The following is a 57,671-nucleotide window of genomic DNA, read 5'->3' as shown; positions in this document are numbered from 1 at the left end:
TCAAAATCTTCACGCCCATGGCTTGGTGCCGTATGAACAAAACCGGTACCAGCACTTTCTGTTACGTGCGAACCATCAAGCAGTGCAATCTTATCATGATATCCCCCAGCCAGGCCTTTGAGCGGATGAGAAAGAACAAGCCTTTTTAACTCATCAGCAGTCACAGCACGCAAACGCTTCAAAACCAGTTTTGCTTTTTCAGCACAACTCATAGCCAAAGCATCAGCAAAAAGAAGTTTTTCGCCAGCTTGAGGACCAAAGTCATTTTCCGCACTTTCAACTTCATAAAGACTGTACATAATCTGTGAAGAATAACTCACAGCGCGGTTACTGGGAATCGTCCACGGAGTGGTTGTCCAAATGACAATATAAACCCCCTGTAAATCGCTGGAATCTGTTTCAAAAACAGGAAACTTAACCCATATGGCCTCTGACTCATGATCATGATATTCAATTTCTGCCTCAGCTAAAGCTGTACGCTCAACAACAGACCACATGACAGGCTTTGAACCACGATAGACCTGATCTGACATAACAAATTTCATCAATTCACCGGCAATCCGTGCTTCTGCATGAAAAGCCATTGTCGTATAGGGTGTCTTAAAATCTCCAACAACACCAAGACGTTTAAATTCTTCACTTTGAACATTGATCCAATTTTGTGCAAATTCACGGCACTCTCGACGAAACTCATTAAGGGGTATCTCGTCCTTATTCTTCCCTTGCGCACGATATTTTTCTTCAATCTTCCATTCAATCGGAAGCCCGTGACAATCCCAACCAGGGACATAGTTTGCATTAAAACCACGCATTTGAAATGAACGAACAATGACATCCTTGAGGACTTTGTTTAAGGCATGACCAATATGAATATGGCCATTCGCGTAAGGCGGACCATCATGAAGAATATAAAGTGGTCTCTCTCTCGCTTGCTGGCGCAATTGAGCATAAAGCCCTATCTCCTCCCACCGCGCCATGAGTTCAAGTTCTTTTTGCGGCAGCCCTGCACGCATAGGAAAATTTGTTTGTGGGAGATAAAGAGTTTTTGAATAATCTATTGTTTCATTTTTCACAGCCATTGTGAAATATTCCTGTCCACTTTTACGATTTCATTTTTGCATAACTTCCCTGAACCCTGCAACTCTGGTTTTTTGATCTATGGGGAAAGCCGAGCTTATCATTCGTATTAAGCAGCGATCAAGAAAATATATCATCACGGTTCACGGGCTTTATCATGAAACTACGAAGAAAGGAAACCTAAAAATGATTTTCTCAAAAAATAAAGGCTCCACCATTGGCAGAGCCTCTTAATAATTTTCTTAAAAATTTATTGTGTGCTCACCATTTCATTTTGCACAAAATTAAAACTTGTAAGCAACACCAACGCGGAAATCATTGGTTTTATAACTAAGTTCAAGTTTTTCTTTCGCAAATTTCTTTTTACCAAAATCAGAGTAACGATATTCGGCACGCACAATAACGTTATCTAACACCGCAAAGTCAACGCCACCTCCAAGCGTATAACCAATCATTGTCTTCGTTTCATCCGTCAGGTTTTTAGAACTCTCTTTTCCACCTTCTTTCTTAAACGAGACCGATACAGCATCCTGAAGCTGTGCATAAGCAATACCACCAGCAATATAAGGCATAAAGCGATCAGCAGCAAAACCGATACGAACCCGTGTGGCACCTGACCAGTTTTGTTTGAGAGTATGGCTGAGAGTTGCAACCTCACCCTCTCTTTCTATACCAAGTTCAGAAGCCATCTCTTTTATTTGTTCTATACCATAAACACCGGCAGCATCATTCTTATTCGCGGCTTGTGCAGCTTGAGCACCGCCTCCAGCCATTCCTGCAGCAGCATGGGAGTGAGAACCATACAAATGAGGGCCATGTGGATTTGAAGCTGTTCCAACATGCGGATGAACACCATGAGCGCCACTACCAGATGCACCATGTGGATACACACCAGAACCTGCATGAGCTCTATGATGTGCACCAGCTTGCGAATGAGCACCACTACTAGATGCACCGCTACCATATGCGCTATATGAACTACGACTAGGCGCTCTTGCTCCACTGGTTACCACTTCTCCCGATGCAGCTGGTTGTCCTGTTACAGCCCCCGACCCTGATCTTGCTAATACCAATGGTTGTGTCGGTACCGTTGTCTCTACCGTTCCTCCTGATGACCTTATCGTCTCTGATTTTGCAGCTGCTGTCTGCGCCGAAGCTGGTTTCGCAGGCGCCGGTTCTGATGACGCTGATCTTCCTGCAGCTGACTGTACTGCTGGTGCTTTTGGTGTTTCTGATCCCACCGCTGGTTGTGCAGGTGGTGTCTGTGTAGATACAGACGCTGACTGTGATGCCACTGGTTTTGTCAGAACTGGCTGTGCAGGTGCGGGTTTTACAGGCACTGGTTTTGCAGCAGCTGTCTGTGGAGGGCTTGGAGGGACTTCTGTCGACGTTGGTGTTGGTGTCGTCGTCGGCGTTGCTGACGTTGATCTACGCGCCCTTGCTAAGGCGCCGTCTATTGTTGCATTATGCGGTGCACTTATCGTAATCGTCTTGCTATGTTTTTGTCCAGACCAAATGAAATCTGTATCGATACCCAAAACAAAGTTATCACCAAGGTCAATATTAGAACCAGCGAAAACACCACCTTCAAAACCTGAAAGTTTAGGGGATAAATCCTTGCTCAATGGAACAGTTTTGTGCTTACCAATAATACTCATATCAGCCTTGCTCGAAAAACCGCCGACTTGACCACCCAAGTAAAGACCCGTCCAGCTAAAAGCAGGAGCGACAAAAGTTGACGACGCAACAGGTGTTGGTTGATGCGGAATCATAACATCAGCGGCTTGCACTGCAGAAGCTGAAACCAAAGCAAAAATAGATGTTGTAACTAAACGTTTTGTACTCATAAATTATCTCCAAATATCCAAAACGAATAGTATATAGTGCATCTGTATCTAAATATCTGTAGCAAAAATGTCACATACACAAAAAAATAAAAGCTCTACAAAAAATACAGATTTTTAGAAATTTATTTTCATTATAATTCAATTTCGCACTCAATTGGAGTTTATTTCACACAGAAACAAATTTATAGGCAATGCCAATATAGCCAATATAAAAGTGATTATTTTATAAATATGTTTCTTCACTTTCTTTCAAAGACTTTTTCACAAAAACCCAAGTAACAATATCCGAGACACAGAAAAATAGAGCAAAAGAAAATATTATCAGCCATAGCGAAATTAACACCATCGCCAATGGTAAAATCAACAAATGTTTTTGATTTATCATAGAGTTGTGCATGAACAAACTCTAGCCCCACAGCTGACACTTATTTAGAAACTTTCAGTTTTTCTGCACGACTGAATAGTGTATAATCAGGCAAGACATTGATTTATAATCATAGTTCACTGTTTTTCATATCGATTGAGAACCCCAAATAACATAAGATTTTTTTATTCCAAACCGGTTTAGATTGAAGCGATCAAAACGACTTGCTTGCCCATAAATAATAAGAAGCTTGAATAGCTGCTGCAACAAGACATAAAAGTCCAATCCATAAGATACCATAAAAACAACATGTTCTTTTCCATCTTGTCCCACCATTTTGGCTCTCATTGGAGCAGAGTATTTTGTACCAAAGTGAAAAATATGCCCAACTTCAATGCCGCGAGCTGGAAGACACTTTTAATCAGAAATTTGAGTCCATTCTTCTTCATTATGCATTTCTTCTGTCACTGCATAACAAGTGGGATAAGTGTAAATCTGCACAAAAAAGAACTAAAAATACCTCTTAATGAATTATCTTAAGACAAGAGCTGTCACGACATCTATGAGCTAGCAAAGTTATAATGAGGGTACCAGCGTGCTTGTTCATAAACGTAAAACGATTATAATGGAAACCATCACCACTCTATATTTATAATATCTGCTTTTTTTAAAAGAAACAAACCAAGAAAACATGTAAAACACCGCGAGCACGACGCAACCGCACCACATAAACACCCTGTGCTCAACTAACTTGAGAAGGAAACATCTGATTAGTAGTAGAAAACCCCTAAAAGGCGGACAAGCTTTCCCCCCTTCAATAACATGTGAGCGCACCTGATACGGATTATCATATATCATTTTTTACAGTTTTCCGTATTTCTGTGCCAGCAATTCGCGGAACCTCATCGGCTATTTTTGTTCCACAACTCGCACAGCTCATCTTAATCAAACGATGTAAACTTTCTGGTATATCAATCGTAAGACGCTTCATTCCTTTCTCCCTCTTACCTTAATGTTTTTCCCCCATGCATCCACCGTTAAAGGAATTGATTTATTGGTTGGCTTCGTGCCAATCTTAATTTTTTACGCATCGTGCGAACTCCTTTATTTCTGCAGAAACCGATTCAGTCTCTGCTGCTAGTCCTTGTTTATCAACTTCATAAACAGCCTTCGCCTGTACTGTCGCTTCAGCAAAAATCACACGCTGTGCAACAGTCACAGAGAAAACATGCACAAGATAAACGCCAAGGGCTGCTCCCATATCACGCCCGATTGCTGTATTGACTATTTTACGATGAATAACAAAAGCGGACTTTAGATTTTCCTTATAGACACGCGCTTCATCAATCAGTTTTACAATACCATCAGCAGCCCAAATATCATATGGACTAGGTTGCACAGGAATAAACACGAAATCTGAAGGCATCAGAGCACTGGGTACAAGATCTGTCACGCGTGGAGCACCATCAATAATGATATGATCGTAATCATAACCAATCTGTGTAATCTCTTTGTAAACCGTTGTACGTGACAAACCGACAACTGGAAATAAGAGAGCACCTTCACGCGCGGTTGCCTAATCCAACGCACTCCCTTGCAGATCAACATCAATAAGCAACACGCGTTCTCCTGTCCGTGCAAAACGAGCAGCGAGTTTCACACTTAATGTCCGTTTTTCCCACTCCTCCCTTTTAATTCAAGGAGCCAATAATCATTCATGACACCTTTCAGTTTTGTCGTTTTTACGATTATACAAAAAACAATAAAAGGGGAAAATATCAAACGCAAGCAAAACAATTTCTTCTCTTAAGACCATGATCAAAACAATTGCACAAAAAAACAACAGCCATGCTCCCTATACAGTAACCACTGAATGTGAGAAACATTCTTACCCTTGGCATGTACTGCAAACCCACTTAATAAAAAGAAAAAGTCACATTTCTGGCACTATAAAGAGCACTTTCTCCGGTCTCTAACTAAAGTGACCATTGTACATCATGTACAAAGTCATTTTGTTGCAAAATTTCTCAATGAGATCATAAAATCTAGAAAGATTATTGAAAATAGTCTCTTATTTTACAGCCACCTCAGAAAAAAAGCAGCTTTTATCCACCCTCTACGACAACAATCATATCCCCCTCCTCACCATTACATAACTAAAGGACAATCATGATAGTCCTTTATTTCAAGCAACAAACAGATATATCAGAATAGTTCATTATTTCTCATTTAAATCATAGCCCCGAATATTGTAAAATATTCTCACGACAAATCATTTCATCATCTCATATTGAACCAATGAAAATCACTCACTTGTACCTTACAAACAAGGTTGGGGGTGGAATAAAAACGCTACAAGAAAGAAGTAAAATACGACTTATGAATCGTCTTACTGCAGGAGCAGTCGCAATACTCACGGATGAGCAAATGGTAAGATCGTACTGATTTATAAATATAACTCATTGTTTGGCATGTTAAAGTGAATATTCCCAATATCGTAGAGGCCTCACATTCCAAGTCTGTTTATGTTGAAGCAAGTCATCATCTTACACATCGCAAATGAGATTGCCATGTAAGTAGAAACGGTACAAGAAAGGAGTAAAAATGTCGCTGATGAATTATCTCAATGCAAGAATTGTCCGCAATACCCACGATCTAAAATAGAGTAATAGAGTAATAGAGTAATAGAGTAAAAGTGCTAACTTTCTTCTTTACAAGTATCAAGATGGAAAATAACTTTACTGCAAGCATTCACGAATGCCATTATGAAATAAACCTAGGAGCAAAATTTCTCTATAAAAAACATGTGAAAGTACAACCCAAGAGTGTTCTACTTTTCATAAGGAAGTGCCCCATTAAAAATGCGAAAACATCAAATACATAACTTCCGTTATTACAAAGATATAACTTGAGATACTTTTAAAAGTCACACAACCAAATTAAAGGATGAGGATAAAAATGGAAGTTTATTTTTACCATTACAGCTTTATACTTTCTCCAAATGAATTTGTCTTCCTGTTTTAGAAATGACGCAAACAGATAGGCACAATACATATGTCCCCACCTGACATAAAAAAAGAAGATACAACGCATAGAGTTTTTAATCATCTTTTGTTTCAAACATATTGTTGGTTTGTCTCAAACATGCTGTTGCCTTTACAAATCATTTAGCCTCATGAGATAAAATCATAAATAGATACAATAAAATATTTTACCCATTTTAGATTCATTTTTCTCAATACAATCGCCCCTTCTCGACAAAAGAAACTTTTTTGTTAAGATATCATCAAAACATTTACCCTTATAAGGTTCTTTTAACGCACCAGAAAGCATTATGAAAATGGTGAATTGGGGATAAACAGAAATGCAGTTACAACAAATTGATCCCGATATTTTTATCAGCGCCCAAATTAGCGTTGACAATATTAAAACATTAGCAGAAGCAGGCTTTAAAACAATTATTTGTAACCGCCCCGATCAAGAAGATCCCCAGCAACCTGACTTTTCCGTTATTGAAACAACAGCACATGAATATGGTATAAAGGCATATCATATTCCTATCGTACCACCGGTCATAAAACCATCCGATATTGAAACCATGAAAACAGTTTTAAAAACAGCATCCATGCCTCTTCTTGCCTATTGTCATCATGGAACACGCTCAAAACACCTTTACCAATTGGCCCGCCTTTAAAAACACATCTGACTGGATCAGAAGGAGCAAACCATAAGCTTAGGGAGGAAAACTGTAGTCGTGAAAAACAGTTTTTAAAATAGCACGCACACTTTTTTATCACTCCATAGAGAATGCTCAAAACATCCCAAGCGATTGGCTTATCTTTAAGCAATTGTCTTAACGGATCATAAAGAAACAAACTGTAAATTAAGCAATCATAAAATCTTATAATCTTACAAAAAAGATAAAAAGAATGCTTAAATCAGATCTTCACGCATTAGATTCTCCCTCTCAACAACGAAAACACCATATATTTCATGATATTTTAGCCTATATTTTCGTGATCATCGTCAGTTTAACAGCCACTTTTTGCGCTCTTATATCTTTCTTAGATCAACTTTAAGATAGGTTTTCAAAAGTAAGCAGTTTATCCAATTGCGATAATGGTTGTGCTGCCACCAAAGTTTCTTTTGCTGCTTGTTCATCACGTTTCATTTGCGCAATCAAAGGCTCAAGCCCGTCAAATTTTTCTTGACCGCGCAAAAACTGTAAGAAAGAAACAGTACAACTTTCTCCATAAAGATTGTCGTCAAAATCAAATAAATACGTCTCTAGAAGTGGTGCACCATCTTTAATAACCGTTGGACGACACCCAAAACTTGCCACCCCATCATGTAAAACACCGCTAGCACGACGCAACCGCACCGCATAAACACCCTGTGCTAAACTAACTTGAGGAGGTAACATCTGATTAGCAGTAGGAAACCCTAAAAGGCGGCCAAGCTTTTCGCCTTCAATAACATGTGAGCGCACCCGATAATGATACCCCAACAAATGAGCTGCTATTTCTACCTGACCTTGCGAAAGAAAATCGCGAATAGAACTGGAAGAAATCATCAACGACTTCTCATCTTGTGTACAATAAACACAAGGGACTTGAATAACCTCAAATCCCAATTCTTTTCCCCTTTGGTAAAGAAAGTGTGCATTACCACTTTTCTGATGACCAAACTGAAAGTTTTCACCTGTAACCACACTCGAAACATCAAAAGCTTCTTTTAAAATCACATGAATAAATTCATCCGCTGAAAGAGCAGCAAAATTTGCATCAAATGGCTGTTCAATAACCCCCTTAAACCCAAGAGTTTTAAAAATCTCAGCTTTTTCAGCAGCTTCGGTCAAACGATCAACAGGAGAAGAAGACTGAAAAAAGCTCCTTGGATGAGGTTCAAAGGTTAAAACAACAGCTGGCTTATTTTTTATGCGCGCTAAATCAAGCGCCTTTTGGAGCACCACTTGGTGTCCACAGTGAACACCATCAAAGTTTCCAAGTGCCAAGACCGCTCCCCGCCACGCCAAAGGAACCCTATGAACCCCCTGAAGACGTAAAAAATCAGCCATTACTGAAGTGCCCACATTATTGCTTGTGGTTCATAACCATGGCGCTTAATAAAAGACTGTAACGCTTGCTTATCCACAACACCATTTTGCATATAGTCATCACGATGAATACCTCCCATGATATAAAGAACATCAAGACCAAAATTGATAGCACCTTTAACATCCGTCAAGAGACCATCGCCTATTGCTAAAATCTGGCTTTTTTCCACTGTTCCACGAATTTTTTGCAACGTTTCAAAAGCACACGCATAAATAGGCGCATGGGGTTTTCCAGCAATACGCACTTCTCCTCCTAATTGCTGGTAAAGACGCGCCAAAGCACCAGCGCACCAAAATTCCTGATTTCCGTAATGCACAATCACATCAGGATTTGCACAAATAAAAGGCAATTTCCGCGCACGCATACGCGCAAACATAGTCTCATAAGTAGATGGTTGTTCATCACGATCCTCAAGAAAACCACTACAAACCACAACAGAAGCCTCCCATTCTTCAACCAATTCACAGTCTAATCCTTCAAACAACCTCAAATCACGCTGCTGACCAATAAAAAAAACTTTACGTGGCGCAGCACGAATAAGATCACGCGTCACATCCCCTGAAGTAATAATTGCATCATAATAATCACTATGAACATTCATGCTTTGGAGTTGAGCCGCCACATCTTCCCGTGGTCGTGGTGAATTGGTCAATAAAATAACATTTTTTCCCATCTGTCGAATTTCGTATAATGCTTTCAACGCCGGTTCAAATGCGTGCACGCCGTTATGCACAACACCCCAAACATCACAAAAAACAGCATCATAACGTGCCATAACGGTATCAATATGGGTCAGTTCATTCATGTTGTGCCTTATATCTTGCTATTCATTACACTGTCTTTTACTTCAAGATTACTTATCGAAAGATAATTCTTCTGTCACCTTCTTTCTCAACACTTCACCTTGTTTCTCTTCATCACTGCCCATGACATAAGATAAATTACGCAAAATAACAAAACAAACAGGTGACCATTAAGCTGTAAAAATTTTGAAATAGCGCATATAAAAAACCACCAAAACACTGTTTCTACTAATAAAACTTTAATTCTATAAATAATGATATTGCATCTTCTCAGAAATACTCAAGTTTGTATTATTATAAAAGAAAACAAATCAATATTATAAAAAAGTAATCCTCAAGAGTTTTAGAAGTTCGCATGATCAAGCAAATCATTTGTCAGAGAAATATGAAAAGCTCTCCTCCCTTAAATGCCCCCTCACTGAAAAACAAAGAATAGAAAATACATATTGCTTCACACTTTTATAACTTGCATTATTTAAAGATATATACCCTTAGAAAAACGCTATTACGTTAAATACGCACACTTGTAAAAAAACCTTTATAGCGCCCAAGTCCATTTTATAATACGACCCACACAATATAAATTTTACCTATGAAAGGGAGCACCATTACTCTCTTTGCCAGTGCATGCGTGTTATCACAACTCTTACATTGAAACGAGGCATAAGAAACTTGCGCCTTTAAAATAATATTGACACACTCATCTTATTTGTAAAATGCCAACGCGTTTTTTTGTTCAACAATCACAGACTGAAAATGCAAAAAATCCGCTGATATTCAAAAATTCAAAACCCGCATCTAACATGCAAGAAACGATAAATCTTCATGACCAATGCAACGATTACCAAATAACGAAAATATGGTGCACTATTTATCGAGAAAATCTTAAATATAACAAAACTTTTCAATGGTATCGACCATGTCCATAAAGACGTCTTCATGCAAAATATGTTTTGAAATCATCACTGGAATTCAATTGAGAAATAATTCAACGCATCGGAATAATATCGTTTGAACATCTTTGCAGAAATAAGAGGCGATGACCTCTCAAAATTCTTTATACACTTTCTTCATGCACTCACAAAATCACACTCTCATGACCCCGCATAAACCGAAGAGACAAAAAGTTTCTTTACCCTGAAGGAGAAATGCAATGCCTAAAGGGAGACGAACGGCGTCCCCTTGCCAAAAATAAGTGCCAGAATAAATGAGATGTATTTTGTTCTTCTCACGCAGCTCCAAAACTTTGATAAACCTGAAGATGCTTAATATTGCTGCCCAATTGTACCCTCTCGCGCGTTTAATAAAATAAACCATCACACAAAAACAGCTCTAAAGCGAAAAAACGCACGCAAAAAGTCTTTCTTGGAAAAATTTTGGAAAACACAATTATAAATTTTTAAAAGAAAACATAATTTGAAGGTATAAAACCCATATCAAAAAAGTAATATTTCTTTCATTTTAGAGCCATAAGAAACGCCTTTAAATATCATATTTTTTAAACCATGTGGAAATGTAAAAACAATCTGTTTGACTTTGGATTAAAACCACCATTGAATACCATGTCAAGGTTAACTTGACCGCAAGAGCAAAAGCTTTGCGCGTTCTAAAAACAAGGTTTTAACGCGTGATTTTGGTGAATATACGAAGATTTTAAAAAGTCATCGCTTTTCATAAAATCAAAAAAGTCTGCTTTAACAGGCATTTTTCTCATAGTGAGAACATAGTCATCAATTCTTGTCTGTAAGAAAAAATTGAAGAAAATGAAGGGGAAATCCTAAAGATAAGAACCAAGGAGAGATTCTCTAGAAGAGATCAGAATCCCTCAATTCACTTTTGAAAATCTGCACCTTATTTACCCAAATAGACGCTCCCCAAACAAATGAAAGAGAGGTGCCTCAATACAACCAACAGCCTATCTTAACGCACGGGTTTCACCGAGAGAGTTGAAAAAGCTTGGTTTAAAAAGCTCAAACGATAAATTTTTTAAACCATTATGAAAGGCGCTATCTATGTTATCAAACATATCTGCTTTCTTGAGTTGTTTAACTGGAAATTTATGAATGAGACGAAATCTATTCGTCAAAATAACAGTCTCTTTTTATGAATGACAGAAGTCAGAGAAGCTCTTTTTTAAAACAAAACCTATCATGAAAAAAATATATTATCCTCTCTTTGCATAAAAGTATAAAAATCCTCTGTAACGATTTTAAAATTACCATGCAATTTATTTCAGACTATTTTTAAGATGTTTCATATAAAAATCACACGATATCTCTTCACAAAATCTATCAAAATCCTGAAAAAGGATTGTAAGATCCATGATCGCGCCGCCATTGTGAAGGCTCAGTGAAATTGCTTGACCAAAGACCAATTTTTTTCTTGCGCGCCGCTTCTTCTGCATGACGATATTGTACTGGAATAGGATTTTTTGTCTCTTTTGCAAGCACCAACATACCCTCGGCCAACCCTGCTTCAGCTAAGTCAACACCTTGAACAAAACATTGTGCATAAGAAACACCATTATGCATGAGCGCCTGCTTACAGGATAAAGTCTGACCAAGCGTTTTGGTGACAAGCCAAGCCGTTGTAACAGCCCCGCAGGGCCATTCTTGATCATTTAACTTTGCTTTTTGACGCGGAGCACAACTATCCACACCATATAAATGCACACTACGCGTAATATGTGTACGCCAAGACTGCGCAACAGGCGTGAACAATTTAAATGTAACGCCACTGGTTACAGAGGCTGAGCCCTCAAAGAAGGACACATGATTGAGAACAACACTCGACGACATATCAGCAATATTTGGTGATACTTTAGAAACATTGGATGGTAAATTAAAAGCTGCTTTATTGTTTTCTAATTGCTGTTTGCTGACCGGTGTCGTTGCTTTTTTTTCTTGCAAAGACATAGCAACAATATCTTGGACATCTTTCATCGTAAATGTCTTGAGAACACTCAAGTCTATATATTGTATGATTCCCCATAATAGAGATCCTATAATATAAACAACAATAATCAGTTTAAATCGTATCCGCTTAATACATACGCTCAAAAAACGCATCGTTTTTTTACCCTCTCATATCTTTATTAATACTCTTCTTTCCTTTTAACGAGGAATAGGAAGCAAGATGTTTTGAGTATTCAATATATTTTGGAAGAAAAATATGACGAATACACTTTTTAATATTTCTATCTTTAAAGATACACAACTTAAAATTGCCATTTTCATGTAACACAATCTCAATATGAAAATCTTCTGTCTCTTGAAGAAGGGGATTGAGAGTGAGCAAAAACCACGATCAAAACTTTTATACGACAAAAATGATCAAAGAATGATTGAAGCCATAAGTCATGAGAACAAAGAGACTTCGATCTGAAGAGACAAAGAGATGTCAATGGAGAAATAATTCTTTTTAGAGAGGTAAAATGACAGACAATATATCCAAGAACATCATGTTTATCGTTATCATGCTTCTTTTAAACACAGTTATTATATCAGACCCTTCTTATGCTTCTACGGTTTCTACAACAGGTGGGTTTGGGAATATTGATTCTGTTTTAGATAATATTGTTAAGATGATGACGGGAACAACAGCAAAGCTCATTGCTATTATCTGTGTTGCTGCCGTGGGTATTGGCTGGATGTACGGCTTTATTGATTTACGCAAAGCAGCTTACTGCATTATTGGCATTGGGATTGTCTTTGGAGCCCCTGCCCTTGTAGGCAAATTGACGGGTATTTAAATGAACGAAGATACTCTTTTCCTTGCCTGTACACGACCAACCATGTTTTCTGGTGTCACCATGGAAGCAATGGCTCTTAATGTCATGGCAACATCTGTTCTCTTTATTCTAACAAGTGGCTTTACCATGATTGGTCTTGGTATTGGAATGCACTTTGTTTTACGTGAAGTAACAAAGCATGATCACAATCAATTTCGCGTATTATTTGCTTGGCTCAATACCCGAGGAAAACAAAAAAATATCAAAAGATGGGGAGGAGGATCGACATCCCCCTTATGCCTTATTCGAACTTATAAGGAACTAAGGCGATGAAGATGTCAATCATGAAAAAGGAATCTTTGCCTGAAGACTATATTCCCTATATACGCCACGTCAATCAACACGTCATTGCCTTAAACTCACGCTGCTTAATGACGGTGATTGCCGTTGAAGGGATCAATTTTGATACCGTCGATATTGACCAGTTAAATTCGCTACACAACCAATTAAACACGCTTTTAAAGAACATTGCGGATGAACGTGTTGCATTATATTCTCATATCATCCGCCGGCGGGAAATGCTGTATCCAGAGGGTCGTTTTCTTTCATCTTTTGCAGCAACACTTGATGAAAAATACAAAAGGAAAATGGTTTCGCAAGAACTTTATAGAAACGATCTCTTTGTTTCCCTGATCTGGAATCCAGCATCCGATAAAACAGAAAAACTTGTCTCCTTTTTTCAACGATTAACAAAGGCAAAAAAAACACAATCTGAGCCCGATCTAGAAGCTATTCGAAGACTTGAAGAGTTAAGCCAAGACTTCATGCAAGGTTTAGAAGCCTATGGCGCGCACCTTTTGTCAATTTATGAACATGATGGCATTTTGTTTTCTGAACAAAGTGAATTTTTACACCAATTGGTGGGGGGAAGACGTGAGCGCATTCCCCTCACATTTGGCACCATTGCCTCAACAATTTATTCAGACCGCGTTATTTTTGGAAAAGAAATTATTGAAATTCGCCATGAAAGCAATGAACGTTTTGTAGGTATATTTGGATGGAAAGAATATCCTTCTAAAACCCGCCCAGGTATGACCGATGAGTTACTCACAGCACCGTTTGAATTCATTTTAACCCAATCTTTTGTCTTTAAGAGCAAGGCAGCAGCCAGTGCCATTATGGGACGCAAACAAAATCAAATGATTAATGCGGCCGATCGTGCTAGCTCACAAATTGAAGCGCTTGATGAAGCACTTGATGATTTAGAATCCAATCGCTTTGTTTTAGGCGAGCATCATATTTCTCTTGCTGTATTCGCCGATCATCCCAAAATATTGTCTGAAAATCTATCAAAGGCACGCTCTCATTTGACCAATGGTGGGGCGGTAATCGCCAGAGAAGATTTAGGATTAGAAGCCGCATGGTGGGCACAACTACCAGGAAACTTTAGCTATCGTGCGCGCTCTGGTGCCATTACCAGCAGAAATTTTGCAGCTTTATCACCTTTTCATTCTTTTCCCGTTGGCAAATTGAACGACAACGTTTGGGGATCTGCGGTCGCATTGCTCAAAACACAAGCTGGTTCACCTTATTATTTTAATTTTCATTATGGTGATCTTGGCAACACCTTTGTTTGTGGTCCATCAGGGTCTGGTAAAACAGTGATTGTTAATTTTCTCCTTACCCAATTGCAAAAACACAATCCAACAATGGTTTTTTTCGATAAAGATCAAGGAGCGGAAATTTTTGTACGGGCAGGTGGTGGAAAATATAAACCTTTAAAGAATGGGTCCCCCACAGGGATTGCTCCTTTAAAAGGTATGGAATACACAGAGAAGAACAAAATTTTTCTTCGCAATTGGGTTTTAAAACTCGTCACGACTGAAGGACAAACGGTAACAGAAGAAGAAAAACAAGATATCGCTAAGGCTATTGATTCCTTAGAAAGTTTGCCCCGTGCCCAACGTTCTCTTGGTGCACTTCAACTGTTTTTTGATAACACCTCAAAAGAAGGGATTGCCATACGACTGCAGCCTTGGATCAGAGGGGAAGCCTTAGGCTGGGTCTTTGATAACGATCAAGATGATCTAAATTTAAATGCTCAGTTTATTGGTTATGACATGACCGATTTCTTAGACAATGAAGAAATTCGGCGCCCTTTGATGATGTATTTATTCCATCGCATTCTCGATCTGATTGATGGACGACGTATTATTATTGTTATTGATGAGTTCTGGAAAGCTTTGGAAGATGATTCATTTAAAGCTTTTGCACAAGATCGTCTCAAGACGATCCGTAAACAAAATGGTATGATGCTGTTTGCAACACAAAGCCCAAAGGATGCTTTAAACTCAACAATCGCACACACGATTATTGAACAATGTCCAACTCAGATCTTTTTTCCCAATCAAAAAGCAAATTACAACGATTATGTTGAAGATTTCAAACTAACTGAACGTGAATTTGAACTTATTCAGTCAGAACTAAGCAGAGAATCGCGCCGGTTCCTGATCAAACAAGGACAAAATTCTGTCGTTGCAGAACTCAATCTACGCGGGTTGGATGATGAAATTGCTGTCTTAAGCGGCACAACCAAAAACATTGAAATCATGAACCAAATCATCAACGAATATGGAACAGACCCCAAAAAATGGCTCCCCATATTTCACCAAAGGAGAAAAAAACAATGAAAAAATACGGCTTGGTCACGCTTTTATCTTTGTCTTTCATCTCTCATGCAACGTCAAAAACGACAACCAATGTGGATGAATATTATAAAAAAACTCTCGAGAGCATACAAGAATTAAATACCGCAAATTCAGAAACAGCTGAAAATATTTACGAACGGACAAAAGAAACCACAGCAAAAATACAAGAAATACAAGAAAAACTGAGGAATGCCCAATCATCAGAAACGCAAAAACCAGAAGAATTACAGCAACTTCAAATAGAGTTGTCCATTCTTCAAGCAAAGCTTCAAGTAGATACTTTAAAGATTCAATCTTTAAGTATGATTCAAGCAAAAAATGCAAAAACAAAAGAGGAGATGAGTGAAGAAGCAGCGCAAAAAAAACATGAAGATATAGCGAAAAAATTAAAAGAAAAACTCGAGAATTCTAATGTCCGACTTTAGTTTTGCTCCCTTCGAAAGCATTTCTGGCTATATTTTAGCACCGCTCGATAGTGCAATGAACACAACGGTGAGTGGATTATCTTCTGCTATTTCAGCACCACTCAACCTTGCTTCGATCATTTTCATTTTTCTGTATGGCTATAATGTTATGACAGGCCGCACTGCCCTTTCTATGCACAGTCTGCTCAACAATGTTGTAAAAATCGTTGTTGTAACAACCATGGCAACGAATGCGGATACATTTAACATCTATGTCAAAGACATTTTCTTCAATGATTTAGTCAACGCCATTGGGAATGCACTCAACAGCAACCCCACGAGCTCTAATGTCTTTGACTTTATTTTATTACAAGCAAGTTCTCGTTATCAAGACGTTTTAGCGAGAGCTTGGTTCCTTGAAAAGATCGTGGTTGGCCTTCTTGGTTCTTTAATGATTATGGCTGTTATTGTATTTTGTATTGGTGGTTTTATTGTGCAAATGTTTGCACAAGTTGCCCTTGTTATGATTATAGGTCTTGGACCATTATTCATTAGTTTATATTTATTCAATGCAACCAGAAAATTTACCGATGCATGGATTACGACTTTAGCCAATTTTACCATTTTGCAAGTTCTCGTCATCATGCTTGGAACACTGATGTGTAAAATCATTTTACACGTTCTCGAAGGAACCTATGATTCAATCTATTATCTTTTCCCTCCTGTTGTTGTAATCTCTATCGTAGGAGCCATTCTCTTCCGTGCGCTTCCTGGCATTGCTTCTGCACTTGCCTCTGGCGGACCATACTTCAACGCTGGTATATCTTCAGGCGGACAAATTTTCACGATGATCTCCCAAGGAGTTAAAACGAGTGGAAATACCGCGAAAAGTGCCCTTTCTCACCTCTCTGGTGCATCATCAAATATGGCATCAAAAGCTGCCAAAACGGGAGGAGGTGGTCGTGGTAAATTTTAATATGAGCCGCTCCATTGAAAGGACCATAAGCTTTGTTTTGCGTTGTGTGCACACCCCACACGCACTTTGTGTAAAAAACTTGGTTTCACAAGACCAATCAAAATCTTTCATCGCATACTTTTATGAAATCCTTCAAAGCAAAAGCTTCCATGTGTTTGTATTCCAAAAAAATTTATGAGTTTAAAATATGAAACGAAAAATTATTTTTTTTGTGACCCTCACCATTATCGTGACCGGCTGTGCTTCCTTAAGTGGTCCTAAAAAGCCGCCACGGTGTAATGGCAAACAAACCCGTGCTTTAAATCAAGATAAGTGGGATTGGGAGAATAAAGGCATCATCACACAAGAAAAGACGCCCAAACCTTTTGTGACAACGCCCATCATTCTCAACACGTTAGAAAGTGAAAATGCAACAGCAAATGTCACGCTTAAAGCAGCCTCGTTGAATTCTATCAACCACCACACACTCTCTAATCCAATGACGGAGATCACGCGTGAAAAGTAACGAATTTGATGCATATATAAAAGAAGCCCGTTCATTTGATATTGACCGCATGCATGGCATGCGTGTGCGGATGAAAATTGCCATGGGCTTAACAATCCTTTTTGGCTTAATGACAATTGCTTTAGCCCTAGCGGTCACAGCATTAACACCTTTAAAAACCGTAGAACCCTTTATCATTCGCGTTGATAGTTCAACAGGCATTATTGATACGGTAAGTGCCTTAAAGGAGTCACCAAAGGATTATGATGAAGCCATAACACGCTACTTTGCCAGTAAATATGTCCGCGCGCGTGAAAGCTTTCAACTATCAGAGGCAGAAAATAATTTCCGCTTGGTCTCCCTTTTATCATCACCAGAAGAGCAAAACCGTTTTGCAAGATGGTACGCAGGCAACAATCCAGAAAGCCCGCAAAATATCTATCAAAATATGACCGCTACAGTCACGATTAAATCAATCTCCTTTTTGAACAAAAATCTTATTCAAGTGCGTTATTATAGAATGGTCAAAGAATTAAATGGAAAAGAAAATATTTCCCATTGGGTTTCGATCTTAAACTTTTCCTACATCAATGCACAAATTTCAACAACAGACCGTTTAATCAACCCACTTGGCTTTCAAGTATCGGAATATAGATCCGATCCAGAGGTAGTAAAATAATGCGATTTTTACAAACAATCTTCTTATCTTTGACGGTTACGGTAAGCTGTCATACGACCAGCTTATTTGCAGAAATCGTGCCCATGAGTGCCCGCAACGACAACCGCATTCGATTTGTCAATTATGACCCACACAATGTCACAAAAATTATTGGCTCTATTCGCTCTTCTATCCAAATTGAATTTGCAGATGATGAAGAAGTCGCCTATGTAGGAATTGGGAACTCCGTTGCTTGGCAAGTTGCACCAGCTGGTCGCTTTGTTTTTTTAAAACCACGAGAAAACCAGCCTATTACCAATTTACAAATTGTTACAAACCGCGAAGATAAGACAAAACGCTCATATCAATTTGAATTACAAGTGCGTGAAGGTGAAGTCTCAGCAGGCAATGAAACATATTTCCTCGTAAAGTTCCGTTATCCAGAAGATGAAGCCCTGCGTAAAAGATTAGCCCAAGCAGCAAAAGCAGCACAACAAGAAGAAAGCTTTGTCGATGATATTTTAAATACCCATGAAGAATTCGGACCACGCAATTGGGCTTATGAAGCCCAAGGGACCCGACTCATTGAACCAACTTCCGTTTATGATAACGGAAAAACCACAACCTTTACATTTTTAGGCAATACCGAAATCCCTGCCATTTATCTTGTCTCACGTGATGGGCAAGAATCCTTGGTGCCAAAATCCATTAAAGGCAACAAAGTCATTGTTCACGCCATCGCTGCACAATTTATTCTACGCCGTGGGAATGATGTCTTGTGCATCTTTAATAGAAGGTTCGTACCTGAAGGGATCAATCCTGAAACGGGCACAACATCACCCTCCGTACAACGTAAAGTGAACATAGGAAACAACCATGAATAACGAAATGGATGAAAAAAACATCAATGATCGCGATACGATAACAGATTCTCAAGGGAAAAAGCAAAACACCAATGCCGGCAAAGCTATTGCACTTATTATTCTTTTTGGTGTTTGTCTTTATTTAGCCTATTCAACGCTTGCGACAGACAAAAAAAACATCCCTGAACTTCCCAAACAAGGGGTGATTAAGCAAACAGAACTTTTCCGCCCTGCACAACCCAAACCTATCCCCCTTGAACCAACCGAACAAAATACCGCACTATTGCCGAAAGTTGAGCTACCCACCCCTCAAATAACAGAAACACATTCCGATAACACACTCTTGGAAGCAGCACAGCGTGCTCCCGTATTAGCCTATACGAGTGCAAATCAGAACAAAAAAAATATAGTAACCCATGATGATCTTTTGCTAAGGCCAACCGAAAACAAACCTGATGAAGACGCGCAACGCTTTAATCACATTCTCAAACCCACAACCCTAGAAGGGATTCGTGCCTCAACTCTTGGCAATCGAAATTACATCATTGCCATGGGTGCGTCCATTCCTTGTATCTTAGAAACTGCCATCAACAGTGACCAACAAGGATTTACCAGTTGTATCGTCTCTAGAGATATTTTATCCGACAATGGTCGCGTTGTTCTCCTTGATAAAGGCACGCAAATTATTGGTGAATATCGTTCAGGTTTAAAAAAAGGGCAAAATCGTCTCTTTGTGCTATGGACAAGAGCCAAAACCCCAAATGGTGTTATTATCACATTAGCTTCACCAGCCACAGATGCTCTAGGACGCTCTGGTATGGACGGTGATGTTGATAATCATTGGTTTGAACGAATTGGATCTGCACTTCTTGTCTCGATTATCAGAGATGCGACAGACTATGCGAAAGGCCGCTTTATCAAAAAACTAAATGATGAAAGCAATGGCGAAACGGTCTCTTCTGGACAGAATATTGCAAATATTCTGGTAGAAAATTACGCTAATATCCCTCCGACACTGACCAAGAACCAAGGAGAGTTAGTGAATGTTTTCGTCGCTCGAGACTTAGATTTCTCCAGCGTTTATAAACTAAAAGTGATCGGAAACAAAAAGCAAATCATTCATCGCACTCTTTCAAGAAACTTTTATAAAAATTCTGAGGTTCCCTTGAAATGAATCAAAATCTGCAAAAGTTGAACAATGAAACCGTTGCAATTGTTTTAACAAAGCTTGAACCACTAAATGCTTTTCTAAAAGACGATGGTCTTTTTGAAATTGTCATCAATCGTCCCTATGAAGTGATGACAGAAGGAAGCCAGGGATGGAAAACAATAGAAGTCCCAACGCTCTCATTTCATGAACTTATGGGAATTGCTAAAGTTGTAGCATCTTATTCCAAGCAAAATATATCAGACAAAAACCCTATATTATCTGCCACCCTCCCCAATAATGAACGTATTCAAATTGTCATTCCGCCGGCGGTTGAAAAAGACACGATCAGTATGACAATCCGCAAACCTTCATCACAAAGCTTTTCTCTTGAAGATCTTGCTGCCAAAGACCTTTTCTCGCTTTGTGAACAAGTTTCATTCACCTCTTTAAATGATTATCCCTCACGCTTTAACGAACTCAAAAGCATTGAGCATGACTTAGCCACCACCTACTGTGATAAAGACTTTGTTTCCTTTTTAAATCAAGCTGTCAAATGCCAGAAAAACATTTTGATTTCCGGAAAGACCGGCTCTGGAAAAACAACATTATCAAAAGCCTTAATCGCCAAAATTCCTAAGGATGAGCGTATTATCACCATTGAAGATACACAAGAGTTGGTTGTTCCTCAACAAAACCATGTTTCTATGATCTATTCAAAAGATGGACAAGGTTTAGCCTCTGTTGGTCCCAAAGAGTTGCTTGAATCTGCATTACGCATGCGTCCTGACCGCGTTCTTTTACAAGAGCTGCGAGACGGTACAGCCTTTTATTATATCCGCAATGTCAACTCAGGACACCCAGGTTCCATTACTACAGTTCATGCCTCAACAGCCCTTGCGGCTTTCGAACAGATGACTCTTTTAGTCAAAGAAAGTGATGGCGGCAATGATTTAGAGCGTGATGATATTCGAGGTCTTTTAATTTCAATGATTGATATCATCATCCAATGTAAACGAGTCGAAGGAAAATTTAAAGTCACAGAAATTTATTATGACCCATTCAAACAACGAAATATTTTTGGAGGAAACTAAGGAGAAACGCCCAAAAAACGAGAAAGGAAGAAGAAATGCACGAAAAGACACCAGATTTTTTATCAGTAACATCGGAAAAATTAGAAAAGTACTGTGAATCCGTTGATGACAACATCAACAGACGCACTATTGAAAGCGTAACACTTCATTCTAAAACGCTCAAAATTTTAGAAAAATATGCGAGGGGAAAAACATCACTCGAAGAATGTCATATTCTTATGAACAACGCAATGTTATAAGGAGAGAACAATGTCAAAAGCCAAGTCAAAAACAAAACATACCTCCCCTCTTTTTTCACAAAAGGAACCCTATCCCAAGACCACTCCCTTGACAGAGTCACAAAATCTTGAAAATATTCTCATCCCAGGAAAACATAGCTCCCCTTTAACGAAACAAGAACTTGCTGAAATGGTTGCAGAAGACGCTCTTGTTCATAAATGCTTTCAACAAGTCCAAAAGTTATCAAATATTATGTATGGCAATTCGAGAGTCTTAAACAAACAATTGGTGCGAATGACTAAAAATCCAGAAACAGGGCAACAACTTGCCAACCAAATTGAACGCTCTCCCAGCTCCATTGCTCCTCTTGCCGGCTTTGATTTTTTGTTCTTTAAAAGTCACGCACGTGCAAATGCTTTAAACCACGTTGAAGCCATCTGCTGTGCCGTCGTTAATTATGGAGATGCTGTAAGACACGCGAGAAAAGAAATCACTCAAGAACATGAAACTGAGCAAACACGCCGCGCAAAAGCCGTTGCATCGCCAAGTCCAAGCTTACAAGACCTCCTTTCCTTACCACCGACACAACAAAAAGAAGCCTTGTTGCAATCTCCTGAGTTAAAACAAGAACTGACCAGCTTTATGCAGCACTTAAATCGCCGTCTTTCCTCAGATGATAACCAAGCCATCAAGCACCATGACTCTGAAAAACTGGCGAAAAGCCTTGGTGTTCCAGAAAACAAAGCAGAGGAAATTATAGGCACTGTCCAAAAAGCGAAAGAAGCACAGAAAAACGCGCAAGAGGTTAAGGTGCAGCGCTCACAAACATTGGCAATGGCGAGTTAAAAACTGTGAAGAAGAGACACTATTGAAAGAGGGAGATATTTTGCATTTCTCCCCTATGGAGCAAGGGGTTTGACGTCATCTCATTTTAAAATGTCATTTTTGACACACCCTGATAAAACAAAGGTAAGACATCAATGAAATACACAAAGACGCAGTTAGCGCTTATTTTAGCACCGATTGCTCTGGGGACTTTAACAATATTTCTTGTGCCATATTTGTTGTTATTTATCACAACGGATTTAGATAAATCTCAACTTTATTGGTATCTTCGTTCAGAACCCTTATTAAAGCTGATCATGGTTGCTATCATATCGCTGCTTTATGCCCTATTACAGCAGTTGCATCTGCGTAAAGCCATAACATTTGTTTCAGCTTTCTTTTTTGGGATCATCGCTCTCTATCATATTGTCAATGAAATAAAACGGTTAAGCCCTTATGTTGGTCAGCAAGGAATAACTTGGGGCTATGCCTTAAAGTTCATGGACCCCATGGTTATCTTTGGCATCATCATTGGTGTTTTTCTTTTAGCAATCCAAGCCGCTATCATCTCTCCTCGCTCAGAAAAGTTCAAACGTGCCAAAAAGGAAGTCTTTGGTGATGCCGCATGGATGAATTTAAACGAGGCAGCTAAAATCTTTCCAGCCAATGGACAAATTGTTGTGGGCGAAAGATACCGAGTTGATCGAGATAGCGTACGTCACATTCCCTTTGCACCTGGCAATAAGGGCACATGGGGAAAAGGAGGAAAAGCCCCCTTATTGACCTTTAATCTTGATTTTGGTTCAACCCACATGATCTTTTTTGCAGGTTCTGGTGGCTATAAAACAACAAGTACAGTGGTTCCCACCTGTTTGACATATCCCGGATCGATTGTTTGCCTTGACCCTTCAACAGAAGTTGCCCCCATGGTCAGATTTGCGCGAAAAAAAATGGACAATAGAAATGTTATTGTCCTTGATCCCAATTCTGTCTTAACAAAAAACTTTAATGTTATCGATTGGCTTTTAGACGATAGCGTCCCACGAACACAGCGTGAAGCCAACATTGTGGGGTTTTCCAAACTGCTTCTCACAGATAAAAAATCTGATAATTCTTCAGCAGAATATTTTTCAACACAAGCCCATAATCTTTTAACCGCCCTTCTTGCCCATGTCATATTTTCTGATGAGTATGAAGACCATGAGCGTAATTTAAAAACATTGCGTGGAATTCTTTCTCAATCAGAAACAGCAGTTGTCAGTCAACTGCGTATGATTCAAGAAACAACACCTTCTCCTTTTATTCGTGAAATGGTTGGCATTTTCACAGAAATGGCAGAACAAACTTTTTCCGGAGTGTATACAACGGCCTCAAAAGATACCCAATGGCTCTCTTTATCCAATTATGCTGATCTCGTCTGTGGCAATGATTTCGCATCATCAGATATCACAGATGGGAATACCGATATTTTTCTTAATCTTCCGGCAAGTATTTTAAATAGCTATCCAGCCATTGGACGCGTCATTATTGGCGCCTTTTTAAATGCGATGATTACCGCTGATGGTAATTATAAAAAACGTGTTTTGTTTGTTCTTGATGAGGTTGATCTTCTTGGTTATATGAATATTCTAGAAGAAGCGCGTGACCGTGGTCGTAAATATGGCACCTCTCTCATGCTCTTTTATCAATCGGCAGGTCAATTGGTCAATCACTTTGGTGAAGCGGGAGCACGATCATGGTTTGAAAGCTGCTCCTTTGTGAGTTATGCGGCCATTAAAGATTTCCAAACAGCCAAAGAGATTTCAGAACGCTGTGGTCAAATGACGATTGAAGTCGTGGGAACAACCAAGCAAAAGGGTTTAGCCTTAACCAAAGGTTCTCAAAACCTTAATTATCAACAAAGATCACTCATTTTACCGCATGAAGTGATTCAACAGATGCGCCAAGATGAACAAATTATTCTTATGCAAGGACACCCCCCTTTACGATGCGGTCGAGCGATCTATTTTAGAAGAAAGGAAATGGTAGCCGCTGCTGCAAAAAACCGCTTTGCCCCCAAAGCAAAGAAAAGCTGAAAAACACGTTACGGAAATTGAGCATAAAAACCATAACAACAGCATAAAAGGTCTAAAGCACAGGTTCTATTTCATCAAACCCCATTCACAAGGCATTCCCTCATGCCACAAAAATACGGTGAAAAAGAAACATGATTGCTTTTCATATTGCTCCTATATCCAATGTTTCAGCTTCCCCAGTAAGCACAATAATCACGCCAGTAAACATAATAGTCAAGAATACCCCTAGCAAAACGCATCGTCCCCTTTGTGACACTTTAAATCAAGATCAAAGCGCTTTGGAAGAAAAAGTCCTCCAATTTTTTTTCATTTTTTATAAAACTCATTTTGTTGCTTTTACCCCCCCCTACAGCAGTCACAACAATCATCGTACCACCTTCAACATGAACACCTCACGGGTGAAACGCATAAAAGAGAGTCTCATTCTCAAATAATGAGGAAATATGTATGAAAGTAATTCAAATTCTCTATCCTTCACGACAACAGAATAACAAAAACACCGTAAAACGGTTGAAGCAACCAACAACACCTGCACAGGTCACAATATCCCTACAACGAACAATACTCATGCCATTGAGGAGGTCATACTTCCTTAAAAAATACGCGAGGGGAGACTTCTTACATAAAGCGTTTATCACACTCTTATTACCCCCCCTACCCGATAAGGAGAGAACCCATGTTAGAGCAGAATTATCTGTATAAAAATACCAACACCCTAAAAAATAAATATCATATCAAAGACCCCCAAAGGCTTTACCAACGCTGTGCCCTTGATACAGCTAAAGCCGCAGCCCATTTTCGCCATGAACCACTCCCCAATAAATTTGATGCTGCCTACTTGAAACAAATTCACTGGAGCCTCTTCCATAATAGCTTTGAATGGGCAGGGAAAACCCGCGATCAGATCTTTACATTTGAAGACGGCAGTAAAGCGTATATGCCAGCGATGCGCCCGAAAGGCTATGAGACCCCTTTTGCTATCGGCCCACAAATCAGAAAAGAGCTGCATAAATTAGAAAAAACACTCAGTACAAAGAATAATTTAACAGGTTTATCGCGCAAAGACTTTGCTCAAGAAGCAGCAGAGATTTTTATGGCACTCGACCGCATACATCCCTTCAGAACAGGGAATGGACGCACACAACGAATGTTTATGGAAAAGCTGGGACAAGCAGCTGGTTACCAAATTGACTTTTCTGCAATCACCAAAGAACGCATGTTACAAGCCAGTATTCAAGCAATGCAACATGGCAATAAGGAACCGATGCAACATCTCTTTGAGGATATGACACATCCGCAAAAATCACTTATTTTAAAAGAATTCATCTTGCAAATGCGACAAGCTAGATTTTCCGAAATCAACAATCGTCTTGTGATCGCTGCAAAAGAAGGTGAGACTTATGAAGGTATTTATAGAGGTCATGCCGCGGAAGGCTTTGTCATAGAGGTAGAAGCGGGTTTTGTCGTTGCCCACAAAGATGACCTTTCCCCAGAACAAATTAAAACATTACAAAATGGTATCCGCATCTGCTTTACAAAAGAAAATATTGAAAATCTCAAAAAAACGCTCATTCCAAGCGAAAAGTTAGCGCCTCTCACCGACGAAGAATTATCTGAAAGAGCGACAAACAATCCCGTTGTGCAAGCGCGCAGAACAAACGTCGAGAATTTGTCAAAGGTGGTTTATGGTAATCGATACGCCTTAAATGCAAGAATCGATATGATCACGCAAGATCCAAACTTGAGTGAAGTGTTTGCACAACACGTTACCCAAAATCCTCAATCGATCCATAAGCTCGCAGGAAAGGACATGTTTTGTCTGAAAACATCAGCGCGTATTCATGCACAAGAACATGTTGCAGATCTAGGAGAAGCGCTTAAATGTTACGCAGCAGCAGTAGGTCAAGCAAAGTGCGATATTTTAGAACAACAGAACAGAGAACAAAAGCGTCTAGAACAATCTGTTGATGCCCCAGAAAAAGACTTGCAAAATCTTTTTAACCAATCATCCGATCAACAAAGAGAAACCTTATCTCACTCCCGTGAACTGCAACAAAAACTCCATCATTTTTCACGCAAATTAAGCACGCGCTTGTCATCAGAGGACCGTAGAGCTATACAAGAAAATGACCATACACGACTTGCTTGCCTGCTTGGTGTATCAGAAAGCAAAGCACAAGAAATTTCTCAAACAATGCAGCACATGAAAGAAGCCCAATATCAAGCACGAAATCTCAAAGTCAGTCGCTCCTCATCAATGGCTCTCACAGGCTAAAGGGATAAACACGTACTCTAACCTATCATCTGGTCTCTTAACGTGCACCATTTCATAGAAATAATTCTATGAAATGGTTATGAAATATGACAGAAATATTTTATAAAAACAAATCGCATCATTTTATATAACTTATTGATAAAGTTTCACAAAAAAACTGTATAAAAGACACAAACACCCATTACAGTAGTGGTAAGTAGGGCACAATCTTTGGAGGTCATATTAATACCTTCCTTTGTACAAAAGTGCTCACAGTCTAAAGGTGAAGAATGCACCAAAGATGTTTTCTAAAAATATTGAAAGGAAACGTGCATGAAAAAGCATCAACCATCCCGTCCCCCAGGATTTAACCCAGAAGAACTCTACACCCAAGTTAATAAACAAAACCGAGGGCACCCCTCACAGCCACTGGAAGAAGTTGACACAGGTGAAAGCAGCAGACGGCCACTCCAACAACCTGTGGAATCTGTCCATGCAACTTTTGGCATGGAGACAAATCCTCAAGGTGTAGTAGCGGGTCCCAGTTCAATATCTGAGAGTGATGTCCCCTCTCAAAGACCTGTCGAGAACCCCTACTCGATACCAAGGAATACACCAAACCTGCAAGGAGTAGTCATGCCTCCCTCCCCAACGTCTCGGAGACCACCCCGTCCTCAAAGAGGTGTTGAACCCTACTTGGTAGTTGATCTGTTTGACAAAGATGGGCAAGGTCCTAAAAAACCAGACGAAAACCCTTACGAAGAGGTTAATCAAAGTTACCACAGATCTCAAAACCCCATTGGCCTCAATCCAGTATCGGAGGGTAGTGGATATAGACCGCAAGGAGTAGTCATGCCTCCCTCCCCAACGTCTCGGAGATCACCCCGTCCTCAAAGAGGTGTTGAACCCTACTTGGTAGTTGATCTGTTTGACAAAGATGGGCAAGGTCCTAAAAAACCAGACGAAAACCCTTACGAAGAGGTTAATCAAAGTTACCACAGATCTCAAAACCCCATTGGCCTCAATCCAGTATCGGAGGGTAGTGGATATAGACCGCAAGGGGTAGTCATGCCCCCCTCCCCAACCTCTCGAAGACCCCCCCACCCTCAAAGAGGTGTTAGCCCCTATTTGGTCACAAATCTCTTTGGAGATGACGGGCAAGATCCTCCAGGGGTAGGAACTGGTCCCTACGCGGTAGTTGATCTATTTGACAAAGAGGGACAAGGTCTGAAAAATCCAGAAGAGGGCCTCTATGAAGAAATGAATCCGAGAGCGACAACATCACCTTCCCGAGCAGCCTCTATCACAAAAGCCCTTGGAGAACATGTAAAGGTTCAGTATGGTGAAGCAGAAGTTAAACATTGGTGTAAACTTGTTTATGGCAACAGCAGTGCTTTAGATACACAGCTTGCTAGAGTTCTTGAAAATCCTACAAAAGCTGAAGACGTCTTATATGAGCTGCTTGAAAAACCTGAAACCGGTGGAAGACTTGCTGGAAGAGAAGTCTTTGGTGTAAAAAGCCCAGGACGCAGAGAGGCTGAAGAGGATTTTGGGCCCCTTTGTGCTGCTTTTGAAAGGCATGTATCAACAGTACAAAATCTACACAAGGACCTTAACCGGCAGTATGCAAAAGAGCATGGTCAGAGATGCGAACCAGAAGGTCAAAAAAAAGACGCTGAACGCAGGCATCATCATCACAGAAGAAGTCAAGGTCAACACTCTCCTGAGCGAGAAGAGCGCCAACAGCGTGAAAATTCTCCCGCAAGAGGAGCAGCGGCCTTTGCTCTATGAACATGCTGCCATATAAGCATGTGTCCATTTTATCTTTGACTTAATCTTACTAGCGCAACTCATTTGATATAAATTGCGCTAGTCTTTTTTGCATTATATAAATAAAAAAACATATCAAAACAGTTGTTATAATTTTATGTAACATATTGATAAAATTTCACAAAAAAACTGTATAAAAGACATAAATACCAATTATGGTAACCTCCAAATAGCGTATAATCTTTAGAGGTCGTTCAAATTGTATCTTCCTTTGTACATTCAAATTGTATCTTCCTTTGTACAAAAGTGATCAAAGCATACAGGTGGCGAATGCACCAAAGAGGTTTTCTAAAAATACTGAAAGGAAACATGCATGAAAAAAAATCGTCCAATCCATTCTCCAAGCGTTAACCAAGAAGAACTCTACGCACAGGTTCAGAAGCCACGAGGACAAACACAACAAACCCCACAGACAGGAGATTCCATCTACGAAAATGTGGGCTTTAGTGGACGCGCACCCCATAACGCACAACGCCCAGATGACGTCGTCTATGCTGATGTCGGCTTTGGTGGACGCGCACCCCATAACGCACAACGCCTAGATGACGTCGTCTATGCTGATGTCGGCTTTGGTGGACGCACACCCCATAACGCACAACGCCTAGATGACGTCGTCTATGCTGATGTCGGCTTTGGTGGACGCGCACCCCATAACGCACAACGCCTAGATGACGTCGTCTATGCTGATGTCGGCTTTGGTGGACGCGCACCCCATAACGCACAACGTCCAGATGACGTCGTCTATGCTGATGTAAACAGAGGTGGGCATAGAAGGCAACACCCAGAAGCTGGAGAAACAGAATACGCAACAGTTTCTCCGCACCAGAGAGGAGCACACTCTCTCTCAAGTGAAGAGATTACGAAGAGAACTGAGCGAAATGAGCGCGTTAAAGCCTTTAGAGAAGAGGTTCAATATTGGTGCAAAAATACTTATGGCGATCCAAACCTTTTGAACGGAAAGATGGATGATATTCTACGCAACCCTGAGAATGGCACCCGACTTGCACAGGACATTGCAGAAAATCCTAAGTCTGTTCATAAACTCGCTGGACGTAGCGTATTTGGCATAAAAAGTAATGACCGCAAACATGCAGAAGAGAGTGTACATCCTCTATCTGAAGCCGTTAAAGGCTACACAGATTCTGTAAAAAACACCAAGGAGAGGCTTCAACACAATCTTGGTGCAGAAGAAAGACGTCATGCTTATGGAAGACATGATGAATACAGCCGTCAATACCAAAGAGAAAGGCATCAGCATACTCGCCAACAAGAAACGCAACAACATAGACATGAAAGACAAGGACAAGGGATGGCTTTTGCTATGTAAACATCCATCATTTTGCCTTTAATCTGACCCTTAGCGCAAATCATGTTATCAGAATTGCGCTGGGGGTTTTTTTTACATAAAAATGATGAAAAACACATATCAAAATAGTGACTGTAAATTTATGTAACCCATTGATAAAATTTCATAAAAAAACTTTATAAAAGACACAAACACCCATTACAATACTCCTGAATAGCGCATAATCTTTGGAGAGCGTTCTAAGATCTTCTTTTGTATAAAGAAGAAAGGAGAATTCCCCAAAGACGTTTTCTAAACGATTGAAAGGAAACAGGCATGATAAAAAACTCACCATCTTCCTCCACACATCCTTCTGTAAGAGAATTAACGCAACATTTTGAACAATTGGGAGCAGAATCCCTTTCCACTCCTCAAAAAACTGCTCCACAAAAACCACCACGCTTAAACAGAAATGCCACCACAAGTGAAACCTCTGTTTCCGCTGCATCTTCTCCCCCCACGTCCCCAAAAGTTGCCCCACCAAAACCACCACGCCTAAATAGAAATGCCACCACAAGTGAAACCTCTGTTTCCGCTGCATCTTCTCCCCCCACGTCCCCAAAAGTTGCCCCACCAAAACCACCACGCCTAAATAGAAATGCCACCACAAGTGAAACCTCTGTTTCCGCTGCATCTTCTCCCTTCACGTCCCCAAAAGTTGCCCCACCAAAACCATCACGCCTAAATAGAAAGACACTCCAGAAAGAAAGTAACGTTGCGTCTGCGGCATTAAAACATTCAGAGAAAAAACAGCACCCAAAAGATACCAATGTCATAAGGCATGAAGTAAACGAAACCATACAAGTAGAATCTTCTGTATTGGTAACCAAAAACATAAATCTTTCAGAAGAACAAATAATACTCTTATCCTCTCAGCATGCATTGGTAAAAACATACAGAGCAGAAATTCAACGTCTATGCCAAACTGTTTATGACAACCCCAATATTTTACAGAGTCAAGTAGAAGAGATTCAACAAGACCCCTATATGCCAACTGATTTACCAGAGAGAATTTCAAAATACCCGAAAAGTATTTCTAAACTTGCTGGTTCCCACATATGCGGCGTAAAAAATCGTGCACGCAGAGATGCTGAAGAACATACACCTTCTCTATATGCTGCTGTAGAATGTTATATAGAAGCTGTAAAATATGCACAAGAGAACTTGCGGCGATCCCCAGAAGCAGAATTAAAATATTATCAACGAACGATGAACAGTGAAACACTCGCCCAAATGCTCCAAAAACCACAGCCCCCAACACAGGAAAAGAAACCTTTCTCAAAAGAAGAGATAACCGAGCAAATTCAACAACATCCTGTCGTTACAAGATACCAAGCACAAATCACGCACTGGAGCAAAGTTGTTTTCGGCAAAAAAGATATTTTGCAAGAACAAGTGAAAGCTCTTTTAACACATCCCTATAGAGAAGCGGAGTTATCTTGGCAAGTTGAAGCATATCCTCAGTCTTTCTCTAAATTGGCGGGGTTAAGTGCATTTGGTTTAAAAAATAGAACCCGTAAACAGGCTGAAGCGGGCGTTTCTCACCTAGCAAATTCTATTGAAAATTATGCAGATGTTATAAAGCAGCTAAGAGAAAGCCTTACACAAACAAATCAGGAAGAATACAAACAGCATGCACAATTGACTGGGCTGGAACAAAGCTTCCATAAACAGCACAGTTTATCAGAAACTGAAAAACAGAGATTTCCGCTCAAACTTACATGTCGCGATACCACTGAAAACACCAAACACGCAAGTGGGGAATCACAAGATGCACAACGACAAAAAGTTAAAACATCAAAAACATTAGCTTTCGCCAGCTAAGCACACATAAACTTTATCTTTGATCTGATCTCTTGGCGCAAATGATTGTATATCAATTGCGCCAAAAAATTTTTTGCGACAACACAATAAAATTTCAAAAAGAACTGTCCATATTTGACATAACTAATTGATAAAATTTCACAAAAAAACTTTATAAAAGTCATAAAGACGAAATAGGTTACGCGCTCCTCACACAAGATTTTCTAAGATCATTCAAAGGGGGAGAATGCATCAAAGAGTTTTTTAATCACTGTAAAGGCTTGAAAGGAAGCATATATGAAAAAAAGCCCACCCTCTTCTTTTGTAGCACGCATGATCGCAGAATTTGAAAAACAGAACGAGCAATCGCCTGCAATGTCCGTAAACAAAAATACGACCGCAGAAAAGTCCGCAAACATAAAAGTTGCGCCACCAGTGCCACTGCGCACGAAAAACCAAGACCAGAGCAACACGCACGCCCAGCAAAGCCAAGGCGCAAACCCCAAAGTAGCCCCACCAGTGCCACCACGCACGAAAATTCAGAACCAGAACAACATACACAATCAGCAAAGCCAAGGCACAAACCCCAAAGTAGCCCCACCAGTGCCACCACGCACGAAAATTCAGAACCAGAACAACGCGCACACTCAGCAAAGCCAAGGCACAAACCCCAAAGTAGCCCCACCAGTGCCACTGCGCACGAAAAACCAAGACCAGAGCAACACGCACGCTCAGCAAAGCCAAGGCACAAACCCCAAAGTAGCCCCACCAGTGCCACTGCGCACGAAAAACCAAGACCAGAGCAACACGCACGCTCAGCAAAATCCAAAAGTGACATCACCACAAAGACCACCACGCATAAAAGACCAAGAGCTAAAAAACGCACCCCTACGAGAAGCCGCAATTTCACAAACAGTGCTTTCTTTATCAACAGAAACAGTTTTTCTCTCTGAAGATGAAATAAACCGCAAAGTTGAAAACAACGAGTTAGTTCAAGTCTGTAAAGATCAAGTCAGACATTACTGTAAAATAGTTTATGGCAACGCAAATATTTTTAACGAAAAACTTGCGGAAATTGAAAGAAATCCTATGCTTGGATATAATTTTATTTGGCAAGTTGCAGCAACCCCTAAAACGATGGCTCCCCTTACTGGTAAAAAAACTCTTGGCATAAAAAATAAAGAACGCAAAAATGCTGAAGAGAAAGTTCCAGATTTAGCACTTGCCGTTGAAAATTTTACCCATGTTGTAAAACAGGTGAAAGATGGCATTGATAAAAGACAAAAATCGGAACAAACATTGCCTAGAGGAACGCTAGACTTAAAGCAAATGGCTGAAGTCCTGAAAAAACCACGTACCCCTGAACAACAATGGGCACCTCTTTCAGATAAAGAACTTACCCAAAGAGTTGTCAGTGATACGATGGTCCAATATTGTCATTCAGAAATCACATATTGGTGCACAACTGTTTATAAAAATCCCAATATTTTACAGGAAAGATTAAAAGATATTCAAAAAATTCCTGAGATGAGTGAAGAGCTGGCATGGCAAGTCACAACACATCCGGGCTTTTTTGGTAAACTCGCCGGTCATAATTTCCATGGCTTTAAAAACGCTGCACGCAAACTGGCTGAAAATGGTCTTGCTCCCCTAAGTGAAGCCATTGAAGGCTATGCGGAAGCCGTAAAACAGGCAAAAGAAAACATTTTAGAAACACATCAGGCAAAACAAAAACACCATGAAGCATCTTTAGGGCAAGCTCAAGGTTTATCAAAACAACAAACCTTAAAGTCTCCTAAACTGTCTGAGCACACACCATCAAACATGCATCATGAGACCGGTGAGACCTCCAGACAAGCAGAAAACAGATCACATAACACACGCTCACAGAAAGTGGAAACCTCAAAAGCATCAGCCTTGGCTATTTAGAAAAACATAAATCTTAGCTGTTTCATGACCACTTTAGTCGCGATATCTCTTTATGCAATTATTTGATCAAGAACGCATCAAAGGATATCGCACAGTGCTGCAGAAAGTATCTAAACGAAATATTCCTCACGTCCCTAATAAGATATCAATCTTCACAACAGCACTGCCTTAACAGTGCAAACACTGCTTCTATGATCATTGCCCCTATGGATCATGCAAAATCTTCTACGTAAAAAAATGGTATTCTTTGCATAGAAACAATAAAGTTAACACTTTGATTTATAAAGATAATTTATAATTTAAGTCTTAAACAAGAACCTCTCATAACATGCTCTTATGTCAAACTTATCCATATGAATCTAAATAAAACGATTCATTTTCAATAAACGAGGCTGGCATGTAGGCAAAACCATTTGCAAGACACCTAAAATGCCTCTAACTCAAAGAGTCTTCATGCAAGAGCTGCCACAATACCCCATGAGTGAGAAAATTGAATGATGCTACCGGCTTATATCTCCGTAAACGTAAAGATGGTCATGCCTCATGGCTTTACCCTGATACTATTCACGCGCAGCATCATAAAATGAGATTTTTGGCGTTACGTTAAAAGATATTTCTTTTATAGAGAGAGTCTCTTCAAAAAGCTTTAAAAGCAAATATTGATCTTGAGAGAGCGTGAAAGAAAACAGCCAAACGATTTCCCCCTCTATACGAGCAGAATGCCCCAAATTATCAGTCTACCCATGTAGTTTTTTACAATAAAAACAATAGATAAGAGCATAATATTGACTCTAGCAATAGCAGGTCTTTAAAAAGAAAGATCAGATTCCTACTTCAAAAATAAGGAAAAATAATCTTATGAAGAAGAATTAAGCAAACTGAACCAAAAGCGCACACCAAAATAGTTTTATTCCCTCTCTTTAAAAACATATTCATCAATATCTCTTTTGCAAAACAGTTGAATGAACCAGATATGCGATATCCTCTTAACATCGACAAATGACAGCACGACTTTTATGCTGATTTTTAAGAAAAAAGAATTGATTGAACCTTTTAGAAAAAAGAGCGATAAACCTGATCTCTATTCACAAAGCAAAAAACGAGATACCTTATGGTAATCTCCTAAACTGCGAATATAGATGAAAGATGATGACAAAAATTTTGCAAAGGATATTGGTACATTAATCAACTGCGTACAAATTTGTACAACAAACAATAATCTAAACTTTTCCAAACTCTCTTTAGCTTGATGATGAAGTTGCAAAGTCGATACACATACAAAACATATCATCCACTCAATCTGTGAAAAAAACAACGTATCCAAAACCAATACAACCGAACAAGCGATTAAGGTAAACACTTGTGCTGCCATTGGCTTTCCTATTTTTTCCACGCCCTTTTTTGTTTTCCACATTGCCCCATATAGGAAAATTTACGAGAACAAATGTCTTTCAAAAACAAATGTCTTTTATGGAGACAATAAAAGTGATCGTGTAAAAAACCCAAAAACGCCGTTTAAAACTCTTCCTGTCCTCTTATTGACAGAAGGATAAACACCGTCGTAAAACACGATAAATATATGAGCATGCTAATCAGATTTTCACGACCTAAAATGGTTTTATTTTTTTCATCTTCTTCTTTTTATGACAACTTTGATGTATTTTTATGATCCTGATTAAAAAATTTGCAACGGTTGCTTCTGGAACCTTAATGAGCCGCATTTTTGGCTTTATTCGTGAAATGTTAATGGCAGCAGCGTTAGGAACCGGTCCTGTTTCCGATGCATTCAACGCAGCCTTTCGTTTTCCCAATACATTCCGCCGTTTTTTTGCTGAAGGCGCCTTTAACGCAGCTTTTGTTCCTCTTTTCGCAAAAAAAATCACCGAAGATGGTCAAGACATGGCAAGTAAGTTTGCAGAAGAAGTCTTTGGCGTTTTGTTTTCTCTCCTGTTACTTTTAACCATTGCCATGGAATTAAGTATGCCTTTTTTAGTGCGAACCATCATTGCACCAGGATTTACAGAAGACGCCACAAAGTTTAATGCGACGATTCATTTTACTGCAATCATGTTTCCCTATTTAACCTGCATGTCTTTAGCAGCCATGATGGGGGGAATGTTAAATGCTCTGCGACGCTACTTTATCGCAGCCATTGCCCCTCTTTTTTTGAATATTATTTTAATTGGTGTCCTTTCCTATGCTTGGATATACCAGCTTGACGCTTGGCATATTGGTTTAAATCTTTCTTGGGGTGTCTTAGCTGCAGGCATTTTGCAGCTCACTTTAATTGCTGTTGCTTTGCGTCAAAGTGGAATGAAAATTTTCCTGCGCCGCCCCCGTTTTAGCCCCAATGTTCGCAAACTTTTAAATTTAGCCTTTCCTGCAGCTATCACGGGGGGCATTACGCAAATCAATTTGCTCATCAACACCAACATTGCTTCCAGCCAATCAGGTGCCGTCTCCTCTTTGATGTATGCGGATCGTCTTTACCAATTGCCATTGGGGGTCATCGCAATTGCCGTTGCAACAGTTCTTTTACCAGAATTAACAAGGGCTCTACGGAGCAAAAATCATAAAGAAACCCATGATTTGCAAAGTCGCTCCATTGAATTAACTCTGTTATTAACGCTCCCAGCATCCGTTGCTTTTTTACTGCTCTCCCCCCCCATTGTTAGTTTGCTTTTTGAGCGTGGACAATTTACCAGTGAATCAACACACCATGTTGCACAATTACTTAAACTTTATGGATTAGGACTCCCAGCCTTTGTGTTGATCAAAGTTTTTATTCCTAATTTTTTTGCCCATGAAGATACCAAAACACCAATGATTTTTACGGGCATTTGCGTTTTCATCAATATTGGTCTTGCTTTAACATTATTCCCCATTTTATCAGCACGAGGAATCGTGATCGCTGAAATCACCTCTGGGTGGGTCAACACTCTACTGCTTGGTGCTGTCCTTCTCAAACGTGGCTATTGGAAATATGATGCACAATTGATAAAACGCATTATATGCTTAATGATTGTCACTTTTGTAAGCATAGTGACACTTCACTATCTTCTTGATGTGCTTGGCTTTTTGTCTTTCCCTTTATCCTCACAAGCCTCATTTCTCTTACGCATCAGCACCCTAGTAGGAATCGTCTTTGTGGTATTCTTCGTTTATTTGAGTGCCTATTTTTTACTTGATACACGTTCCTTTTTCCGTACCCTTAAAAATTTTAAAAAACGCCTCTAATATTTTACCTTACTTTCAGAAAAACGCTTTATCAAAAAATAAAAAATGAATAACTTTATTGAAGGAAGAATTCTCCGATGAACACTTTCACACCGCTTGTCTTTTCCGGCGTACAACCGAGTGGTCACTTACATCTTGGCAATTATCTTGGAGCCATTAAACATTGGGTTGATCTCCAAACATCCTATCATTGCCTCTATTGCGTTGTCGATATGCATGCCCTCACGGTCAACCCAGATCCCCTAATCTTGATTGAATCGACAAGAGCGGTCACAGCAGCCTTTTTAGCTGCTGGAATTGATCCTCAAAAACACATTATTTTTAACCAATCTCGTGTTTTTCAACATGCTGAGCTTGCATGGATTTTCAATTGTATTGCGCGTATTGGTTGGCTCCAACGGATGACTCAATTTAAAGATAAAGCCGGGAAAGATCGCGAAAAAGCATCTCTTGGGCTTTTTGCTTATCCAAGTCTCATGGCTGCCGATATTTTACTCTATCGTGCCACACATGTTCCGGTGGGGGAAGATCAAAAACAGCATGTTGAGCTCACACGTGATATTGCACAAAAATTCAATAACGACTATGCTCACCGCATTGCAGAGCTCAATTTTGGTGTTTCAATGCAAATGGATGAAGAAAAAAGACAAGGTTTTTTCCCAATTCCAGAGGCACTGATAGGAAAAACAGCCATGCGCATTATGTCATTGCGCGATGGGAGCAAAAAAATGTCAAAATCGGATTCTTCAGATTTTTCGCGCATTAATTTGACAGACGACGCGGATCTTATTGCAAAAAAAATACGCAAAGCAAAAACGGACTCAGCCCCTCTTCCTGACACCCTAACAGCTCTAGAAGGACGACCAGAAATCGACAATCTGCTTGGTATTTATGCAGCCTTTGCAGAAATAAGCAAAGAAAAAGCGCTTGCAGAATTTTCAGGGCAGCAATTTTCTTTTTTCAAAACAGCTTTAGCTGACCTTGCTGTCCACAAACTTGCCCCCATAACAGAAGAGTTACGTAGACTGCAGAAAGAAAGTGCTTACATTGACTCTGTCTTGCACAATGGCGCACAACGTGCCAGTGCACTGGCAGAAGAAAATATGAAAAAAGTCCGTGAAATTGTTGGTTTTTTGCATGATACATGAAACAATAAAGAAAAGTAGGGACACGCATGACTTCTAAGAAAAAAAATCTTAAAAAAAATCATAAGAAAAAAATTTTGGTTATCATCGATGAGACATCAGAATGTCGACGTGCTGTTGCTTTTGCCGCACAACACGCCCAAAATACCAAAAGAACTCTGGTTTTACTCTGTGTTGTTGATAGTGTAGAATTTCAACACTTTTTGGGTGTAAAAGATATCATGCGAACCGAATCAACGCAAAGCGCGCATAAAGTGTTGAAAGAAATTGCTAACGAAGTCCGCGCCACCCATGCTCTTAAAACAGAAATTATTATGCGTGAAGGTAAAAAAGTTGATGAAATTTCTAAACTAATCGACGAAGATAAGAGTATCGCGCTGATTGTTTTAGCAGCCAGTGAGCAAGCAGATGGACCAGGGCCACTGGTTCAATTAATTGCCAATAGAGGAACGGCTTTTTCAATTCCCGTCACCGTCATTCCGAGCAATATTGCTGATGAGGATATTGAAGCAATCGCTTAAACACAGTATCGAGATGCAATAACCTTATTCCTCACGGTACAGGAACACTAAAAGACAAGGTTTAAAAAAGTCTCTAACCATAAAAGGAGAGTATATGTTTATTCAAACTGAAACCACACCCAATCCTGCAACATTAAAATTTCTGCCAGGTCGTGTGGTTCTTTCCGATGGCGTCTTAGAATTTCGTGATCGTGAAGAAGCCGCTAAAAATTCACCCTTAGCTGCTAAATTATTTAATATCCCAAATATCAATGGCGTTTTTTTGGGCTATGATTTCATCACTGTAAGCAAAAAAGAAGGTGAATGGCAACATCTTAAGCCTGTTATTTTAGGCACAATTATGGAACATTTTCTTTCTAATGATCCCGTTATTGTCACCAACGCCACAACACAAGCACAAACCCACGCCCTGAATGAAGAATTTTATGATGCAAAAGATGCTGATATTGTCTTAACCATTAAAGAACTTCTTGACACACGGATTCGCCCAGCCGTTGCCAATGATGGTGGCGATATTACTTTTCGTGGCTTTGAAAACGGTATTGTTTACCTCAATATGCGTGGTGCCTGCTCTGGATGTCCCTCTTCAACCGCAACCCTAAAACATGGTATTGAAAATCTTTTACGGCATTTTATTCCAGAAGTTTTAGGCGTTGAAGCCATGCCACAATAAAACGAAATCTTGTGCTCAAAATAAAAGGAGGAAAGAGTTCCCAGCGTTATTACAAAATCAGACCACCACAACGCATGATATCCATATCTCTTAGCGTGAAAAACATCCTCAATATATAAATTTCTCTGAGAGAATGTGAACGGACGAAATAACCACACATAAAATTATCTGAAAACACCTGTGCGTTTCTCACTCAAGAATGGGGATGATCCAATAGCATAGGGACATGTTTTATCAAGTCAAGATATTGATTTATAAGGATAGTATACCGTTTACAACTTAAATCATACCCCCGAATATTGCCGCAATTTTGTAAACTTTTTTCATCATAATCCCACCCACATTAAGCAAAACCACTTTCTTTCACATCACAAACGAAGCTTATGTGTGAATAAAACGATATAAGAAAGAACTAAAAAGACCTCTGATAAATCGCCTCCATATAAAAGCGGGTACAACATAAAAGCGGGTTGAATATCCACGCATTGGCAAAGAGAATTGAGAATGCCAAATTGCCCCTTCATAAGCGTAAAAGTAGCGGTGCTCAATAGTTTTTGCGCTATACTATTCACAGATATATCATCAATAGTCTTGGGGACATGTTTCTTCAAACAAACGCATGAAGATACAACACAATGGCACTCTGTTGTACATAAGAACATTTTCCCATTAAAGCATGCTCCCAGAACCTCAGAAATACAAAGCATGAAAATTTCATTTTCTCTCAAAATGAGACTGTCTTTCTGTTTTAGAAATGCCCCACATAGATAGACACAATACGCTCTTTTTTATCTGATATACAAAAATTAATATAGATCATAACATACTGAATTATATTAAATATTTTTCATAAAACACGCTATAGCGTTAATCTGAAATATGGATTGATAAGCAATAACAAAAACACGCCCTCTCTTAGGAAGAAACAACGCCATAAAACGCAGAATATGCCAGCAATAAATTGAAGAAAGAGCTTTTATAAAACACGTTTCCAAACAACAATCGTGATACAATTGGCTTTGCATGAATTGCCTCTGACAGCTATTCGCACAGGCCCTTATACGTTTACGCGTGAAGAGCCAATTGAAGGGATTGTATGGATCATTGCCTATTCAGAATAAAAAACAATTCTAAAAGCTGTATAACCGCTAAACTTTTTTTACGAATTCTGACTTTAAGCCAATTTGCCCCATCCCAGGAATTTTGCAATCAATATTATGATCCCCATCCACAAGACGAATATTTTTCACCTTCGTACCACTTTTGAGAACAGATGCAGCGCCTTTTACCTTAAGATCTTTTATCAGCAGAACACTATCGCCATTTGCCAAAACCTGACCATTAGCATCATAAACAATATCATCAGAAGGATCTTCACTCTTTTGTGGCCATTCATGTGCACATTCAGGACACACAAAATTTTCCCCCTCTTCGTAAGTATAGAGACCACCACAGCGAGGACATTGAGAATTTTGGTTCATATATTTTTTCTTTCATGCAAGAAAAATCATTTCTCTAAAGAATCATAGAGCAAGAAAGCCCCATTGTCCATTGTCTCACGAAAAACAGCTTTATTTTATGTTATATTTTCCCCTGTGACTTCGTATCATCGCTAGGTGATGTTTCATAGGCTTTAAGCTCTGCTCCAAACTCTTAACGCCATATGTATAAACTTTATATGCCTCACCGCTCGGTGTTTTACGACATAACAGTTGGATAACAAACTTTGGCATTTGAGAGCATCAAGCATTGTACGGCTTATTGTCAGGAGTTTAACACACCATTCCGGCTTGAATATGTAAGAAAACCGTTCATTGCTTCACTCTAAGAAAGCTTGAAATGGGAAAATCATAAAAATCGTCGAGAAAAAGATTCAACGAGCAATCATTGAGAAAAAACGATAAAAGATTTTTCCATTTTTATCATCATATCCATACAAAAGACATCATCATTTTTCTATGGGATATATTTAAGAGACCGTTGCGCTATAAGAGGATCCCCCCTATCATCATGATTTCACAACCGCATAAAAAAAGACAAAACAAACGATTTATGGGCCCAAAATAGGCGCTCTCAAGCACCCTGTTTCCCTGCCCTCCAAAACCGAGGTTTGTTTGTTCTCTCAACAAATCGGGCTTTGAGATCATTACTTGAGCAATAAAATATAAAAACTTAAAAAGCATGGGGATTCTCCATTTTCTACCTCCTTTCCACATCTCAAAGAATGTTCCTTCCCCATCACCCCCCATATAACAGGGAAACAATTTGGCTTCTTAAAGAAAAATCACTCTTGACGCCCTCCTTTAAAATTCCCTTCGCAAGCTTCAGGTCATCTTACTTCTGAATAAGCAGCCCTCTCATAAAAACAAGTGCTTTCATTTTGAAAACATATTCCATTTTCCTATCATTTACTTTGATAAACAATATCCTATGCGCAAAATAGCGATCTTGTTATTTTCAATTTTACGAGAAGCAAAAAACCTCATTTAAAAAAATCATCCATTGAGAAACACTGTTTTCATTTTTATTGCCAGTTTCATGAAATGACTTTACACTTTAAAAGATATTTTAATAGCATACACAATGATCAAGAATACCTTGAAAACCCTAAGTTCTAGCGTAAAAATGAGCACACTCTGTAAACATCTTTGGGATTCCGGGAGTTTTTGTTATGTCCAGGTGCTTTAAGTACTAAAAGCAAAATGTTGATTCGAGTTCAGTGCTTTTAACTCCCGGAAACCCAATGTACGGGCGCTCGCAACCGGTGGGGGGGGGGAAGGTGCAGAGTAAAAATCCTCATAACGATATTTTCGTAGGCAAATTCATTGGCAAAAAAATTTGCTTTAGACAAAACACGCTGAAAATATCTTAAAATCAGTGAAGACAGTCTTTAAGTGTAAATTCCCAACAAGCGCAAAAATATGAACAGGCTTCAACCGTATCGCTGCTCGGCGTTTAAAGGAAATTACCGATATCCTCCATGTTCCTATTGCCTTTTTTATGCCGATAACGCAACAAAACAAGACACTGCCTACCATTATGATGAGATTGCCTCAAACAAAGAAGAATATATTCTGCTCAAAAGATTTAGAATTCTTAACTCTATAAAACGCAAAGCCATTTTACAATTAATCTCTGATCCAAATGAACGCTTTTAAAAGCATAAGAATGCGACAGGTTGTGTCGATCCGTAGTCAGGCACAACCTTCACGAGGTTAACAATTCTTGAAAGCAATCAAATCACCAAATTCACCCGTTGCAGTGTTGTAACCAAATGTATCTGCATTGTTTTCCAACACTTTTCCAACAATAATAGCCGCTTCTTCACCGGCATTGGTGGCAATTTGACGCGCCATTGCTTGAAGAGCACGACGAACGATATGAATACCCGCTTCTTGGGTCAAAATTGCTTCCCTTAACACGCAAAGCACTTGCGGCACGCAACAATGCGGTTCCACCGCCTGCCACAATCCCTTCTTCCACAGCAGCACGTGTTGCGTTCAAGGCATCATCAATGAGAATACACGAGACGAACAAGTACAAAAAAAACGGGCCAAAGAGGCCCGTTTCGCTTTATCTTTATGAAAAGGCTTAGAAATCCATTCCACCCATTCCACCAGCTGGCATTGGAGGAACTGGAGCTTCTTTCTTTGGAGCTTCAGCCACCATTGCTTCCGTGGTAATAAGAAGACTCGCAATAGAAGCAGCATTCTGAAGAGCAGAACGCACAACCTTCACAGGATCAACAATTCCCAAAGCAATCAAATCACCAAATTCACCCGTTGCAGTGTTGTAACCAAATGTATCTGCATTGTTTTCCAACACTTTTCCAACGATAATAGCCGCTTCTTCACCGGCATTGGTGGCAATTTGACGCGCCGGTGCCTGAAGAGCACGACGAACGATATGAATACCCGCTTCTTGGGTCAAAATTGCTTCCCTTAACACGCAAAGCACTTGCGGCACGCAACAATGCGGTTCCACCGCCTGCCACAATCCCTTCTTCCACAGCAGCACGTGTTGCGTTCAAGGCATCATCAATGAGAATACACGAGACGAACAAATACAAAAAAAACGGGCCAAAGAGGCCCGTTTCGCTTTATCTTTATGAAAAGGCTTAGAAATCCATTCCACCCATTCCACCCATTCCACCAGCTGGCATTGGAGGAACTGGAGCTTCTTTCTTTGGAGCTTCAGCCACCATTGCTTCCGTGGTAATAAGAAGACTCGCAATAGAAGCAGCATTCTGAAGAGCAGAACGCACAACCTTCACAGGATCAACAATTCCCAAAGCAATCAAATCACCAAATTCACCCGTTGCAGTGTTGTAACCAAATGTATCTGCATTGTTTTCCAACACTTTTCCAACGATAATAGCCGCTTCTTCACCGGCATTGGTGGCAATTTGACGCGCCGGTGCCTGAAGAGCACGACGAACGATATTAATACCCGCTTCTTGGTCAGGATTGCTTCCCTTAACACTCAAAGCACTTGCGGCACGCAACAATGCGGTTCCACCGCCTGCCACAATCCCTTCTTCCACAGCAGCACGTGTTGCGTTCAAGGCATCATCAACACGATCTTTCTTTTCTTTCACTTCAACTTCTGTGGCTCCACCAACACGGATAACAGCAACACCGCCAGCGAGTTTAGCAAGTCTTTCTTGCAATTTCTCACGGTCATAGTCAGAAGTTGTTTCTTCAATCTGTGCTTTGATCTGATTAACGCGTGCAGCAATTTCAGCTTTTTGTCCAGCACCATCAATAATCGTTGTATTTTCTTTAGAAATATTGACTTTCTTTGCCCGACCAAGCATGTCCAAAGTGACATTTTCAAGCTTAATGCCCACATCTTCAGAAATTACCTGACCTGATGTCAAGATAGCAATATCTTCAAGCATAGCTTTACGACGATCACCAAATCCTGGAGCCTTCACCGCAGCAATTTTCAAACCACCGCGCAACTTGTTAACAACCAATGTTGCCAAAGCTTCGCCTTCCACATCTTCAGCAATAATAAGAAGTGGTTTTCCAGATTGAACAACAGCTTCCAGCACAGGCAGCAAGGACTGTAGATTCGACAATTTCTTTTCATGAATGAGAATGTAAGGATCATCGAGATCTGCCACCATTTTCTCAGCATTTGTGACAAAATAAGGGGAAAGATATCCACGATCGAACTGCATTCCTTCAACAACTTCCAGTTCTGTTTCAGCAGTTTTTGCTTCTTCCACGGTAATGACGCCTTCATTGCCAACTTTTTCCATAGCATTGGCGATCATTTTTCCGATTTCGGCAGCACCATTTGCGGAAATTGTTCCCACTTGTGCAATTTCTTCTGAAGTTTGAATTTTCTTTGCTTTTTTGAAGAGATTTGCCACCACTTCATCAACAGCAGCATCGATCCCACGCTTGAGATCCATAGGGTTCATACCAGCTGCAACGGCTTTAACACCTTCTTGCACAATTGTTTGCCCCAAAACCGTTGCCGTTGTGGTTCCATCACCTGCAACATCATTGGTCTTAGAAGCAACTTCGCGCAACATTTGCGCACCCATATTTTCGAACTTATCTTCCAGTTCGATTTCCTTTGCAACCGATACCCCATCCTTTGTAATGCGAGGTGCACCAAATGATTTATCAATTACCACATTACGACCTTTAGGGCCCAACGTTACCTTAACAGCATTAGCAAGGATATCGACACCGCGCAACAAACGCTCCCGCGCATCACGGCCAAATTTGACTTCTTTAGCAGCCATTTAATTTCTCCTTGGAGTTATCTCAATTAGTATAAAATGAAAGATAAAAAATTTGAGAGTCTCAATTAGCCCAAGATTCCCATAATATCAGATTCTTTCATGATTAAGAGGTCTTCCCCATTAATCTTCACTTCGGTTCCAGACCACTTGCCAAACAAGATACGGTCTCCTGCTTTAACTTCTAAAGGCACGCGCTTTCCATTATCATCGAGAGCCCCATTGCCAATAGCAATCACTTCACCTTCTTGAGGTTTTTCCTTTGCTGTATCAGGAATGATAATCCCACCAGCCGTTTTATTTTCAGATTCAACCCGACGAACAACGACACGATCGTGAAGTGGGCGGAATTGTATATTAGCCATGTTTTAAATCCTCAAAACTTAATATAATCACATTAATTTTAAGTCCTTGCTAGCACTCTTAAACTCTGAGTGCTAACACTGGTTAAGATATAAAATTGCCCCCTCTCAATGTCAAGGACCACCCAAAAATAATTTACCTTAAAAGACTTCAAGTCTTGCTTCTCTTCTCTATTTTGCATTATCTAATATTTATTAACCTGTGAATATATAAAGGATCTTAAATCATGGTTGCAACACGTCAGGAAACGGATAGTTTTGGAATGATTGCGGTGCGTCAAGACCGTTATTGGGGCGCCCAAACCGAACGTTCTCTGCATAACTTTAATATTGGCATTGAAAAACAGCCACTCACCGTCATTTATGCCTTAAGCCTTATCAAAAAAGCCGCGGCGATGGTGAATATGGAAAAAGGAAAACTGCCACAAAACATCGGAAAAGCAATCATGACAGCTGCAGATGAAGTTTTGGCAGGTGCCTTTGATACACATTTTCCCCTTTCTGTTTGGCAAACAGGTTCTGGCACACAAAGCAATATGAACGTCAATGAAGTGATTGCCAACCATGCCAACATGCTTTTGGGAGGAAAATTGGGAAGCAAAACACCTGTTCATCCCAATGATCATGTCAATATGAGCCAATCCTCAAACGACTCGTTTCCCACAGCGCTTCACATTGCCACCACATTGCAAACACGCCAACATTTATTTCCTATTCTTGAAGCGTTGATTACCACCTTGAAAAAAAAGGAAGAAGAATTTTCTGATATTATTAAAATTGGACGCACCCATACCCAAGATGCAACACCTTTAACATTAGCCCAAGAGTTTTCAGGTTATCGCGCGGCTTTAGAAGCTGATCGCCAACGTATTGAAACCGCTCTTGTCGATGTGCAAACTCTCGCCCAAGGGGGAACAGCTGTGGGCACAGGGCTTAATGCACCCAAAGGATTTGATGTTGCTTTTGCGCAAACAATCAGCACACTCACTGGAATAGCTTTTAAAACGGCCGGCAACAAATTTGAGGCACTCGCCCATCATGGTGCGCTTGCACATTTCCATGGCAGTCTTAATGCGCTTGCCGCTGATCTCTTCAAAATTGCCAATGACATCAGGTTTTTGGGATCAGGGCCACGCTCAGGATTAGGAGAACTCAGCTTACCAGAAAATGAACCAGGCTCTTCTATCATGCCAGGGAAAGTTAACCCCACACAATGTGAAGCCATGACAATGGTTGCAGCCCAAGTCTTTGGTAATCATACCACTGTTACTTTTGCCGCAAGCCAAGGGCATTTTGAACTCAATGTTTATAAACCTGTTATTGGCTATAATATTTTGCAATCGATTACCCTTCTTGGTGACTGCATGCGCTCTTTTGATCTCCATTGCATTCAAGGGTTAACAGCCAATCGTGTTCATATTCATTCTCTCATGGAGCGTTCTTTAATGCTGGTAACAGCTCTGACTCCAGAAATTGGCTATGAAAAAGCCGCCGAAATTGCTAAAGCAGCGCATAAAAACGATACAACGCTCCGTGTTGAAGCACTCAAGGCAGGCGTTTCTGCAGAAGATTATGATCGGTTGGTGGATCCCAAAAAGATGATCCATCCGCAATAAACCACTTTATCATAAACAATCTGATACGGATATTGACAAAGCTTTTCGTGAAAAATATCGGACCATTCTCGGTGCGATATTTTGCATTTTTAACAATTGACACCCATCTCTCTTGACCAAACCTCTTGCACAACTTCATGCGATGATACGTCCCTTATAAAGATTTACTCAACGCCACATTTCTTACAAAGGTGAAAAACCTTCTCAAGCTTGAACATATCGGTATCGATAATCTTCACAGTCGGGCAAAATATTGATTTATATGCACAATTCATCACTTTGCATATTGATGAGAAACCCGAAGATCCTAAAATCCTTTCATTCCAAACCCGTTTAATATTGAAACAAACTATTCCCTGACTCATCTCAAGAGAAATCAAAATATGGATAAAAACCTGTAAGAAAGGACTAAAAATGACTCTTCCTCAATTGCCTTAATGCAAAAGCTGGTGCAACACCCTGCCCCATAAGCAGATCAATAGAAGAACAGTGTAGCCTTGATCACACACACAAACATATGAGCATGCGTGTTGAGAACCGTTTTTCTGATGGTCATGGTGCTCCTATCTTCCTTATGAAGCGTGCATTTAACAAACAAAGTCGTAAAACAACCTTTTATCGTCCATCAAAGCATGATCAATATTTGAAAAAATAAAAAGGGATCTTCAGCACTCAAGCACATATCTTAAAAAAATCACAAAAGTAAAATTTCTTCCCTTTGACCAAAACACTCTATTTTTTCATTTCATCTCACAGAAATTATATGGGCATATTAACAAAAATTTCACTGGCAAGCCACGTGCCTTCATTTCACCAAATGAAGAAGCCAAAAGCTATTCTGTCTTCATTGTTTAGTGCTTTCAGCAAAACGTATTGAATATAATGTCTCCATGCCAACATCAAACATGCGCCCCCCTATTAAAAAAAATCCTTGGTAAAATTTCCCGCTTCTTTCAAAATCAGATTCTTATCATCGAACACTAAGGATATTGAGTTCTCTTGTGTGTTGCGTGAAAAACCCAAATATTATGAGATTCTCTCATTCCATACTTGTTTTCAGTTGAATGAATCACAATCACTTGCTTGCACGTCATAAGCGAGGTTAGCGTATAATGAAAGATAATACATTGATTTACAATCATAATCTATCGTTATTCATGTTAAATGAGTATCCCGAATAACGTAAGATTCCCTCATTTCAAATCTGTTTATATTGAATCAATTAAGCACGTCATAAACGGAGCTGGCGTGTAGATAAAAACTGTATAAAAAAACTAAAAATGGCTCTTATGAACTTATCTTAGCAAGGACTGTCGCAATACCCACGAACTGGCGAATATGGTACCGACTTGCTTCTTCACAAGCGTAAAGACGGAGATGCTGGGTGGCTTTATCGTTATACCCTTCAAAATATCCTTCGCGGGCGCCGTCGTGAAATAGGCTTGAAAACATTGCGCGGTGTTTCTTTAAAACAAACCCGTACCACTGGGTGGCGTGCGATTTTACGTAAGGGGCGTGACCCTATTATAAAGAACATGCATAACAAAAGCGCAAAGCAATGCGTAATCTCCATTATTTAAAAAGATATTTCGAAACACTTTTGAAAAGTGTAAAGCTGAATGAAAAGGGAAAGATGGTCAATAGGTTTGCACCCTTGCAGCTTGACATTCTCTCTCAATTAGGTTGCCTCCCCGTTTCAAAGATGACACAAAACACCGCCTGACATATCATAAGCAAAGCGAGCGTGCGAGAAAACACGAGTAAAAAAGGCACTTATATCTGCAAATCCACTTTTTGAAGAAAAAGTCTCAAATAATTTTCAATATTTTTCAGTTTTACAAAAGTAAAAGGATTTCTTTCATATAACACAGTAAAACCATATTAAACCGCTGTATTCCTCTATTAAATAACAAGCCCCATTTTTATCTATATGGATAATTGATTTGATTTATATTTTTGTAAAGCTAGGGGCGATATAATAAGATTCGGGAATAGAATTTTTCAACATGCCTCTATTAAATAGTTTATTCATGAATATTATCACTTTGTTTCTATGACAGAAACTTACAGGGTCCATAAATATCTTTTGTCAAAAACGATCTTATTGAAGTTGTTTTGTTAAAGTTTTCAAAAATCTTCTGAGATAAAATTCCATAAATCTCTCTCATCTTTTACAATGCGCGATTTTCTATTGTCCACAAATGCCCCTCGTCATCTCAATACAAAAACCGAAGCAGCACCCCATAAGCTAGAAAACAACAATGATCATGCCAGTTGCGCATGCCCCAATATAAAAATGATAGCGCCCAATAGTTTGACCACCACACCATCCCAAAACACGATCATGAAAAGGGAAATATGGCAAAATGCTTCTTTAAAACAAACGCGTGAATATCAATAGTGTTTTGTAGTGCTTGGCATGAGAGATACATTCTTGTTAACACACACTCCTCTTTCCCATACCTTCTCACGATAATATGAACGACCACAATCTTTAAAAATGCTCAACCACCGGCGTTGGCTTCACAGGCGCTGGTTTTGCTAGCTGTCTGTGCCGGTGCTTTTGAAAAATCTTTATGGTTTCCACACATCCTTTACAAAACAACGCAACATTGTGTTTTCATGTAACAACATCAGGGAATGCGCGACCTAATTGTTGCTGTATATTCAATAACGTCAGTGCTGCATTTTGCACAGGTTGGAGAACCGTTTTGGGGTCTTGGTTGTGTTTTTGGGGATCCGATTCATACTGTTCAAAATAAAGCCGTAAAGTGGCCCCGACCGTTCCGGTGCCCGATAAACGCACCACCAGCCGTGCACCATTTTCGAAAAAAATACGGATCCCTTGTCTCGCACTCACACTCTGATCAACAGGATCGTGATAAGTAAAATCATCTGCTTTTTCGACCTGAAGCCCAGCGATTTCCGTCCCCGCTTGGGGTAAATGCCCACGCAACTGCTCTATCATATCCCAAGCTTTTGATGATTCCACTTTCTCATAATCATGCCGTAAAGAGTAACAACGCCCATATGTGCGCCAATGTTGCTGTGCAATTTGCACAACAGTTTTATCTGTCACCGCTAAAATATTTAACCAAAAAAGCACAGCCCATAAACCATCCTTTTCACGGATATGATGAGAGCCTGTTCCAAAGCTTTCTTCACCACAAAAGGTTACTTTTCCAGCATCCAAAAGTGATCCAAAAAACTTCCATCCCGTTGGTGTTTCAAAACAATTCAATCCTTTTTTTTCAGCAACCAAATCAGCAGCATGCGCTGTAGGCATAGAGCGCGCAATGCCGACAATACCTTGACGGTATCCTTTAATCAAAGGGGCATATTCAGCCATAATAGCTAAAGAATCAGAAGGCGTTATAAACTGCCCACGACCAATAATAAGGTTACGATCTCCATCCCCATCAGAGGCTGCCCCAAGGTTAGGTCCTTGATCAGACATCAACAAATCATAAAGATCCTTGGCATAAACCAAATTAGGATCTGGATGTCCGCCTCCAAAATCTGGTAAAGGAATACCATTCACAACGGTTCCTTCAGAAAACCCTAAACATTTTTCAAAAATTTCATGGGCATAAGGACCTGTCACCGCATGCAATGCATCAAAGCGCAAAGTGAGCCCTTTTTCAACAGCTCCTGCAATACAATCAAAGTCAAAAATTTCCTGCATCAAAGCAACGTAATCTGCAACGGGATCAATAATATCAACTCGCATAGATCCGATAAAGCTTGTGCCTTCTCTTTCTAAATCGATGTCTGGCGCTTCAAAGATTTTATAAAAAGAAAGGCGTTGCGATGCTGCAAAAATAGCTTCACACAAAAAATCAGGAGCAGGTCCACCATTGGAAATATTGTACTTGATTCCACAATCCCCCTCAGAACCACCAGGGTTATGACTTGCAGAAAGGATAAAACCCCCATGAGCATGATATTTGCGAATAAGATGCGAAACCGCTGGTGTGGAAAGAATGCCTCCTCTCCCCACTTTTACACAAGCAACCCCGTGGGCTGCCGCCATTTTCAATACAATTTGCAGAAGAGTGTGGTTAAAATAACGTCCATCCCCCCCAAGAATCAGCAATTTTCCTTCAACCGATCCAATACTGTTAAAAAGAGACTGTATGAAATTTTCAGCATAATGAGGCTGTTGAAACACCGACACTTTTTTACGCAAACCAGAGGTTCCCGGTTTTTGATCATCAAAAGCCGTGGTCAAAACTGTCGTTATCATCATAAAAATGCCTTTAATATCATTCTATTTAATTTTAAAGGAGATATAAATCAAAGTCGACCATTAATTGTTAATGTTACTTGACGCAACGGGGAAATATCTGCACACTAATGAAAAAGTTTTTTTTAATATTCTCTACAATATACTTTTAAATACAGTATTCATAAAAAATACAGGAGCATAATTATGATAAGAAAAACAGTTCCCAACGCTACTTTCCATACACGTGTCCGTGATGAATCCATTGGTGGTGACAACCCTTTCCGGTGGGAAGAGAAAAACAGTGATGCATACTTTAAAGGAAAGCGGGTTATTCTTTTTTCTTTGCCTGGAGCTTTTACCCCTACTTGCTCAAACTTTCAGCTTCCTGACTTTGAAAGACTCTATGATGAATTTAAAAAACTAGGCATTGATGAAATCTATTGCCTCTCTGTCAATGATGCTTTCGTTATGAATGCTTGGGGCAAATCACAAGGTGTCAAAAACGTAAAATTAATCCCTGACGGCTCTGGTGAATTCACCCGTAAAATGGGTATGCTGGTTGCTAAGGACAATCTCGGTTTTGGCATGCGCTCATGGCGTTATGCTGCCGTCATTAATGACGGGGTTATTGAACATTGGTTTGAAGAAAAAGGCTATTCCGACAATTGCCAAACAGACCCTTATGAATTTTCTTCACCACAACATGTTTTAAAAACCCTACAAGGCTGATTTTAAGCCCAATTCATGCAATGAATATATTCTATGGCAGCAACATCTTCAAAAAAGGGATTACTGCCATTGATGTTTTTCCGCCCTCACGCTTTTATAAACTCTGGATTACCACACAAAATACCTCACAACACTCTGCATATTTCCTCTGCACATGTCGTCCGCGGCTGCTCTCGCTGCTCTCAAAGAGAACTCAGCACAAATTCCAACACTCCCATAGCTGCTCTCCATTTTTTGATAGCGTGCTACCATTTCTGGCTCTTTATCCATCATCAACACCACAACGTGACCAGTATTTTCTTTCAAAGGCAATTTTCTAAAATTTTGCAAAGCAGCAATATTTTACATAGCAGTGATATTTTGCATAGCAGCAATCAAGCGTGAAACATCAATTGAAAAACCCGTTGCTGAAATATTTTCACCACAAAAGCCTGCCACCAACCTATCATCGCCCCCTCGGATAAAAAAACAACTTTTGCCTATTATTCATTATCATTGAAAATAGAAATAATATGACCATCTTAAAACAGAGCCATATCGACACAACAATTTGGTTTATAATAATAATTTACTGTTTTTTATGTTGTATAAGAGCCCAAAATACCGAAGATTCTCTCATTTCAAACCTATTTACCAAAACCATTCATTTGACCCTGCAAGCGAGGTAAGCATGTGGATAAAAACTATAAAAAAGGCGTAAAAAGAGTTCTTATGAATCGTCTCGATGTCAGAACTGTTACCCATGAATGGGCAAATAGAGTGATGATGCAACTTGCAACATCAATCCATGCATTCCCAGCAGATCATTAAAGATAGTATCAGACAACGATCACTGTAAAAAAGCGTGTATCACAGCGTCCCTCAAAAGCAGATAAACTTGCAAATAGCTCTCATAATCATCCACCCTTAATTTTATGATCTTAAGATCATAATGACCAAGAAATCTTAAAGTGTTAAATTATGAAAACTTTTATACATTTTGGGCAGCTAAAATATCTTTTACAGCTTGCACCAATTGCTCTTCATCAACCGTTATTTGTGCTGGTCGGCTTTCACGCCACGTCTGATTATCCTTAATTTCATGAGACAAACGCGCCCCTTCAATCAGATCTTTGATCTGTATTTTTCCACTCTCACGTTCTTGTGAACCTTGGATCACCACACAAGGTGCTTGTCTTCGATCTGCATATTTCATTTGTGCTTTCATCCCCGCTGCCCCCAAATAGAGTTCAGCACAAATTCCAGCACTGCGCAATCGCTGTACCATTTTTTGATAGCCTGCCACCATTTCTGGCTCTTTATCCATCATCAACACCACAACGGGACCAGTATTTTCTTTCAAAGGCAATTTCCCAAGATTTTGCAAAGCAGCAATCAAACGTGAAACGCCGATGGAAAAACCCGTTGCTGGAATATTTTCACCACGAAAGCGTGCCACCAACCCATCATAGCGCCCCCCACCACCAACAGACCCAAAAACAACTTTTTGTCCATCATCATTAAAAACATCAAAAAGCAAAGCTGCCTCAAAAACAGGTCCCGTATAATAATCTAATCCCCGAACCACAGAAGGATCAATTGTAATGCGGTTCTGATAACCATTTTCAGCAAAAATTTTCTGCATCACTTCAAGTTCATGAAGACCTTCCAACCCTTGAGCATGATGACCAACCACCTTTTTAAGAATATCAAGCGTTTCCTCTGCTGTTTCAGCCCCTGTACAAAACAACGAAAGGATACGATCAATATCTTTGTCTTGTAACTCTGCCCCTTTTGTAAAGTCACCACTTTCATCTAAGCGTCCCTTACCCAAAAGCAAACGCACCCCCTCAAGACCAAATTTATCAAGTTTATCAATCGCTCTAAGAACAGTTAAGCGCCGTTCAGCTTGTTCATTTTCTCTCAAACCAATTAACTCTAAAACGCTCTCCAGAATTTTTCGGTTATTAAGACGAATAGCGTAATCATGATGCTGAATACCTAATTTTTCCAAACTATCCGCCGCCATCATGCAAATTTCAGCATCCGCAGCCACTGTTGGTGTTCCAACAATATCAGCATCAAACTGCATAAATTGCCGAAAACGTCCAGGTCCAGGTTTTTCATTACGGAAAACAAAACCAAGACGATAGCTCCGATAAGGTTTTGGTAAAGTTTCAAAATTTTCTGCAAAATAGCGCGCAAGAGGTGCGGTTAAATCATAGCGCAAAGACATCCATTGCTCATCATCATCTTGCAGTGAAAAAACACCCGCATTTGGGCGATCCGTATCCGGTAAAAATTTACCCAACACATCTGTATATTCAAAAATGGGGGTTTCAAGTGCTTCAAAACCGTAAAGTTCATAAACTTCACGAATCTGAGCAATCATGGTTTCAGCCGCATATAATTGTGCACTGGTACGATCAACAAAACCACGAGGTAAACGCGCTTTGGTTTTTTCCTGTTTCGATGACATGTTATTCTCTAGCAATAATTTGTATTCACGGATTATATGTGTCTTATCTTATAGAAACAAACGCCGCAATGACTTTATCCATCAAAACGACCTTATAATAGAACCAGCTTTGACTTAACAAAATACTTCCAAACGATCTGCCTCATACGATCTACCATTGAGAACGCTTGTCCACTCCTCTCAAGAAGCTCTATCCCTTTCTATGCGTCGACCATGAATGGGTATAATGATAAAGCCACCCAGCACCTCCATCTTTACACTTATGAAGAAGCAAGCCGGCCCCATCATTATATTTGCCAGCCCATGGGTGTTGTGACAGTCCTTGCGAAGATAAGTTCATAAGAGCCATTTTTAGTCCTCTCTATCTATATTTTACCCTATACACCAGCCCCACTTATGACGTGCAAGAGAATGATTTTGATTGATTCAAGATAAACAGATTTAAAATGAGAGAATCTTACGTTATTCGGGGGTCTCATTCAATATGAATGAACGCTAAATGATCATTATAAATCAATATGTTGTTACATTTGTCGAGAAGCATTTCCATTTATTGATAAAAAATTCTGGGCTCCCTCCCCTCCTCTTTAAATTTTCTAGTATCATCAAAAAGGACGCCATTTCTCAAAACGCCCCACAACATGAACTTTTATAAAAAGAAAATATTTTCAAATTTCATGATATGGCTCCCTTCCAAAAGATAAAATTTGCCAATTGTCCGCCAAAAAAATGGCTCCCCCAGCGGTTAAAGTGTCTCATAAACTTGAAACCTCAATAAACGTGAAACAAGAAACATCATCATCTTCTATCTTCAATGTGATCCATTCCTTTCTGTCTCTTTATTTCTTATGAGAAGGAATGTAAGATGATTTGAGAACAAAATGATCAAAGAAAGAAGATCAAAAATAAAAGAGACTCTTTAAAAATAAAACAAAAGATAATATACGAGAAAATCAAGAAGCGACCATGTAATTTTCTATCAAGATAGGCATACCCCCATAAATTATCACACACTTTCTAATCATAGACTCAAGATGCAATATTCATCCTCACAAAAACATCTTCCTTCCCCCAAAATCCTCACAGCAATCATTGATTGACTATCTAAAATGTTGTCAGAGCATTATGATGAGATTGACTTCGACAACTTATATTCGTTACTCTCAGATTCTCATAAGATTCCCAATATTCCAATCGACCCATATTTTTATACACGAGATATCAGAGCTAAAAACTGGTTATATGCAATGAATCGTGAATATGATAAGCCGCTTGAAGTTCTTGATAGTTTACTAAGAGAACTTATGGACAAAGAATACTATCTCAAAGATGAATATGTTTCGAAATGACGCGATAAAGCAGAACAATGAGAAAAAGATAAAGCGCACATTTTACAAGCCTTAGAGAAAAGAGGGCTTGAGTACCACAGTGAAAGATACATCACCAAGAGCGGCTTTCTATCGACAAAAGAATTAAAAAAACTTGTTGAAAAGAATGGACTCTCCGCCGTCCATATGGAAATCGAAAGAGCATTGAAACAAATAGAAAAAGATCCAACGAACGCCATTCTCTTTGCAGCAAATGCATGAGAAGCATCCTGTAAAATTTATCTTGAGCACCATGGTATACCATATAATGAAAACGGTGCGAACATCTCCAATTTATGGCAAATTATCATTGAACATATGGGGATACAGCCGAAAAAGCTAGACGACAAACATGTCAGAAACATAGTCTCTGGTTTGTACGAAGTCGTAAATAATATCATGCAGTTAAGAAACCGAAAAAGTGCTGCACATGGCAAATCAGAACAACAGCTTAAGCAGTGCCGTCTCCTCCCTCGTCATGCACGTTTAACACTTAATGCCGCCCACATTGTTGCAACTTATATCTTAGAGACGCTAGGATGATCATCATAAAAAAACGCCTCTAAAAAAGCAGACTGCATGTCACGATAAGAAACATCTATGTATATGTTTTTTTAAGAGCATGTTGATTGGTAAAGAAAAGCTATTGTTTATTCTCTGACATCAAAGCCTCAAAGATCATAAGGTCTTTTCCTGTTATATCCTCACCCCAACATCAAACAAACAACAGCAACACCTTTAAAAACATTAAAAGCTGCTATCAACTTGAGCTAAGCACAAATTCCCCCCTAAAAATAAGTTCTTTTATAAAAGCTTCTTAAATTGATCACATAGTTCAAAATTCTCAAGGCATAAGAGTGTTTTTAGCCTGCTGTGCAAATTTATGAATGAGCGTTTTGAGATCAAAACTATTAAAGCCAGCATCTGTAATTGACCTTGAAATAGAAGGAATAATATTCTGCCATAAGCTTTGTGGAAACTGCTGTGTTAATTGTGTGATTGTGCCCCCCTGAGCACCGATACCAGGAACCAGAAACAAACTGTTTTTTAATTGTTCGATGGTGTCTTTTGCTTCACTGCCCAATGTTGCTCCAATAACTGCACCGATAGGACCAACAGAATGGTTTTGTTCTAAAACCTGGCGATTATAAGCACAAATACGCTGTGCTAAATGGACAGAGAGTGTTTGCTCACCAATAAGGGCATTTCGAATGGATTTTCCCTCTGGATTAGAGGATTGCACAACCACAAAAACTGCAGTTCCCGTTTCTTCTGCAATTTTTATCATAGGAATGAGAGCATCAAAGCCAAGAAAAGCATTCACAGTTATAGCATCCGCTTTAAACGCACTGTTTGGACCCAACCAAGCTTGACCATAAGCTTCAACAGTAGAGCCAATATCGCCCCTTTTTGCATCAACGAGAACCAATAAACCTTGTTCCTGTGCGTCTTTGATAAGCTCTTTGAGAACTTGAAGACCTTCCGCACCATACAGTTCAAAAAATGCAACTTGTGGCTTTATAATCCCCACATTCCCCACAGCAGCAGTGAGAAGAATATTACAAAACTCTTTGAGTCCTTTATAGTCACAGCTCAAGTTCCATGATTGCAAAACTTTATGACTAGGGTCAAAACCAACACAAAGCGGTCCATAGATTTCACGGTTCTTCAAAAAAGTTGAACAAAACATTCTACATCCTAACATCGTCTCTCTTTAAATTTTCTGATACAATGAAAAAGAAATATATTGATCAAAATGATCCCGTATCATGACTGCCACAAAAAAGAAAATATTTTCAAACTTCATGAGATAAAGGAGCACGATCATTTTACCAAACAGCTTCCCTAAAAACTTTTCTTCCCCGCAACTTTCCAGCAACTTTATTGTGCCCAAAACGACCTCATTGTGTAAAAATTTTCTCGTCATTAATTTCATATAAAGTATTTTTTTCTTCCCAAATAAATATTTTTAACATGCCCTCTTGCCATGAAAGTACCATCAACAACATCCCCCATAATCAACTT

42 protein-coding genes and 7 pseudogenes (1 of these 49 running past the window's edge) are annotated in these 57,671 nt (G+C 39.6%); 30 read left to right on the top strand and 19 right to left on the bottom strand.

What is annotated here, in order from left to right:
• The 5 genes and pseudogenes from ileS to parA form a co-directional block, all read right to left on the bottom strand.
• Nucleotides 1-1,079: the 5' end (the start) of an isoleucine--tRNA ligase gene (gene ileS, locus ABID23_RS03275; protein WP_354189293.1), read on the bottom strand. The gene continues 1,837 nt to the left of window position 1, outside the view; only the first 1,079 of its 2,916 coding nucleotides appear in the window; its start codon is at nucleotides 1,077-1,079; the stop codon falls past the left edge of the window.
• Between the two features lie 282 nt (nucleotides 1,080-1,361).
• Complete coding sequence (locus tag ABID23_RS03270) at nucleotides 1,362-2,924, bottom strand: outer membrane beta-barrel protein (protein ID WP_354189291.1); 1,563 nt, start codon at nucleotides 2,922-2,924, stop codon at nucleotides 1,362-1,364.
• 605 nt (nucleotides 2,925-3,529) lie between these two features.
• A pseudogene (locus tag ABID23_RS03265) lies at nucleotides 3,530-3,762 on the bottom strand (proline--tRNA ligase); the annotation flags it as partial.
• A gap of 387 nt (nucleotides 3,763-4,149) precedes the next feature.
• A pseudogene (locus ABID23_RS03260) lies at nucleotides 4,150-4,368 on the bottom strand (hypothetical protein).
• Nucleotides 4,364-4,970 (bottom strand): annotated as a pseudogene (gene parA, locus ABID23_RS03255) (ParA family partition ATPase). Before parA ends, ABID23_RS03260 begins: the two co-directional pseudogenes overlap by 5 nt.
• 1,682 nt (nucleotides 4,971-6,652) lie before the next feature.
• On the opposite strand from parA, the gene ABID23_RS03250 reads away from it, so the two are divergent.
• A complete protein-coding gene (locus tag ABID23_RS03250) occupies nucleotides 6,653-6,982 on the top strand; it encodes a protein tyrosine phosphatase family protein (RefSeq protein ID WP_354189289.1) in 330 nt (109 codons plus the stop codon).
• A 381-nt stretch (nucleotides 6,983-7,363) separates the two neighbouring features.
• Here the strand turns inward: ABID23_RS03250 and ABID23_RS03245 are convergent, their stop codons facing one another.
• The 3 genes from ABID23_RS03245 to ABID23_RS03235 form a co-directional block, all read right to left on the bottom strand.
• On the bottom strand, nucleotides 7,364-8,365 hold the full coding sequence (locus tag ABID23_RS03245) for a bifunctional riboflavin kinase/FAD synthetase (RefSeq protein ID WP_354189287.1): 1,002 nt from the start codon (nucleotides 8,363-8,365) through the stop codon (nucleotides 7,364-7,366).
• Nucleotides 8,365-9,210: a TIGR01459 family HAD-type hydrolase gene (locus ABID23_RS03240; RefSeq protein ID WP_354189284.1), complete on the bottom strand. Its 846-nt coding sequence runs from the start codon at nucleotides 9,208-9,210 to the stop codon at nucleotides 8,365-8,367. Before ABID23_RS03240 ends, ABID23_RS03245 begins: the two co-directional genes overlap by 1 nt.
• 2,289 nt (nucleotides 9,211-11,499) lie before the next feature.
• Complete coding sequence (locus ABID23_RS03235) at nucleotides 11,500-12,276, bottom strand: hypothetical protein (RefSeq protein ID WP_354189282.1); 777 nt, start codon at nucleotides 12,274-12,276, stop codon at nucleotides 11,500-11,502.
• Nucleotides 12,277-12,641: 365 nt separating this feature from the next.
• On the opposite strand from ABID23_RS03235, the gene ABID23_RS03230 reads away from it, so the two are divergent.
• The 18 genes from ABID23_RS03230 to ABID23_RS03145 all read left to right on the top strand — a co-directional run bounded on the left by ABID23_RS03230 (nucleotide 12,642) and on the right by ABID23_RS03145 (nucleotide 33,552).
• Nucleotides 12,642-12,959 carry a TrbC/VirB2 family protein gene (locus tag ABID23_RS03230; RefSeq protein WP_354189280.1) on the top strand — a complete coding sequence of 106 codons (318 nt, stop codon included), beginning with the start codon at nucleotides 12,642-12,644 and terminating at the stop codon, nucleotides 12,957-12,959.
• A complete protein-coding gene (locus ABID23_RS03225) occupies nucleotides 12,960-13,271 on the top strand; it encodes a VirB3 family type IV secretion system protein (RefSeq protein WP_354189278.1) in 312 nt (103 codons plus the stop codon).
• A 2-nt stretch (nucleotides 13,272-13,273) separates the two neighbouring features.
• Complete coding sequence (locus ABID23_RS03220) at nucleotides 13,274-15,628, top strand: VirB4 family type IV secretion/conjugal transfer ATPase (RefSeq protein ID WP_354189382.1); 2,355 nt, start codon at nucleotides 13,274-13,276, stop codon at nucleotides 15,626-15,628.
• The gene (locus ABID23_RS03215; RefSeq protein WP_354189276.1) at nucleotides 15,625-16,071 is read left to right on the top strand and encodes a TrbJ/VirB5 family protein; all 447 of its coding nucleotides are present in this window, start codon (nucleotides 15,625-15,627) and stop codon (nucleotides 16,069-16,071) included. Before ABID23_RS03220 ends, ABID23_RS03215 begins: the two co-directional genes overlap by 4 nt.
• Nucleotides 16,058-17,026 carry a TrbL/VirB6 family protein gene (locus ABID23_RS03210; RefSeq protein ID WP_354189274.1) on the top strand — a complete coding sequence of 323 codons (969 nt, stop codon included), beginning with the start codon at nucleotides 16,058-16,060 and terminating at the stop codon, nucleotides 17,024-17,026. Before ABID23_RS03215 ends, ABID23_RS03210 begins: the two co-directional genes overlap by 14 nt.
• A gap of 187 nt (nucleotides 17,027-17,213) precedes the next feature.
• Nucleotides 17,214-17,531 carry a type IV secretion system protein VirB7 gene (locus ABID23_RS03205; RefSeq protein WP_354189272.1) on the top strand — a complete coding sequence of 106 codons (318 nt, stop codon included), beginning with the start codon at nucleotides 17,214-17,216 and terminating at the stop codon, nucleotides 17,529-17,531.
• Nucleotides 17,521-18,189: a VirB8 family type IV secretion system protein gene (locus tag ABID23_RS03200; RefSeq protein ID WP_354189270.1), complete on the top strand. Its 669-nt coding sequence runs from the start codon at nucleotides 17,521-17,523 to the stop codon at nucleotides 18,187-18,189. The genes ABID23_RS03205 and ABID23_RS03200 overlap by 11 nt, the downstream gene beginning before the upstream one ends.
• Nucleotides 18,189-19,052, top strand: coding sequence for a P-type conjugative transfer protein VirB9 (virB9, locus tag ABID23_RS03195; protein WP_435521246.1), 864 nt, complete (start codon nucleotides 18,189-18,191; stop codon nucleotides 19,050-19,052). Before ABID23_RS03200 ends, virB9 begins: the two co-directional genes overlap by 1 nt.
• A complete protein-coding gene (virB10, locus tag ABID23_RS03190) occupies nucleotides 19,045-20,205 on the top strand; it encodes a type IV secretion system protein VirB10 (protein ID WP_354189268.1) in 1,161 nt (386 codons plus the stop codon). The genes virB9 and virB10 overlap by 8 nt, the downstream gene beginning before the upstream one ends.
• Nucleotides 20,202-21,272 carry a P-type DNA transfer ATPase VirB11 gene (gene virB11 / locus ABID23_RS03185; RefSeq protein ID WP_354189266.1) on the top strand — a complete coding sequence of 357 codons (1,071 nt, stop codon included), beginning with the start codon at nucleotides 20,202-20,204 and terminating at the stop codon, nucleotides 21,270-21,272. The genes virB10 and virB11 overlap by 4 nt, the downstream gene beginning before the upstream one ends.
• A gap of 35 nt (nucleotides 21,273-21,307) precedes the next feature.
• Nucleotides 21,308-21,511 carry a hypothetical protein gene (locus ABID23_RS03180; RefSeq protein ID WP_354189264.1) on the top strand — a complete coding sequence of 68 codons (204 nt, stop codon included), beginning with the start codon at nucleotides 21,308-21,310 and terminating at the stop codon, nucleotides 21,509-21,511.
• A gap of 10 nt (nucleotides 21,512-21,521) precedes the next feature.
• Nucleotides 21,522-22,337: a BID domain-containing T4SS effector gene (locus ABID23_RS03175; protein ID WP_354189262.1), complete on the top strand. Its 816-nt coding sequence runs from the start codon at nucleotides 21,522-21,524 to the stop codon at nucleotides 22,335-22,337.
• A 134-nt stretch (nucleotides 22,338-22,471) separates the two neighbouring features.
• The gene (gene traG, locus ABID23_RS03170; RefSeq protein WP_354189260.1) at nucleotides 22,472-24,391 is read left to right on the top strand and encodes a Ti-type conjugative transfer system protein TraG; all 1,920 of its coding nucleotides are present in this window, start codon (nucleotides 22,472-22,474) and stop codon (nucleotides 24,389-24,391) included.
• A gap of 676 nt (nucleotides 24,392-25,067) precedes the next feature.
• On the top strand, nucleotides 25,068-26,666 hold the full coding sequence (locus ABID23_RS03165; RefSeq protein WP_354189258.1) for a BID domain-containing T4SS effector: 1,599 nt from the start codon (nucleotides 25,068-25,070) through the stop codon (nucleotides 26,664-26,666).
• A 312-nt stretch (nucleotides 26,667-26,978) separates the two neighbouring features.
• The gene (locus ABID23_RS03160; RefSeq protein WP_354189256.1) at nucleotides 26,979-28,436 is read left to right on the top strand and encodes a BID domain-containing T4SS effector; all 1,458 of its coding nucleotides are present in this window, start codon (nucleotides 26,979-26,981) and stop codon (nucleotides 28,434-28,436) included.
• Between the two features lie 352 nt (nucleotides 28,437-28,788).
• Complete coding sequence (locus tag ABID23_RS03155; RefSeq protein WP_354189254.1) at nucleotides 28,789-29,802, top strand: BID domain-containing T4SS effector; 1,014 nt, start codon at nucleotides 28,789-28,791, stop codon at nucleotides 29,800-29,802.
• 294 nt (nucleotides 29,803-30,096) lie between these two features.
• Nucleotides 30,097-31,644: a BID domain-containing T4SS effector gene (locus tag ABID23_RS03150; protein WP_354189252.1), complete on the top strand. Its 1,548-nt coding sequence runs from the start codon at nucleotides 30,097-30,099 to the stop codon at nucleotides 31,642-31,644.
• Nucleotides 31,645-31,920: 276 nt separating this feature from the next.
• Nucleotides 31,921-33,552 (top strand): BID domain-containing T4SS effector, encoded by a 1,632-nt coding sequence (locus tag ABID23_RS03145; RefSeq protein WP_354189250.1) that lies wholly within the window; start codon nucleotides 31,921-31,923, stop codon nucleotides 33,550-33,552.
• Between the two features lie 1,081 nt (nucleotides 33,553-34,633).
• Here the strand turns inward: ABID23_RS03145 and ABID23_RS03140 are convergent.
• Complete coding sequence (locus ABID23_RS03140; protein ID WP_354189248.1) at nucleotides 34,634-34,924, bottom strand: hypothetical protein; 291 nt, start codon at nucleotides 34,922-34,924, stop codon at nucleotides 34,634-34,636.
• 293 nt (nucleotides 34,925-35,217) lie between these two features.
• Between ABID23_RS03140 and murJ the strand changes: the two genes are divergently transcribed.
• The 4 genes from murJ (at nucleotide 35,218) to ABID23_RS03120 (ending at nucleotide 39,128) form a co-directional block, all read left to right on the top strand.
• Nucleotides 35,218-36,789 (top strand): murein biosynthesis integral membrane protein MurJ, encoded by a 1,572-nt coding sequence (murJ, locus tag ABID23_RS03135; protein WP_354189246.1) that lies wholly within the window; start codon nucleotides 35,218-35,220, stop codon nucleotides 36,787-36,789.
• 77 nt (nucleotides 36,790-36,866) lie between these two features.
• Nucleotides 36,867-37,937 carry a tryptophan--tRNA ligase gene (trpS, locus tag ABID23_RS03130; protein WP_354189244.1) on the top strand — a complete coding sequence of 357 codons (1,071 nt, stop codon included), beginning with the start codon at nucleotides 36,867-36,869 and terminating at the stop codon, nucleotides 37,935-37,937.
• Between the two features lie 26 nt (nucleotides 37,938-37,963).
• The gene (locus ABID23_RS03125; RefSeq protein ID WP_354189242.1) at nucleotides 37,964-38,455 is read left to right on the top strand and encodes a universal stress protein; all 492 of its coding nucleotides are present in this window, start codon (nucleotides 37,964-37,966) and stop codon (nucleotides 38,453-38,455) included.
• 94 nt (nucleotides 38,456-38,549) lie between these two features.
• Entirely contained in the window at nucleotides 38,550-39,128 is a 579-nt protein-coding gene (locus tag ABID23_RS03120) for a NifU family protein (RefSeq protein ID WP_354189240.1), read from the top strand.
• A 1,148-nt stretch (nucleotides 39,129-40,276) separates the two neighbouring features.
• Here ABID23_RS03120 and ABID23_RS03115 read toward each other — a convergent pair.
• The gene (locus tag ABID23_RS03115; RefSeq protein WP_354189238.1) at nucleotides 40,277-40,609 is read right to left on the bottom strand and encodes a zinc ribbon domain-containing protein YjdM; all 333 of its coding nucleotides are present in this window, start codon (nucleotides 40,607-40,609) and stop codon (nucleotides 40,277-40,279) included.
• Nucleotides 40,610-41,871: 1,262 nt separating this feature from the next.
• Between ABID23_RS03115 and ABID23_RS03110 the strand changes: the two are divergent.
• Nucleotides 41,872-42,286 (top strand): annotated as a pseudogene (locus ABID23_RS03110) (helix-turn-helix domain-containing protein).
• A 72-nt stretch (nucleotides 42,287-42,358) separates the two neighbouring features.
• Here the strand turns inward: ABID23_RS03110 and ABID23_RS03105 are convergent.
• The 4 genes and pseudogenes from ABID23_RS03105 to groES form a co-directional block, all read right to left on the bottom strand.
• Nucleotides 42,359-42,644 (bottom strand): annotated as a pseudogene (locus ABID23_RS03105) (TCP-1/cpn60 chaperonin family protein); the annotation flags it as partial.
• A gap of 75 nt (nucleotides 42,645-42,719) precedes the next feature.
• Nucleotides 42,720-43,170: pseudogene (locus tag ABID23_RS03100) on the bottom strand (TCP-1/cpn60 chaperonin family protein); the annotation flags it as partial.
• A gap of 75 nt (nucleotides 43,171-43,245) precedes the next feature.
• Entirely contained in the window at nucleotides 43,246-44,889 is a 1,644-nt protein-coding gene (gene groL / locus ABID23_RS03095) for a chaperonin GroEL (RefSeq protein WP_354189236.1), read from the bottom strand.
• A gap of 65 nt (nucleotides 44,890-44,954) precedes the next feature.
• Entirely contained in the window at nucleotides 44,955-45,251 is a 297-nt protein-coding gene (gene groES / locus ABID23_RS03090) for a co-chaperone GroES (RefSeq protein WP_354189234.1), read from the bottom strand.
• A 224-nt stretch (nucleotides 45,252-45,475) separates the two neighbouring features.
• Between groES and fumC the strand changes: the two genes are divergently transcribed.
• From fumC to ABID23_RS03075, 3 genes are all read left to right on the top strand, one after another.
• Nucleotides 45,476-46,864, top strand: a complete 1,389-nt coding sequence (fumC, locus tag ABID23_RS03085) for a class II fumarate hydratase (protein ID WP_354189232.1) — start codon at nucleotides 45,476-45,478, stop codon at nucleotides 46,862-46,864.
• A gap of 523 nt (nucleotides 46,865-47,387) precedes the next feature.
• On the top strand, nucleotides 47,388-47,519 hold the full coding sequence (locus tag ABID23_RS03080) for a hypothetical protein (protein ID WP_354189230.1): 132 nt from the start codon (nucleotides 47,388-47,390) through the stop codon (nucleotides 47,517-47,519).
• Between the two features lie 694 nt (nucleotides 47,520-48,213).
• Complete coding sequence (locus ABID23_RS03075; protein ID WP_354189228.1) at nucleotides 48,214-48,444, top strand: hypothetical protein; 231 nt, start codon at nucleotides 48,214-48,216, stop codon at nucleotides 48,442-48,444.
• 1,040 nt (nucleotides 48,445-49,484) lie between these two features.
• Here ABID23_RS03075 and ABID23_RS03070 read toward each other — a convergent pair.
• Nucleotides 49,485-51,113, bottom strand: coding sequence for an alpha-D-glucose phosphate-specific phosphoglucomutase (locus ABID23_RS03070; RefSeq protein WP_354189226.1), 1,629 nt, complete (start codon nucleotides 51,111-51,113; stop codon nucleotides 49,485-49,487).
• 183 nt (nucleotides 51,114-51,296) lie between these two features.
• Between ABID23_RS03070 and ABID23_RS03065 the strand changes: the two genes are divergently transcribed.
• Nucleotides 51,297-51,821: a peroxiredoxin gene (locus ABID23_RS03065; protein ID WP_354189224.1), complete on the top strand. Its 525-nt coding sequence runs from the start codon at nucleotides 51,297-51,299 to the stop codon at nucleotides 51,819-51,821.
• A gap of 108 nt (nucleotides 51,822-51,929) precedes the next feature.
• On the opposite strand, the gene ABID23_RS08150 is transcribed toward ABID23_RS03065, so the two are convergent.
• Complete coding sequence (locus ABID23_RS08150) at nucleotides 51,930-52,127, bottom strand: hypothetical protein (RefSeq protein ID WP_435521245.1); 198 nt, start codon at nucleotides 52,125-52,127, stop codon at nucleotides 51,930-51,932.
• 366 nt (nucleotides 52,128-52,493) lie between these two features.
• On the opposite strand from ABID23_RS08150, the gene ABID23_RS03055 reads away from it, so the two are divergent.
• On the top strand, nucleotides 52,494-52,631 hold the full coding sequence (locus ABID23_RS03055) for a hypothetical protein (RefSeq protein ID WP_354189222.1): 138 nt from the start codon (nucleotides 52,494-52,496) through the stop codon (nucleotides 52,629-52,631).
• 160 nt (nucleotides 52,632-52,791) lie between these two features.
• Here the strand turns inward: ABID23_RS03055 and hisS are convergent, their stop codons facing one another.
• A complete protein-coding gene (hisS, locus tag ABID23_RS03050; RefSeq protein WP_354189220.1) occupies nucleotides 52,792-54,279 on the bottom strand; it encodes a histidine--tRNA ligase in 1,488 nt (495 codons plus the stop codon).
• Nucleotides 54,280-54,469: 190 nt separating this feature from the next.
• On the bottom strand, nucleotides 54,470-54,628 hold the full coding sequence (locus ABID23_RS03045; RefSeq protein ID WP_354189218.1) for a DUF4102 domain-containing protein: 159 nt from the start codon (nucleotides 54,626-54,628) through the stop codon (nucleotides 54,470-54,472).
• A gap of 1,252 nt (nucleotides 54,629-55,880) precedes the next feature.
• Here ABID23_RS03045 and ABID23_RS03040 point away from each other — a divergent pair.
• Nucleotides 55,881-56,189 (top strand): annotated as a pseudogene (locus ABID23_RS03040) (abortive infection family protein); the annotation flags it as partial.
• 301 nt (nucleotides 56,190-56,490) lie between these two features.
• On the opposite strand, the gene pyrF reads toward ABID23_RS03040, so the two are convergent.
• The gene (gene pyrF, locus ABID23_RS03035) at nucleotides 56,491-57,336 is read right to left on the bottom strand and encodes an orotidine-5'-phosphate decarboxylase (RefSeq protein WP_354189215.1); all 846 of its coding nucleotides are present in this window, start codon (nucleotides 57,334-57,336) and stop codon (nucleotides 56,491-56,493) included.
• Nucleotides 57,337-57,671: the final 335 nt, after the last annotated feature.

The organism is Bartonella silvatica (assembly GCF_040545155.1).
Lineage (GTDB): Bacteria > Pseudomonadota > Alphaproteobacteria > Rhizobiales > Rhizobiaceae > Bartonella > Bartonella silvatica.
Note: the sequence above shows the minus strand (reverse complement) of the source record. Positions and strands in the feature narration are given on the sequence as shown.

Excerpts from the sequence above, each read along its gene's own strand:
- groL (WP_354189236.1), bottom strand. The coding sequence starts at position 44,889 with ATGGCTGCTAAAGAAGTCAAATTTGGCCGTGATGCGCGGGAGCGTTTG.
- ABID23_RS03175 (WP_354189262.1), top strand. The coding sequence starts at position 21,522 with ATGTCAAAAGCCAAGTCAAAAACAAAACATACCTCCCCTCTTTTTTCA.
- ABID23_RS03210 (WP_354189274.1), top strand. The coding sequence starts at position 16,058 with ATGTCCGACTTTAGTTTTGCTCCCTTCGAAAGCATTTCTGGCTATATT.
- ABID23_RS03160 (WP_354189256.1), top strand. The coding sequence starts at position 26,979 with ATGAAAAAGCATCAACCATCCCGTCCCCCAGGATTTAACCCAGAAGAA.
- ABID23_RS03045 (WP_354189218.1), bottom strand. The coding sequence starts at position 54,628 with ATGGCTCTTATGAACTTATCTTCGCAAGGACTGTCACAACACCCATGG.
- ABID23_RS03235 (WP_354189282.1), bottom strand. The coding sequence starts at position 12,276 with ATGCGTTTTTTGAGCGTATGTATTAAGCGGATACGATTTAAACTGATT.
- traG (WP_354189260.1), top strand. The coding sequence starts at position 22,472 with ATGAAATACACAAAGACGCAGTTAGCGCTTATTTTAGCACCGATTGCT.
- ABID23_RS03070 (WP_354189226.1), bottom strand. The coding sequence starts at position 51,113 with ATGATGATAACGACAGTTTTGACCACGGCTTTTGATGATCAAAAACCG.
- trpS (WP_354189244.1), top strand. The coding sequence starts at position 36,867 with ATGAACACTTTCACACCGCTTGTCTTTTCCGGCGTACAACCGAGTGGT.
- murJ (WP_354189246.1), top strand. The coding sequence starts at position 35,218 with ATGATCCTGATTAAAAAATTTGCAACGGTTGCTTCTGGAACCTTAATG.
- ABID23_RS03230 (WP_354189280.1), top strand. The coding sequence starts at position 12,642 with ATGACAGACAATATATCCAAGAACATCATGTTTATCGTTATCATGCTT.
- groES (WP_354189234.1), bottom strand. The coding sequence starts at position 45,251 with ATGGCTAATATACAATTCCGCCCACTTCACGATCGTGTCGTTGTTCGT.
- ABID23_RS03125 (WP_354189242.1), top strand. The coding sequence starts at position 37,964 with ATGACTTCTAAGAAAAAAAATCTTAAAAAAAATCATAAGAAAAAAATT.
- ABID23_RS03245 (WP_354189287.1), bottom strand. The coding sequence starts at position 8,365 with ATGGCTGATTTTTTACGTCTTCAGGGGGTTCATAGGGTTCCTTTGGCG.
- ABID23_RS03225 (WP_354189278.1), top strand. The coding sequence starts at position 12,960 with ATGAACGAAGATACTCTTTTCCTTGCCTGTACACGACCAACCATGTTT.
- fumC (WP_354189232.1), top strand. The coding sequence starts at position 45,476 with ATGGTTGCAACACGTCAGGAAACGGATAGTTTTGGAATGATTGCGGTG.
- ABID23_RS03180 (WP_354189264.1), top strand. The coding sequence starts at position 21,308 with ATGCACGAAAAGACACCAGATTTTTTATCAGTAACATCGGAAAAATTA.
- ABID23_RS03115 (WP_354189238.1), bottom strand. The coding sequence starts at position 40,609 with ATGAACCAAAATTCTCAATGTCCTCGCTGTGGTGGTCTCTATACTTAC.
- ABID23_RS03205 (WP_354189272.1), top strand. The coding sequence starts at position 17,214 with ATGAAACGAAAAATTATTTTTTTTGTGACCCTCACCATTATCGTGACC.
- ABID23_RS03270 (WP_354189291.1), bottom strand. The coding sequence starts at position 2,924 with ATGAGTACAAAACGTTTAGTTACAACATCTATTTTTGCTTTGGTTTCA.
- ABID23_RS03165 (WP_354189258.1), top strand. The coding sequence starts at position 25,068 with ATGTTAGAGCAGAATTATCTGTATAAAAATACCAACACCCTAAAAAAT.
- ABID23_RS03080 (WP_354189230.1), top strand. The coding sequence starts at position 47,388 with ATGCGTGTTGAGAACCGTTTTTCTGATGGTCATGGTGCTCCTATCTTC.
- ABID23_RS03250 (WP_354189289.1), top strand. The coding sequence starts at position 6,653 with ATGCAGTTACAACAAATTGATCCCGATATTTTTATCAGCGCCCAAATT.
- ABID23_RS03220 (WP_354189382.1), top strand. The coding sequence starts at position 13,274 with ATGTCAATCATGAAAAAGGAATCTTTGCCTGAAGACTATATTCCCTAT.
- ABID23_RS03145 (WP_354189250.1), top strand. The coding sequence starts at position 31,921 with ATGAAAAAAAGCCCACCCTCTTCTTTTGTAGCACGCATGATCGCAGAA.
- ABID23_RS03240 (WP_354189284.1), bottom strand. The coding sequence starts at position 9,210 with ATGAATGAACTGACCCATATTGATACCGTTATGGCACGTTATGATGCT.
- pyrF (WP_354189215.1), bottom strand. The coding sequence starts at position 57,336 with ATGTTTTGTTCAACTTTTTTGAAGAACCGTGAAATCTATGGACCGCTT.
- virB11 (WP_354189266.1), top strand. The coding sequence starts at position 20,202 with ATGAATCAAAATCTGCAAAAGTTGAACAATGAAACCGTTGCAATTGTT.
- hisS (WP_354189220.1), bottom strand. The coding sequence starts at position 54,279 with ATGTCATCGAAACAGGAAAAAACCAAAGCGCGTTTACCTCGTGGTTTT.
- ABID23_RS03150 (WP_354189252.1), top strand. The coding sequence starts at position 30,097 with ATGATAAAAAACTCACCATCTTCCTCCACACATCCTTCTGTAAGAGAA.
- ABID23_RS03120 (WP_354189240.1), top strand. The coding sequence starts at position 38,550 with ATGTTTATTCAAACTGAAACCACACCCAATCCTGCAACATTAAAATTT.
- ABID23_RS03065 (WP_354189224.1), top strand. The coding sequence starts at position 51,297 with ATGATAAGAAAAACAGTTCCCAACGCTACTTTCCATACACGTGTCCGT.
- ABID23_RS03215 (WP_354189276.1), top strand. The coding sequence starts at position 15,625 with ATGAAAAAATACGGCTTGGTCACGCTTTTATCTTTGTCTTTCATCTCT.
- virB9 (WP_435521246.1), top strand. The coding sequence starts at position 18,189 with ATGCGATTTTTACAAACAATCTTCTTATCTTTGACGGTTACGGTAAGC.
- virB10 (WP_354189268.1), top strand. The coding sequence starts at position 19,045 with ATGAATAACGAAATGGATGAAAAAAACATCAATGATCGCGATACGATA.
- ABID23_RS03155 (WP_354189254.1), top strand. The coding sequence starts at position 28,789 with ATGAAAAAAAATCGTCCAATCCATTCTCCAAGCGTTAACCAAGAAGAA.
- ABID23_RS03140 (WP_354189248.1), bottom strand. The coding sequence starts at position 34,924 with ATGGCAGCACAAGTGTTTACCTTAATCGCTTGTTCGGTTGTATTGGTT.